At 36.6% G+C, this 57,671-nt stretch carries 54 protein-coding genes, 3 pseudogenes and 2 riboswitches (1 of these 59 cut by a window edge); of the genes and pseudogenes, 14 read left to right on the top strand and 43 right to left on the bottom strand.

Annotated features, from left to right (window positions below; genetic code table 11):
- Positions 1-278 precede the first annotated feature (278 nt).
- The gene (locus JFU50_RS15480; RefSeq protein WP_242489053.1) at positions 279-935 is read right to left on the bottom strand and encodes a hypothetical protein; all 657 of its coding nucleotides are present in this window, start codon (positions 933-935) and stop codon (positions 279-281) included.
- A gap of 425 nt (positions 936-1,360) precedes the next feature.
- Here JFU50_RS15480 and JFU50_RS15475 point away from each other — a divergent pair.
- A pseudogene (locus tag JFU50_RS15475) lies at positions 1,361-3,022 on the top strand (ribonuclease J).
- A 189-nt stretch (positions 3,023-3,211) separates the two neighbouring features.
- Here JFU50_RS15475 and JFU50_RS15470 read toward each other — a convergent pair.
- Positions 3,212-3,349 (bottom strand): hypothetical protein, encoded by a 138-nt coding sequence (locus JFU50_RS15470; RefSeq protein ID WP_201223232.1) that lies wholly within the window; start codon positions 3,347-3,349, stop codon positions 3,212-3,214.
- A gap of 9 nt (positions 3,350-3,358) precedes the next feature.
- Here JFU50_RS15470 and JFU50_RS15465 point away from each other — a divergent pair.
- Positions 3,359-3,520 (top strand): annotated as a pseudogene (locus JFU50_RS15465) (epimerase); the annotation flags it as partial.
- A 378-nt stretch (positions 3,521-3,898) separates the two neighbouring features.
- Here JFU50_RS15465 and JFU50_RS15460 read toward each other — a convergent pair.
- The 12 genes and pseudogenes from JFU50_RS15460 to JFU50_RS15405 all read right to left on the bottom strand — a co-directional run bounded on the left by JFU50_RS15460 (position 3,899) and on the right by JFU50_RS15405 (position 15,812).
- The gene (locus JFU50_RS15460; protein ID WP_201223230.1) at positions 3,899-5,356 is read right to left on the bottom strand and encodes an amino acid permease; all 1,458 of its coding nucleotides are present in this window, start codon (positions 5,354-5,356) and stop codon (positions 3,899-3,901) included.
- Between the two features lie 216 nt (positions 5,357-5,572).
- Positions 5,573-5,803 (bottom strand): annotated as a pseudogene (locus JFU50_RS15455) (YokU family protein).
- A complete protein-coding gene (locus tag JFU50_RS15450; RefSeq protein ID WP_201223228.1) occupies positions 5,763-7,076 on the bottom strand; it encodes a peptidase in 1,314 nt (437 codons plus the stop codon). The pseudogene JFU50_RS15455 and the gene JFU50_RS15450 overlap by 41 nt, the downstream one beginning before the upstream one ends.
- Before the next feature lie 2 nt (positions 7,077-7,078).
- Complete coding sequence (locus tag JFU50_RS15445; protein WP_201223226.1) at positions 7,079-8,269, bottom strand: thiolase family protein; 1,191 nt, start codon at positions 8,267-8,269, stop codon at positions 7,079-7,081.
- An 18-nt stretch (positions 8,270-8,287) separates the two neighbouring features.
- Positions 8,288-8,950, bottom strand: a complete 663-nt coding sequence (locus JFU50_RS15440) for a 3-oxoacid CoA-transferase subunit B (protein WP_201223224.1) — start codon at positions 8,948-8,950, stop codon at positions 8,288-8,290.
- The gene (locus JFU50_RS15435) at positions 8,935-9,633 is read right to left on the bottom strand and encodes a CoA transferase subunit A (RefSeq protein WP_056530315.1); all 699 of its coding nucleotides are present in this window, start codon (positions 9,631-9,633) and stop codon (positions 8,935-8,937) included. The genes JFU50_RS15440 and JFU50_RS15435 overlap by 16 nt, the downstream gene beginning before the upstream one ends.
- A gap of 10 nt (positions 9,634-9,643) precedes the next feature.
- A complete protein-coding gene (locus JFU50_RS15430; protein ID WP_053347555.1) occupies positions 9,644-11,005 on the bottom strand; it encodes an aspartate aminotransferase family protein in 1,362 nt (453 codons plus the stop codon).
- Between the two features lie 138 nt (positions 11,006-11,143).
- Entirely contained in the window at positions 11,144-11,374 is a 231-nt protein-coding gene (locus JFU50_RS15425) for a ferredoxin (protein ID WP_053347556.1), read from the bottom strand.
- Between the two features lie 12 nt (positions 11,375-11,386).
- Positions 11,387-12,265, bottom strand: coding sequence for a putative beta-lysine N-acetyltransferase (gene ablB, locus JFU50_RS15420; protein ID WP_201186499.1), 879 nt, complete (start codon positions 12,263-12,265; stop codon positions 11,387-11,389).
- Between the two features lie 63 nt (positions 12,266-12,328).
- Positions 12,329-12,595 (bottom strand): YokU family protein, encoded by a 267-nt coding sequence (locus JFU50_RS15415; protein WP_053347558.1) that lies wholly within the window; start codon positions 12,593-12,595, stop codon positions 12,329-12,331.
- 2 nt (positions 12,596-12,597) lie between these two features.
- On the bottom strand, positions 12,598-14,022 hold the full coding sequence (gene kamA, locus JFU50_RS15410) for a lysine 2,3-aminomutase (protein ID WP_201225096.1): 1,425 nt from the start codon (positions 14,020-14,022) through the stop codon (positions 12,598-12,600).
- A gap of 332 nt (positions 14,023-14,354) precedes the next feature.
- Complete coding sequence (locus JFU50_RS15405) at positions 14,355-15,812, bottom strand: sigma-54 interaction domain-containing protein (protein WP_201186501.1); 1,458 nt, start codon at positions 15,810-15,812, stop codon at positions 14,355-14,357.
- 234 nt (positions 15,813-16,046) lie between these two features.
- Between JFU50_RS15405 and JFU50_RS15400 the strand changes: the two genes are divergently transcribed.
- The gene (locus tag JFU50_RS15400) at positions 16,047-16,574 is read left to right on the top strand and encodes a GNAT family N-acetyltransferase (RefSeq protein ID WP_201223223.1); all 528 of its coding nucleotides are present in this window, start codon (positions 16,047-16,049) and stop codon (positions 16,572-16,574) included.
- An 841-nt stretch (positions 16,575-17,415) separates the two neighbouring features.
- On the opposite strand, the gene JFU50_RS15395 is transcribed toward JFU50_RS15400, so the two are convergent.
- The gene (locus tag JFU50_RS15395; protein ID WP_201223222.1) at positions 17,416-17,943 is read right to left on the bottom strand and encodes a hypothetical protein; all 528 of its coding nucleotides are present in this window, start codon (positions 17,941-17,943) and stop codon (positions 17,416-17,418) included.
- A 220-nt stretch (positions 17,944-18,163) separates the two neighbouring features.
- Between JFU50_RS15395 and JFU50_RS15390 the strand changes: the two genes are divergently transcribed.
- On the top strand, positions 18,164-18,556 hold the full coding sequence (locus JFU50_RS15390; protein WP_201223221.1) for a thiol-disulfide oxidoreductase DCC family protein: 393 nt from the start codon (positions 18,164-18,166) through the stop codon (positions 18,554-18,556).
- 256 nt (positions 18,557-18,812) lie between these two features.
- On the opposite strand, the gene JFU50_RS15385 is transcribed toward JFU50_RS15390, so the two are convergent.
- The 7 genes from JFU50_RS15385 to JFU50_RS15355 all read right to left on the bottom strand — a co-directional run bounded on the left by JFU50_RS15385 (position 18,813) and on the right by JFU50_RS15355 (position 24,901).
- Entirely contained in the window at positions 18,813-19,607 is a 795-nt protein-coding gene (locus JFU50_RS15385; RefSeq protein WP_201186507.1) for a collagenase, read from the bottom strand.
- Between the two features lie 628 nt (positions 19,608-20,235).
- A complete protein-coding gene (locus tag JFU50_RS15380) occupies positions 20,236-20,397 on the bottom strand; it encodes a YvrJ family protein (RefSeq protein ID WP_201223220.1) in 162 nt (53 codons plus the stop codon).
- Between the two features lie 89 nt (positions 20,398-20,486).
- Positions 20,487-20,705 carry a DUF2922 domain-containing protein gene (locus tag JFU50_RS15375; protein ID WP_053347565.1) on the bottom strand — a complete coding sequence of 73 codons (219 nt, stop codon included), beginning with the start codon at positions 20,703-20,705 and terminating at the stop codon, positions 20,487-20,489.
- Between the two features lie 43 nt (positions 20,706-20,748).
- Entirely contained in the window at positions 20,749-20,967 is a 219-nt protein-coding gene (locus JFU50_RS15370; RefSeq protein WP_057219837.1) for a DUF1659 domain-containing protein, read from the bottom strand.
- 189 nt (positions 20,968-21,156) lie between these two features.
- Positions 21,157-22,401 (bottom strand): MFS transporter, encoded by a 1,245-nt coding sequence (locus tag JFU50_RS15365; RefSeq protein ID WP_201186508.1) that lies wholly within the window; start codon positions 22,399-22,401, stop codon positions 21,157-21,159.
- Entirely contained in the window at positions 22,391-23,881 is a 1,491-nt protein-coding gene (locus JFU50_RS15360) for an FGGY-family carbohydrate kinase (protein WP_201223219.1), read from the bottom strand. The genes JFU50_RS15365 and JFU50_RS15360 overlap by 11 nt, the downstream gene beginning before the upstream one ends.
- Positions 23,882-23,899: 18 nt before the next feature.
- Positions 23,900-24,901 carry a 2-hydroxyacid dehydrogenase gene (locus tag JFU50_RS15355; protein ID WP_201223217.1) on the bottom strand — a complete coding sequence of 334 codons (1,002 nt, stop codon included), beginning with the start codon at positions 24,899-24,901 and terminating at the stop codon, positions 23,900-23,902.
- Positions 24,902-25,044: 143 nt separating this feature from the next.
- Positions 25,045-25,135, bottom strand: a riboswitch (SAM riboswitch).
- Positions 25,136-25,293: 158 nt separating this feature from the next.
- Here JFU50_RS15355 and JFU50_RS15350 point away from each other — a divergent pair.
- Positions 25,294-27,342, top strand: coding sequence for a molybdopterin oxidoreductase family protein (locus JFU50_RS15350; protein ID WP_201223216.1), 2,049 nt, complete (start codon positions 25,294-25,296; stop codon positions 27,340-27,342).
- A gap of 347 nt (positions 27,343-27,689) precedes the next feature.
- The gene (locus JFU50_RS15345; RefSeq protein ID WP_201223215.1) at positions 27,690-28,325 is read left to right on the top strand and encodes a hypothetical protein; all 636 of its coding nucleotides are present in this window, start codon (positions 27,690-27,692) and stop codon (positions 28,323-28,325) included.
- Between the two features lie 49 nt (positions 28,326-28,374).
- Here JFU50_RS15345 and JFU50_RS15340 read toward each other — a convergent pair whose 3' ends face one another.
- The 3 genes from JFU50_RS15340 to JFU50_RS15330 form a co-directional block, all read right to left on the bottom strand.
- Positions 28,375-28,629, bottom strand: a complete 255-nt coding sequence (locus tag JFU50_RS15340; protein ID WP_201186517.1) for a sporulation protein — start codon at positions 28,627-28,629, stop codon at positions 28,375-28,377.
- Between the two features lie 124 nt (positions 28,630-28,753).
- A complete protein-coding gene (locus JFU50_RS15335) occupies positions 28,754-28,960 on the bottom strand; it encodes a helix-turn-helix transcriptional regulator (protein ID WP_053347568.1) in 207 nt (68 codons plus the stop codon).
- Between the two features lie 10 nt (positions 28,961-28,970).
- Positions 28,971-29,474, bottom strand: a complete 504-nt coding sequence (locus tag JFU50_RS15330; protein ID WP_190270940.1) for a DUF6773 family protein — start codon at positions 29,472-29,474, stop codon at positions 28,971-28,973.
- Between the two features lie 355 nt (positions 29,475-29,829).
- Positions 29,830-29,933, top strand: a riboswitch (purine riboswitch).
- A 339-nt stretch (positions 29,934-30,272) separates the two neighbouring features.
- Between JFU50_RS15330 and JFU50_RS15325 the strand changes: the two genes are divergently transcribed.
- Positions 30,273-31,154, top strand: coding sequence for a 5'-methylthioadenosine/S-adenosylhomocysteine nucleosidase (locus JFU50_RS15325; protein ID WP_201223214.1), 882 nt, complete (start codon positions 30,273-30,275; stop codon positions 31,152-31,154).
- A 394-nt stretch (positions 31,155-31,548) separates the two neighbouring features.
- On the opposite strand, the gene JFU50_RS15320 is transcribed toward JFU50_RS15325, so the two are convergent.
- The 3 genes from JFU50_RS15320 to JFU50_RS15310 all read right to left on the bottom strand — a co-directional run bounded on the left by JFU50_RS15320 (position 31,549) and on the right by JFU50_RS15310 (position 32,478).
- Positions 31,549-31,887, bottom strand: a complete 339-nt coding sequence (locus tag JFU50_RS15320; RefSeq protein WP_201223213.1) for a hypothetical protein — start codon at positions 31,885-31,887, stop codon at positions 31,549-31,551.
- A gap of 86 nt (positions 31,888-31,973) precedes the next feature.
- Positions 31,974-32,120, bottom strand: coding sequence for a hypothetical protein (locus JFU50_RS15315; RefSeq protein ID WP_201223212.1), 147 nt, complete (start codon positions 32,118-32,120; stop codon positions 31,974-31,976).
- Position 32,121: 1 nt separating this feature from the next.
- On the bottom strand, positions 32,122-32,478 hold the full coding sequence (locus JFU50_RS15310) for a hypothetical protein (RefSeq protein WP_201186531.1): 357 nt from the start codon (positions 32,476-32,478) through the stop codon (positions 32,122-32,124).
- Between the two features lie 225 nt (positions 32,479-32,703).
- Between JFU50_RS15310 and JFU50_RS15305 the strand changes: the two genes are divergently transcribed.
- Together JFU50_RS15305 and JFU50_RS15295 are read left to right on the top strand one after the other, a co-directional pair.
- Complete coding sequence (locus JFU50_RS15305; protein WP_201223211.1) at positions 32,704-32,916, top strand: hypothetical protein; 213 nt, start codon at positions 32,704-32,706, stop codon at positions 32,914-32,916.
- A gap of 923 nt (positions 32,917-33,839) precedes the next feature.
- Positions 33,840-34,757, top strand: coding sequence for an aldo/keto reductase (locus tag JFU50_RS15295; protein ID WP_201223210.1), 918 nt, complete (start codon positions 33,840-33,842; stop codon positions 34,755-34,757).
- Positions 34,758-35,098: 341 nt separating this feature from the next.
- Here the strand turns inward: JFU50_RS15295 and JFU50_RS15290 are convergent, their stop codons facing one another.
- The 3 genes from JFU50_RS15290 to JFU50_RS15280 all read right to left on the bottom strand — a co-directional run bounded on the left by JFU50_RS15290 (position 35,099) and on the right by JFU50_RS15280 (position 38,714).
- On the bottom strand, positions 35,099-36,700 hold the full coding sequence (locus JFU50_RS15290) for a sodium:solute symporter family protein (RefSeq protein WP_201223208.1): 1,602 nt from the start codon (positions 36,698-36,700) through the stop codon (positions 35,099-35,101).
- Positions 36,701-36,841 carry a hypothetical protein gene (locus tag JFU50_RS15285; RefSeq protein ID WP_201223206.1) on the bottom strand — a complete coding sequence of 47 codons (141 nt, stop codon included), beginning with the start codon at positions 36,839-36,841 and terminating at the stop codon, positions 36,701-36,703.
- A 97-nt stretch (positions 36,842-36,938) separates the two neighbouring features.
- Positions 36,939-38,714, bottom strand: a complete 1,776-nt coding sequence (locus JFU50_RS15280) for a sigma-54 interaction domain-containing protein (RefSeq protein WP_201223204.1) — start codon at positions 38,712-38,714, stop codon at positions 36,939-36,941.
- 332 nt (positions 38,715-39,046) lie between these two features.
- On the opposite strand from JFU50_RS15280, the gene JFU50_RS15275 reads away from it, so the two are divergent.
- Positions 39,047-41,005, top strand: coding sequence for an oxidoreductase (locus JFU50_RS15275; RefSeq protein WP_201223202.1), 1,959 nt, complete (start codon positions 39,047-39,049; stop codon positions 41,003-41,005).
- 781 nt (positions 41,006-41,786) lie between these two features.
- Here JFU50_RS15275 and JFU50_RS15270 read toward each other — a convergent pair.
- A complete protein-coding gene (locus JFU50_RS15270) occupies positions 41,787-42,896 on the bottom strand; it encodes a DUF6602 domain-containing protein (RefSeq protein ID WP_201223200.1) in 1,110 nt (369 codons plus the stop codon).
- A gap of 244 nt (positions 42,897-43,140) precedes the next feature.
- Between JFU50_RS15270 and JFU50_RS15265 the strand changes: the two genes are divergently transcribed.
- A complete protein-coding gene (locus JFU50_RS15265; RefSeq protein WP_201223198.1) occupies positions 43,141-44,694 on the top strand; it encodes a DUF262 domain-containing protein in 1,554 nt (517 codons plus the stop codon).
- Positions 44,695-45,052: 358 nt separating this feature from the next.
- On the opposite strand, the gene JFU50_RS15260 is transcribed toward JFU50_RS15265, so the two are convergent.
- The 7 genes from JFU50_RS15260 to JFU50_RS15230 all read right to left on the bottom strand — a co-directional run bounded on the left by JFU50_RS15260 (position 45,053) and on the right by JFU50_RS15230 (position 53,011).
- Positions 45,053-45,850 (bottom strand): hypothetical protein, encoded by a 798-nt coding sequence (locus tag JFU50_RS15260; RefSeq protein ID WP_201223196.1) that lies wholly within the window; start codon positions 45,848-45,850, stop codon positions 45,053-45,055.
- A gap of 13 nt (positions 45,851-45,863) precedes the next feature.
- On the bottom strand, positions 45,864-47,690 hold the full coding sequence (locus JFU50_RS15255; RefSeq protein ID WP_201223194.1) for a hypothetical protein: 1,827 nt from the start codon (positions 47,688-47,690) through the stop codon (positions 45,864-45,866).
- Positions 47,662-48,192, bottom strand: a complete 531-nt coding sequence (locus JFU50_RS15250; RefSeq protein WP_201223192.1) for a hypothetical protein — start codon at positions 48,190-48,192, stop codon at positions 47,662-47,664. The genes JFU50_RS15255 and JFU50_RS15250 overlap by 29 nt, the downstream gene beginning before the upstream one ends.
- A 20-nt stretch (positions 48,193-48,212) precedes the next feature.
- The gene (locus JFU50_RS15245; protein ID WP_201223190.1) at positions 48,213-48,446 is read right to left on the bottom strand and encodes a hypothetical protein; all 234 of its coding nucleotides are present in this window, start codon (positions 48,444-48,446) and stop codon (positions 48,213-48,215) included.
- Positions 48,447-49,497: 1,051 nt separating this feature from the next.
- Positions 49,498-50,838: a restriction endonuclease PLD domain-containing protein gene (locus JFU50_RS15240; protein WP_201223188.1), complete on the bottom strand. Its 1,341-nt coding sequence runs from the start codon at positions 50,836-50,838 to the stop codon at positions 49,498-49,500.
- 41 nt (positions 50,839-50,879) lie between these two features.
- Positions 50,880-52,484, bottom strand: coding sequence for an AlwI family type II restriction endonuclease (locus JFU50_RS15235; RefSeq protein WP_201223186.1), 1,605 nt, complete (start codon positions 52,482-52,484; stop codon positions 50,880-50,882).
- Positions 52,481-53,011, bottom strand: a complete 531-nt coding sequence (locus JFU50_RS15230; protein ID WP_201223183.1) for a hypothetical protein — start codon at positions 53,009-53,011, stop codon at positions 52,481-52,483. Before JFU50_RS15230 ends, JFU50_RS15235 begins: the two co-directional genes overlap by 4 nt.
- A gap of 221 nt (positions 53,012-53,232) precedes the next feature.
- On the opposite strand from JFU50_RS15230, the gene JFU50_RS15225 reads away from it, so the two are divergent.
- Positions 53,233-53,430, top strand: coding sequence for a hypothetical protein (locus tag JFU50_RS15225; RefSeq protein ID WP_201223182.1), 198 nt, complete (start codon positions 53,233-53,235; stop codon positions 53,428-53,430).
- 82 nt (positions 53,431-53,512) lie between these two features.
- On the top strand, positions 53,513-53,773 hold the full coding sequence (locus JFU50_RS15220; RefSeq protein ID WP_201223180.1) for a hypothetical protein: 261 nt from the start codon (positions 53,513-53,515) through the stop codon (positions 53,771-53,773).
- 401 nt (positions 53,774-54,174) lie between these two features.
- On the opposite strand, the gene JFU50_RS15215 is transcribed toward JFU50_RS15220, so the two are convergent.
- Positions 54,175-54,423, bottom strand: coding sequence for a hypothetical protein (locus tag JFU50_RS15215; protein WP_201223178.1), 249 nt, complete (start codon positions 54,421-54,423; stop codon positions 54,175-54,177).
- Between the two features lie 93 nt (positions 54,424-54,516).
- Positions 54,517-55,704, bottom strand: a complete 1,188-nt coding sequence (locus tag JFU50_RS15210; protein WP_201223176.1) for a DNA cytosine methyltransferase — start codon at positions 55,702-55,704, stop codon at positions 54,517-54,519.
- A gap of 425 nt (positions 55,705-56,129) precedes the next feature.
- Here JFU50_RS15210 and JFU50_RS15205 point away from each other — a divergent pair, with 425 nt between their 5' ends.
- Entirely contained in the window at positions 56,130-57,008 is an 879-nt protein-coding gene (locus JFU50_RS15205; protein WP_201223174.1) for a hypothetical protein, read from the top strand.
- Between the two features lie 136 nt (positions 57,009-57,144).
- Here the strand turns inward: JFU50_RS15205 and JFU50_RS15200 are convergent, their stop codons facing one another.
- Together JFU50_RS15200 and JFU50_RS15195 are read right to left on the bottom strand one after the other, a co-directional pair.
- Complete coding sequence (locus tag JFU50_RS15200) at positions 57,145-57,282, bottom strand: hypothetical protein (protein ID WP_201223172.1); 138 nt, start codon at positions 57,280-57,282, stop codon at positions 57,145-57,147.
- A gap of 34 nt (positions 57,283-57,316) precedes the next feature.
- A protein-coding gene (locus JFU50_RS15195; protein ID WP_201223170.1) for a helix-turn-helix domain-containing protein crosses the window boundary here: on the bottom strand, positions 57,317-57,671 show its 3' portion. Its footprint extends 158 nt past the window's final position; the window shows 355 of its 513 coding nt (coding positions 159-513); its start codon lies off the right edge, out of view; its stop codon occupies positions 57,317-57,319.

Here is a 57,671-nt window from a genome sequence, read left to right as displayed (position 1 = left end):
ATTTTAAAAATTATCTCTTCTTTTCTTTGCTGTACTTTTTCTTTTTCTCTTCTAATTTCATATACCCTCTCGTTAGGTAATAGCTTACAATATATGTATCTTAATTAGAGGGGAACAATAAACCCAAACCCAATATGAATTAACATCTCAAAAACTAAAGTTTCATTATATAGTGCAATTTTTCAGGCTTCATTTCTATAGGCATGCTTACTTTGGTATTTGTAACCGATGTATGAACAAGAAAGACCTTCATAATTGAAGGCCCTTCCTTTTATGTATCAATAAGACCATTTCTCATCATCTGTAACCCATTGATTTTTCTTTAAATCAAAGGATTCATAATCATCGTGAAGAGAAAAGTAGGCTGGCAATGTGATTGATTGTCCATCTGCTTTTTTCCAGCAATCTGCGACCCAAGTAGCAAACGCTTGTTTTTCTGCAAGGTTAAGTTCTTCTTCATTTTTTTCGTAGAAATCCCAAAAGTCATCTGTTTGATTACCTAACAGGTGGGTGTATCTTACATTTTCAATCATATCCAGACTACCTGCAAAGATAGTAGAATCCGTACCCTCATTAAAGACTTCATTAGCTTGTCTATCCATTGAGAACATAGTAATGGATAAGTCAAACTCTGAAGGGTCATCTACAAATGCTACAAAATCCAATAATTCCACTTTAGAGTAAATGGTGTATTTATGTAACTCCTGCATTTTTCTGATTAATGTTTCCGATTTTGCTTCAAGGTTTTCTTCTACTGACTTCATATAACTGTCGATCGTATAAAGTGATTTAACTTCTTCATCTTCTTTGATTGATTTTTCCTCATCTTCTTTGACTGTTTTTTCTTCAGAATTGGCTTTCTTGTTCTCAGCTTCACAACCCAATAGCCCTAATAATAATAAAATAGAAAATATAACAAGTGATACCTTTTTCAAATCTTTTCCTCATTTCTATAACTTTTCCAACACGATTCAACTTATTATAACAAACCTTATACCCAAAAGGTCTCTTCAGATGCATACGAAAAAAGTTGCCGAAGCAACCCTTTTTGAAGTGAAATTTTCCTCCGCGATTCAACATGTCTATGGCATTCCAACAAATTCTTCAATAAGCCATTTCTTAACAGATCGTAGACTAAAAGCTAATTTTCTGTTTCGATGGAATAACTGATTTAGCTAGCCATCTGTTTTTGTTGTTTATATGCATTGTATTTATTCGTCATTTTATGAATAGGCCTATTTTGTCCCCTACTTTAAAAATGGAGCATAATCCTAAATTCCCTCACAAAACAATTCTCAGTAATTATACGGGATACATAAGGAAAGACTAACCATTATTGCTATAAAAGGAGGGCCTAAAAATGAGTACGAAAGATAATGCTTTGTCCATACTAGCTTTAGGCGGAGTAAATGAAATCGGTAAAAACATGTATGTGATCCAATATTCAAACGATATTATTATTATCGACTGTGGTGCAAAGTTTCCAGATGAAAGTTTATTAGGAGTTGATTTAATTATTCCTGATATTACATTTCTGCAGGAAAATATAAATAATATCCGCGCTTTAATTGTGACTCATGGGCATGAAGATCATATAGGGGTATCCCCTACATCTTAAAAAAAATAAATGTACCCATATATGCCACACGTTTAACACTTGGTTTAATTGAATTAAAATTAATAGAACATAGACTATTGGGTGATACTGAATTAATTCAGATTGACTCTGATTCAAAGATTAAATTTGGTAATTTAAATCTAGATTAATCATAGTATACCCGACTGTCTAGGAGTCACCATACATACCCCAGAAGGTACAGTGGTTCACACAGGGGACTTCAAATTTGATTTAACTCCTATGAATAAGCAATATCCTGATATTCATAAAATGGCCAGAATCGGGAGTGAAGGTGTCTTGGTTTTATTATCTGAAAGTACTAATGCTGAACGCCCTGGCTCAAGTCCTTCAGAGCATCTTGTTGGTAGCCATATTGAAGAGGCCTTTATGCAGGCTAAACAGAAAGTTTTTCTATCTACCTTTGCTTCAAATGTTAATCGTGTCCAACAAGTTGTGAACGCTTGCCGGAAGACAAACCGAAAACTCGCCTTATTAGGACGAAGTATGGTTAACGTCGTATCTGTTGCCATGGAGCGCGGGTACCTCGATATTCCAGATGGGATGCTGATCCAAGCACATGAAGTCGATAATTATGCTCCTGAAAGAGTCGCGGTATTATGTACAGGAAGTCAAGGGGAACCGTTTGCTGCCCTGTCTCGCCTTTCCAGTTCGAATTATCGCGATATGAGTATATTACCTGATGATACAGTGATTCTTGCCTCCACTCCAATCCCCGGAAATGAACGGGATGTTTCACGTATCATCGACAACTTGTTTCAGCTGGGAGCAAAAGTCATTTACGGATCAGGAAGTGTAACAGGCATGCATGTTTCTGGACATGCCTACCAGGAAGAGTTAAAACTCATGCTTACCCTGATGAAGCCTAAGTATTTCATACCCATTCACGGTGAATATAGGATGTTGCACCAACATCGAATATTAGCTGAGTCTGTCGGGGTAGAGAAGGACAATATTTTCGTTATCAATAATGGCGATGTCGTGGATATTGATAACTCGGTCGCCCTTCAAACCAGAAAAGTTCCTGCTGGCAATACCTTTGTTGACGGTATGGGCGTTGGTGATGTTGGAGAAATCGTACTGCGGGACCGTAAGCAGCTTTCCGAAGACGGGATGCTCGTAATTGTCATAACACTAAGCAAAACGGAAAGAAAAATAGTGTCAGGACCGGATACCATTTCCCGTGGATTTGTATATATTCAAAATTCCGAAGATCTCCTTAGACAGGTAAATCGCCTTGTCACGAAAACAGTCAACGAATTACAAAGTGATAAAATATACCGTTGGAATATCATTAAACAAACTATTAAGAAGGAAATAGGACAATATCTCTATAACCAAACGAAGAAGAAACCAATGATCCTTCCAATAATCATTGAAATTTAGCGTCAATTGAAGCTCCACAAAAATGGAACTCGACTTCATATAGTCGAGTTCCATTTTTTCAATCAAGTTCTAATTTACTTGCTTTTGCCACCATAACTGTTTTTATGATATTTGGTTAAAAAGATACCTCTACCATCCGCTAACTCCTTCAAAAACCACAGCCCATATTTTCCTTAAATGTCTCTTCTGTTAAATGCTACGTTCCTTTATTTGTTGCACAATTTTGTTTTGAAAACCAATAAATGAAATACTTTCAGATTCTTGCTCCCCGTATTTCCGTACATTTACTGCATCTTCTTTCACTTCTTTATCTCCAAGTACAAGCATGTATGGGATTTTCCTCCTTTCATGAAGGAAGTAGTGGAAATCATGTATTTAACTAAAGAAGGATTCATCCTGAATGGAGAAAAATATGAAAAACGCATAGGCCCCATCCCTAAAACTCCATACAAAGAAGGAATGGAAGAAACTCTGCGACTTTTAATGATGGAAAGCTGAGTTCTTTTTTTCAGAAGATATAATTGTGGTTTTCGTCGATATATTCTTTTTTTCGGAGATATACTGAGGTTTTCGTCCAATATGGTCTAATTAGTGCATTTCTATTCTATAAACGCTGTTTTTTGGTAGAAAACAGCGTTACTTCTCATTACTTCCCTTTATTCATCGAATTCAATTCATCTTCAACTCTATCAAATCTGTTTTCAATATCTAATTGATTACTATTCTTTTTGTTAGAAATCGTAAGCAATTTCTTAATTAATAAGTAATGGCAACGACGAATAAAACGATAAGTGCAACAACGATAAAAAAGCATCATGAATGATAACATTCACAATGCTCGTTACGATACTGACTTTGAAATTCAGTTTACGTTTCCTATGCTGATTTCTCAAAATGACAATCTTTCAATGAAATTACCTTTGTCTTATGAAAAACCTTGTACCCTAACCATATCGCTAAAAAAATTGGTAAACCAATATAGGAGACTGCGACCCCATACCAGTCAATACTGCCGCTTAGAAACGCCTCGTAATTCTGCCCTGCAATGACAACCACACAAAGGATAAATGAAAGAATCGGACCGAACGGAAACCATTTTGCTTTGTATTTTAACTCGTTTATGTCACCGCCCTGTGCTACGTACGCACGTCTAAAACGATAATGGCTTACGGCAATTCCAATCCAAGCGATAAATCCCGTTAATCCTGAAGCATTTAATAGCCATGTAAACACATGATCCCCAAAAACAGATGTTAAAAAAGCTAGTCCTCCAATTATTGCCGTGAGAATCAAGGCATTCATCGGGATTCCCCTTCTGTTAACTTTAGCTAGAAACTTTGGAGCCTGATTATCTTTTGCCATCGACCATAACATCCGAGTTGATGCATAAAGCCCCGAGTTCCCTGCAGAAAGTAATGATGTCAAAACAACAGCATTCATGACAGAAGCAGCGAAAGCAAATCCTGCCCGTTCAAAGACGAGCGTGAAAGGGCTTACAGAAATATTTTCTACATCCCCACCTAATAAACTTGGACTCGTATATGGAATTAACAGCCCGAGTATCAAAATGGCTCCGATGTAAAACAATAAGATGCGCCAAAATACTTGTCGAATCGCATTCGGAACATTTTTTTCAGGATTCTCACTTTCGCCAGCAGCAATACCAACTAGTTCTGTACCTTGAAAAGAAAATCCAGCGATAAGAAAGATACTAATGATTGATAAAAATCCGCCCTTGAAAGGAGCCTCGCCCATGGTGAAGTTTTCAAATCCAATCACCTCTCCACCAAAAACGCCTAAGATTGTCAATAATCCAATAATGATAAAGAAAATAATGGCCACAACTTTTATTAGAGAAAACCAATATTCTGATTCACCATAACTTTTAATGGATAAAGCATTTAGCATAAAGACGAGTCCAAGAAACAATGCACTCCATATTATGCTTGGCACTTCAGGCAGCCAGAATTTCATGATGATGGCTGCCGCAGCTATTTCCACAGCAAGGGTAACCGCCCAGTTAAACCAATAATTCCAGCCAAGTGCAAAACCAAATGCTGGATCTACAAAGCGTGTCGCATAGGAGGAAAATGAACCCGATACAGGCATGTATGTAGCCATTTCCCCCAAGCTTGTCATAAGGAAATAAACCATGATCCCAATGCATGCATATGCAGCGAGAGCACCACCAGGTCCTGCACTTTGGATGGTTGCACCACTTGCCAAAAATAAACCAGTTCCGATAGAACCTCCAATTGCGATCATGGTCATATGCCTTGCTTTTAAGTTTCTTTTAACTGTCGGTTCTTGATTTTCAATGAGATTCATGTCCATTGGCTACTACCTCATTTTCTATTAAAATTAAAACTTTAAGAAATATTATAAGAGATTTGTCTTAACAGCAGTATTGTTGGTAATAGTAGAGTTCATTAGATATGAATAGTCTCCCACAACCTCTTTGCGGAAGACTATGTATTTACCCTTTTCTAACTGAAGGAAAGAACCTGATACGTTCACTACCAAGGTAACTTCACCAATTGAAGCTTCACTTTACTGGCTAAAAACAAAATAATTTCTTTTAAGTAAACGGGGCTTAGACATCAATTCATCATATCTATCTGTAGTGTGTTGATATTCAATTTCTTTCTCTGTCTCTTCCAATTAGTAACACATTGAATGGATGGAGCCCTGTTAATTTTAAATAGACATTGTTCCATCAGGTAACTCCCAATATACGTTATCATTTGTCTTCTTTACTTGCCAAGGCCACATAAGGATCATCCTGCAATTGTTCAATTCCACACCATTGAATTAAAGTAAGGGCAATAATCTCCGCTGTCGCGAACACATTGTCCAGTAAGATATATTCATTTGGATAATGGGCAACCTCTGTTACTCCAGGACCAAAAACAATTGCAGGCGTTTCACCGACATGAGTCAACAATCCTCCATCAGTTCCCCATGGAGAGGCTTCAATGACCGGATCTTGTCCAGCAACTTGCCTAAATTGATTGACGAGCGTATTCATTAGTTCATGTTCTACATCAATTGCCCCTGGAACCCAGCGTGCTCCGAACCATTCTAAAACGGGCGGATTATCCTTGAACCATTCATCAACTTCTTTGATCTGTAACAGCCAATTAGCCATTTCGTTTTTCGCCTGCTCCATCGTTTCCTCTGGCGCAACACCCATTCTACCTTCAATTTTCACGAGGTCAGGAACGGAGGAAGGCCAATTACCGCCTTCAATGACGCCTAAATTGATTGGAATCGGAATAGGTGTGTTCTGATAAAGCGGATCACTGATACGTGCATTTCGCTTTTCTTCCAGAGCACGAATATGATTTATTACGGTCATACTTTTTTCAATGGCACTTACACCTTCATACCTGGTTCCGCCGTGAGCTGACCGGCCTTTTACCAGAACTCGGAACCACATCGACCCCTGCTGTTTGGGAAAAATCCTCATATTCGTTGGTTCAGGGATAAGGGCAGCATCAGCTTTGTATCCCCTCAAGACGGCTGCTAACGTTCCGGCTCCGCCGCTTTCTTCTTCTATCACACTTTGAAATATGACATCTCCCTTTAAATGAATGCCATTTTCCTTTAATGCCTGCATAGCAAGGATAAGGGATACATTGCCTCCTTTCATATCTGTTACGCCGCGTCCAAACATTTTCCCATTCTTTATGGCTCCACTATATGGATCGTCATCCCACTGATCCCGATCACCATCCGGAACCACATCGATGTGTCCGTTCAAGATAATGGAGCGGCCGCCTCCAGTTCCCTTCATAATTCCTACCACATTAGGACTGTTGGAAAATTCGCTGCGAGGAGAATAGAAATAGGAATGCTTTTTCAGTTCCCCACCGTTAGGCTCCCAAATATCAACCTTCAGGCCCATTTCCTCTAGTTTTTGGGCGACGATAGCCTGAGCGTCTGCTTCATTTCCTTGGGTACTCGGTGCTTGCACCAACCTTTGCAATAAGTCTGTTCCTTCTTCCCGATGATCCTTGATCCATTGGTTAATTCGTTTTTTAAAATCCGGCACTTTTATCCTCCTTTTATACACATATTCTCATAGATTACTGAAAGTCCCATTCCACCTGCCATACATAACGTTACCATTCCGTACTTAACTTGGGAACGCAACATTTCATGCATCAGTGTGACTGTCAATTTTGCACCTGTTGCTCCTACAGGGTGACCAAGTGCAATTGCCCCTCCATTGACATTGACGATATCCGGATTCAAATCTAACTCCTTGATCACTGCAAGTGCTTGGGCAGCAAAGGCTTCATTAAGTTCAATCAGTCCGATATCCTCTAACGATAGACCTGCTTTTGCCAATGCCTTTCGAGTCGCTGGTACTGGTCCAATCCCCATAACTCCAGGTTCAACACCTGCACTGGCGAAAGCCTTAATTTTCAAGAGCGGTTTTAATCCCTTTTCTTCTGCTTGCTGCTTGGACATTAATAGTACAGCTGCTGCTCCATCATTCATGGGACAGGCATTTCCTGCCGTTATGGTTCCTTCATTTTTGAATACTGCTGGAAGACTGGCTAGTTGACTCAGATGAATGTCCTCGCGTACCCCTTCGTCTTGATTGAAGATTTGAAGCCCTTTTCGATCCTTGATTTTGAGCGGAATAATTTCTCGATCAAAGCGTCCCTCTTCCATAGATTTCCAAGCCTTCTTGTGGCTTTGATAAGCAAATTGATCCTGTTCTTCACGACGGATACCATATTTTTCAGCCAGGCGCTCGGCTGTTATTCCCATATGCTCATTTCCCAAGGAACATATTAATCCATCTGCCAGCAGAGCATCCTCCATCGTTACGTTTCCAAATTTACCGCCCCATCTATTTTTCACGATATAAGGCACATTGCTCATGCTCTCCACTCCACCGGCAATGATTATGTCTTCTTGACCAGCAGCAATAGTTAATGCAGCATTGGTAATGGCCTTTAAACCTGATCCACATGCTTTGATTACAACGTGGCCTGGGACACTATGCGGGAAATTTGCCATCTGCGATGAAATTCGGGCCGAGTTAAGTCCGCCTCCATGGACATAGCCATGTCCGAAAATCACTTCATTGACCTTTTCTTTGCCTAATTCAGATTTTCCCATTAAGCCTTCCAATAATTGACGGCCTAATTCGGTAGCATTAACATTCCGGAGTGATTTTCCAAAGGATCCAACTGCAGTTCGCGCTCCAGCAACGATGACGACCTCATTCATGCTTCTTCCTCCTCTTACCTATTCAATGCTGTTGACAGTAGCCCCTATTTTCAACGACGCCTCTGTATTCGCAATCACATCATCAACTGTATAAGGTGTCATAACTTCCCTCAACACCAATCCCTCTTTTGTAACTTCCATGACAGCCATATCAGTAATGATTAAATCTACACTATGTCTTGCCGTTAAAGGAAGTGTGCATTTCTTTAATATCTTCGATTCCCCCTGCTTGTTTACATGATTCATCAAGACAATCACCTTTTTGGCTTTTTGGGCAAGCTCCATTGCTCCGCCCATCCCCGGTACCCGTTTGCCTGGGACAATCCAGTTGGCTAAATCCCCTGTTTCACTAACTTCCAATGCCCCAAGGATGGTAATGTCGATGTATCCTCGACGAATCATGCCAAATGCAGTTGCACTGTCAAAGTAAGAAGCCCCCATTACAGACGTAATCGGGAACCCTCCTGCGTTACAGAGAGCAGGATCTTCTTCCCCCTGATTTGGACTGGGGCCTGTTCCAAGAACACCGTTTTCCGCATGGAACAGCACATGGATATCTTGAGATAAATGATCGGCCACTAAGGTAGGGATGCCAATACCTAAATTGACGATTAATCCGTCATGGATTTCCTTGGCAGCGCGTTTGGCGATGCGATTTCGTACATCTACTCCCATGCCCATTTCCAATTCACCCCTTTTGTTGGAATCACCATATCTACATAAATACCTGGCGTGGCAATACACTCCGGATCCAATTCGCCTACCGGAACAATTTCTTCAACTTCTGCTATAGTAAAAGCTCCTGCCATCGCTACGAGCGGATTGAAATTGCGGGCACTCTTGTCAAAAACCAAATTCCCCAACGGATCTGCCTTTTTGGCATAGACGATACTCACTTCCGAGGTCAAAGCGGTTTCGATCAAATATTCCTTTCCGTCGATTACCATTTTGTCCTTGCCTTCTTCAGCTATCGTTCCAATCCCGACATCAACAAAAATCCCGCCCAAGCCTACTCCGCCTGCACGAATCCTTTCAGCTAATGTCCCTTGCGGAGAAAATTCCACTTGCAGCTTTCCTTCAGTCATGAGCCGACCGGCATTAGGATTAGATCCGATATGAGAGGCAATGACCTTTTTGGCTCTTTCAAGAGTCACCAGCCGGCCAATTCCAATATCAGGGAATCCCGTATCATTGCCAATCAATGTTAGTTCCTTAACGCCCTTGTCCAGGATGCCCTGTATGAGTGTTGGCGGAGTCCCCACTCCCCCAAACCCACCGTACATGAGAGTACATCCATCAGTAATATACTCGAGTGCTTCTTCCAGGGTCACAATTTTGTTTTTTTTCGAAATGACCTGCTTCATATGGTTCCTCCTAAATAGCCTGCTTGTTCTCTATCAGACCTTCCGAGTGCAATTCATGCTGCAATTCCTCAACTGAAGCTTCCAGTATCTTTACAAGACTATCAATTTCTTCATTTGTAATAACTAGCGGCGGAGATATAATAACTGCATCACCCGCGATCCCTTCGATTGCGCCCGAAGCAGGATAGATCAACAATCCCTTCTCAAATGCCTTATTGACAATTCTTGTGGTTATGCCATCTTGCAAGTCGAATGGAGTTTTTGAACTCCTATTTGAAACAAACTCAAGTCCCAGGAGAAGCCCTTTTCCTCGTACATCACCAATGATGTCAAATCTCTCAGCCAGCCCATGTAATTTCTCCAATAGATACTGTCCTTTCTCTTCCGCTGCCTGAACCAGATTCATTCGTTCAATGTAGGCAAGCACTTCTAAAGAAACGGCAGCAGATAGAGGATTTGCACTATATGTGTGTCCAGCCATGATTGACTTCGAACCTTTTAAAATGGGTTCCATAACCCGATCACTAACCAAAGTGGCTGCAATTGGAGTATAGCCAGCGCTCATACCTTTCCCTAATGCGATGATATCTGGGGTAACTCCCCAGTGTTCCATGGCAAACATTTTTCCTGTACGACCGATTCCAGTCATAACTTCATCGGCGATAAAGAGAATGTCATAGCGTTCGCATATTTCCTTAATCCTTTGATAATAACCATCCGGTGGAGTAACAGCCCCAGCAGATGCCCCGATAATTGGTTCAGCGATGAAGGCGGCAATATTCTCAGAACCAAGTCTTTGAATGGACGTCTCTAATTCATTTGCACACTGCAGTTTACAGCCGGAAGATTCATAAGGGCATCGATAACAATACGGAGCAGATATACTAGGAAAATCCTCTAATAACGGAACAAAACGTTTTCTTCTTGACACATGACCGGACATCGATAAAGCACCCATCGTAATCCCGTGATAACTCGTCCAGCGGGAGACGATACGATTTTTCCGCTCAAATCCTTTTTCTTGCCAATGTTGAATGGCTATCTTCATCGCCGTTTCGGTTGCTTCCGACCCACTGTTCACAAAAAACGACCAATTTAAATCTCCTGGAGCTAACTCACTTAGCTTTTCGGCTAAAGTCTCTGCGGCTTCACTTGTAAAATGAGATCGGTATGCAAAAGAAACTTTACTTGCCTGCTCTGTCATTGCCTCAACAACATCTAATACTCCATGACCAATACTCGCCGTAACCGCACCTGAAGATCCGTCGATGTATTGTTTTCCATCCGTGTCATAAAGATATATTCCCTTCCCATGAGAGACAGTGGGATAGTTATGATCTAGAATGGGCTTAATTAAATGATTCCGCTTCATTTCATCTCTCCTTTATTTACATTTTTTACCAACTACACATCTATGAAGTTCTAGTACACTAAAACTCTTAAACTATTGGAAAAATCCTATTAACTGATTGAAAGAATAGATGGCAAATATGAATCCATAAAACCGAGTTTACCAACTAAAAGGTTCATCCTGAATCAGGATTGATTCTGTAGGGCAGCCTTCCATAGCATCATGCATGTCATCATACAGATTCTCAGGAACTACGGCATTCCCCTGATTATCATCCAAGATAACGAAAGCGATTCCTTGTTCGTCATAGTCATAAATTTCAGGACCTGTTGCACCGCATGCCCCGCACGCAATACAGGTATCTTTATCAACCCATGTGTATTTAGCCATAAACTTTTCCTCCTATTTAAAGAATCCATTTACAGAAGATAAATCTTTACCCCAAATATTCATGTCCTCATACTTATCCCAAATATTGCAATTCTTCGTAAATCTTCCTCCATATTCATATCCCAGCTGGTGAAAGACAGCGTTCATGCCCATTGACAAAGATCGCGCTAAAGAGTAGGAACAATAAATATTTTTCTTGATAAGTTCTTGTTCTAATGCTGAGATAAGTACCTTCATAAAACCATGTTTTCGATGATGAGGAATCGTTGCACAGTCAGTTAGTTCAGCATTATGATACATTTCATTTACTTCCGCGGATGCAGCACTAACGATGGATCCTTCATATTGAATAACACTAAAGATCGTTCCTTCTTCCATCACTTTTTTGATATAACCCTCATCATTCATTGGGGTTGGATAGGTTTCAAAAATTGCACCGTATAAATTTGCCAGCTCATATGCATCTTCAACTTCAGCAAATCGAAGGGAGTAATTTTCAGGTAGTTGCTGCTTTTCTATTATTCTAGGAATATCAATAACATCTTGGAGAATTTTGTCTTCCTTCATCCAATAGTCGCTTGTTCGCCTTTCATTGGTAAAATACAATGCCATGCAATAAGCATCATTCCCATTAAAATACTTACTCAATATTCCTTCCAGCATAAATCCATGGACCCATGTCGCAGATAAATCTTCTTGTCTAGCTTTAAGTATCACTTTTGTAAAGCCATGCTCTTGAGCGATGACCAGAGCTCGAGTTATCGCTTTTTTGATATTCCCCCGATAATCATCAATGCGTAAGCGATGATTTGCATGATCAAGATAGAGTTCCATCGTAAAACATTCCCCAGTCTCAATTCGGGTGAAAAAAGGCAGCTTTTGAACAGACATTATGTATACCCTCCTTAACTAAAATTCGGGAGAAGCGATGCATCATCTACTTCTCCCGGCATTCTATTTCCAATTAAACAATTTCTTTACAGGAGCCTGAAGAAGCTGTTCATACGTAAACTCATCAGGATACTCACTCACGTCATATATAGATAAGGATTCATCCACCTTTTGATTCATCGAATCAGACACATAGATTCCACAATTTGGACAGTTCAGGGCTGGAACCTGAAGAACTTTTATTGATCGTTTACCATCAGGCATAATCCAGTAACAATCCTTCTTTTCACTTTCCTCAACGTTGGGGGCATTACACCACAAGCATTCCATCCTTATTCCCCCTTGCCTTCAGAACTTCCGACCATGGCGTTCTTTTTTTCTTGGGCTAACCTTAATTTTTCCTTCATTTCATCACGTTTATCACGGCGATCCTTCAAAGAAGCATGTTCATCAGTAGTTTCATACGCTTTTCTCTTGTCAAGGCGACGTAGGCCTTCTGGTACCAAATTGAATTTTTCGTCTGTCATCAGAGCAGAGATCCCCACAGCTCCTTTTCTTCCTTCGGTACCATACACTTCATCAAAGTAAGCATCTGCACTGCCAGCAACATAGTTCTTCGGTTCTGGATAGCTCGTGATAACTCCCTCAAAGTTCCGTAAGACCACTTTATCCGGACTTTGCGAAAGAAGGTAATTCGGAGTCAAGGCAATCTTTCCGCCTCCGCCAGGAGCATCCACCACAAAAGTTGGCACTGCATATCCTGATGTATGGCCACGTAACGCTTCAATGATTTCCAGTCCTTTTGAAACCGGTGCACGGAAATGGCCGATCCCTTCAGATAAATCACATTGATAAATGTAATAAGGTCTTACCCTTGCTTTAACACAGTCGTGCATAAGCTTTTTCATAATATGAACACTATCGTTAATTCCAGCAAGAATAACAGCCTGATTACCAAGCGGTACTCCAGCCATCGACAACATATCACATGCCTTTTTGGCTTCTTCCGTCAGTTCAAGTGAATGATTGAAATGCGTATTTAACCAAATTGGATGATATTTTTTCAGAATATTGCATAAATTTTCTGTAATCCGCTGCGGGAAAACAACCGGTGCACGAGTACCGATACGAATGATTTCCACATGTGGGATAGCACGTAAATTACTCAATACGTATTCGAGAATCTTATCATTGATTAATAGGCCATCTCCTCCAGAAATCAAAACATCTCTCACTTCCGGAGTATTACGAATATATTCAATCGCCCCGTCTAATTGCTTCTTAGGAACGCCCATGCCAACCTGACCTGAAAAACGACGACGAGTACAGTAACGGCAGTACATAGAGCATTGGTTCGTGACAAGAAATAGAACGCGATCCGGATAACGATGCGTTAGACCTGGAACAGGAGAATCTTCATCCTCATGCAGCGGATCTTCCAAATCATATCTAGTCTTGTTCATTTCTGCCGAAAGCGGTACAGACTGCAAACGAATCGGACAGCGAGGATCATCAGGATTCATCAAGGATGCATAGTAAGGTGTAATATTTAAAGGGATTGTTTGAGTTGAAATCCGAACACCTTCTTCTTCTTCCGGTGTCAAGTTCACAACTTTTTTCAGATCATCCAAAGTTTTAATTGTATTGGTTAATTGCCAGAGCCAATCATTCCATTGCTCTTCCGTTACATCTTTCCACAATTCAATCTCATTATAATGTCTACGTCCACCAAGGTATTCCTCATGTTTTACTTCCATTCCCATCAAACTCATTAAAATGCCCCCCTCTTTATCTTAAGAAACTATATATATATCTACTTGCAAGAATAATGCCAACATCCAAAACAAGAAAAACATAGAAAAAAGAGGGCGGATCGTCCCCTTAAACCGCAAAATATTTTTCGTTATGCCTAATATTTTGCAGCCAATTTCTTTGCGCCAAAGAGATACGGATTTAATGCTTATCCTTTTGAGATTGAAAAAAGAGGGTCTCATTTCGCGAGAGCCCTCTTCAAGTTACATACTTATTCTATTGAACAACAATTCTCTAAAAGTATAAGTGAATGATAGCGTTTTCAATTACTCCCCAATCATTTTAATTCCTTCGATCCTGCGGCATAAACTTTTTCTATACCGTACTTGTTTAACTTATATTGTAATCCTTGTCTTTTAATATTGAGGGCCTCAGCTGTTTTGCTGATATTCCCATTATATTTCTCAAACATATTTATTATCATTTCCCTTTCCATTTCTTCAAGAACGACAGGTAAATCAATCTTATCTTTTAATGGAGGATGATGGCTCTGCGCATTTGAGGCGGAATATTTTCCTGAAGGGAATAAATAAGCAGGAAGATGATGTTCTTCAATCATAACTTCCCCTGTGTCCATGACGTTAAATGCTAACTCGATGGCATGTCCCAGTTCACGAATGTTTCCCGGCCACGAGTATTGAAGAAGCCGTTGCATCGCCTTTTGGCTGATCCCGCGTACATCCGAAAAGAATGATTTATTGAATTTTTGAATAAAGTGATTTACTATTTCCGGAATATCCGTTTTACGTTCCAGAAGAGAAGGCATTTGAATGGTTACGACATTCAAACGAAAAAATAAATCCGAGCGAATAATTCCTCGCTCTAACGCCTCATCAGGAGAAATATTCATCGCAGCAATGATCTTTACATTAATTTTCTGCTCCTTCGAACCTCCAACACGGCGTACCTCGCCTTCTTGTAATACTCGCAGCAATTTTGCCTGCAGACCAAGGTCGAGGCTATTCAATTCATCAAGAAACAGGGTACCGCCATTTGCCTGTTCAAAAATCCCGAGTCGGTCCATCGCTCCGGTAAAAGCCCCTTTCGTTGTGCCGAACAGTAGCCCCTCCATTAATTCCTTTGGAACAGCCGCACAATTTTGCGCAATGAATGGTTGATTTCGCTGAGCACTTACATTATGTATACTTTGAGCAATAAGTTCTTTTCCTGTCCCTGTAGGTCCATAAATCATGACTGGAGAATGTGTACGAGCCGCTTTTTTTGCTAATGAAATAGCTTCTTGAAAAGCAGGACTACTCCCAATTAAATCACTAAAATGATAGGTAGCTGTCCCTTCAAAGAACTTATTTTTCTTATGGGTCTCGGCCAGCTGGGAACGCAAATCAACAATTTGATCGTACATGCTCATGACCTTAGTAATATCCTTTGCGATTTCTACTGCCCCAATAATTTCACCGTCCTCGTATAGAGGATACGTGCTATTAATAGAAGTTATTTTTTTCTCTTTTAAATTAACATATGTTTGAATGGACTCAATCGTTTCGATGCCTTTTTCCAATGCTACATGCAGCGTACTGGATTCATCAGTCAATGATGGATACAGTTGAAAGATATTTTCTCCTAACACCTGTTCACGATCCAGCCCGTCGATATGAGCCATCATTTTATTATAGAATACGGTATCTCCATCCTTATTAACGATATGGACACCAACATTAATCACATTCAATATCCATTCAAATTGAGTGGAAAACTGATTTACTGAAGATTTCATTTCATCATCTCCGCCCTGTCATTTGATAGAACCACCTGTAAATTATAGCATTTAATGGGAAATATTCATCTACATAATCTGAAAACTCACAATTTAATAATGACCGATAATTTCCATACCGACTAATCGTTATTTCTAGGATTTTCAAGCAGGTTAATAGATAGAACAATAAATACATATAAATAAAGGAATCTCACTCTCAGCAAAGAAAGTATTGATTAAGAGTATAATATAATGTCAGGGGTGAGCGAGATTTCAAAACGAAGCAAAGAAAACGGGTTACAGATTAAACCATGGGAAGATAGGGACCTTGATTTACTTTTTCAACTAAATTCCCCAGAAATGATGGAACATCTCGGAGGTCCAGAGAGTAAAGAACAAATTTTGAAACGCCACAAACGTTATCTTGAGATTGGAAGTAAAGGGTGTATGTTTAGCATCATCCTGTATCCAGAGGAAGAGGCTGTTGGCTCCGTTGGCTACTGGCGAACCGTGTGGAATGATGAAACTGTGTACGAAATTGGGTGGAGTGTCCTCCCTTCATATCAGGGGAAAGGGATTGCGTCCCGTGCAGTGAAGGCTGTAATAGCAAAAGTCAAAGCCGAGCGGAAATACAAGTATATTCACGCATTCCCGTCAATCCATAACCCTGCTTCAAATGCAATTTGTCGCAAGCTTGACTTCAATCTTATTTCCGAATGTGAATTCGAATACCCTCCAGGGAGCTTTATGCGATGCAATAATTGGCGTTTGGAACTTTAACATCCATCAAGGACGGAATAATTAGTGTGTAGGACGAATTATCTCTCTGTAGGTCGAATTATTTTGTGTGTAGGACGGATTATCTCTTGTAGGTCGAATTATTTTGTGTGTAGGACGAATTATCTCTCTGTAGGTCGAATTATTTTGTGTGTAGGACGGATTATCTCTTGTAGGTCGAATTATTTTGTGTGTAGGACGGATTATCTCCCTGTAGGTCGAATTAATTTGTGTGTAGGACGAATTATCTCTCTGTAGGTCGAATTATTTTGTGTGTAGGACGGATTATCTCTCTGTAGGTCGAATTATTTTGTGTGTAGGACGGATTATCTCTCTGTAGGTCGAATTATTTCGTGTGTAGGACGGATTATTCGGTGTATGGGTCGAATTATTTCGTTTTAGGACGAATTATCTCCCTGTAGGACGGATTAAATAGTGTGAAGGACGGATTATCCCCTGTAGGTCGAATTATTTTGTGTGTAGGACGGATTATTCGGTGTATGGGTCGAATTATTTCGTTTTAGGACGGATTATCTCCCTGTAGGACGAATTAAATAGTATGTAGGACGGATTATCTCTCTGTAGGTCGAATTATTTTGTGTGTAGGACGAATTATTTGATTTGTGCGTCGAATTATTCCGTTTTAAGTCGATTTGATCCAATCCACCATCATTCACCATTCACATTAGAGGTTATTGGTCTCATTTTTAATCAAGCAAACAATTCATTCCATGTTTCTTTGCCTGCTTCCTTATCTGCAGAAATCTTTCGTACCTTTTGGTATTTAAATAAGCCCTTTCAAGGTCATTAATGAGTTAATTTAGTTGTTCCTTCAAATAACATTTCATTTCCAAGTATAACTAGCATTATATTCTTCTGGAGTCATTTCTGTTTCTTTGAAAGTAACTGGTTTTTCGTTTGGTAATGTAATAGTCAATTCCGTTTTATCTTCGCTTAATTCTAACGTAAATAATGAAGTTCTATTTTGTTTCTCAACACTATAAAGTACACCAGTAATCTTGTTATCGGTTGGTTCAATTATTTCAAAGTGCCTAATTGGTCCTATGTCATCTTTTGTGATCCTCTGCATTGTAAATGTGCTAATTTCATCTCTTAGAATAACAAGGAACGAACCTTCCGCTACCCAATAGCTATACAAATATTTCCCCAGATACTTCGGTGCATTGTAAGATGGGAGATTACTGGAGGATGTATCTTGCACTTCTGTTTTCTTTTGTATCTGAATCATTTCTTTTTTGATGATTTGTTGTTCGTCGCAAGCAGCAAGGCAACATACAACTAGGAATCTACAGTCATTTTTTGAAAAAGCAAAGGTTCCCCCCCTAAATAGTACTTCAACCCTTTTGATCATTCAGTAAACAAACCCATTATTTGTAATAATATCGACATTTCCTTTTTTTAACTACTAAAAAAGCTATTCCTTAACCTTAATTACTCCTTATTAAAACATGACATAATATAGAAGAGACAGTTAAAACCCCAAGCAATTCCATACTTTTTCGCCTTACCAAAACGGGTAGTGTATGATAGAAGCATGAGTATGATAACGTCGCTCTTTAGGAGGAATGTTCATGAATTCGGTCATTTTATTTGATGGTGAATGCAATTTTTGTGATTCAAGTGTTCAGTTCATTATAAAGCGGGATCCGAAGGGGCTTTTTCATTTTGCTTCGCTTCAAAGTGAAGCTGGACAAGAGTTGCTGAAAAAGTACGATGTTCCTGCAAATATTGATAGTATAGTGCTGATCGAAAAGGATAAGGCTTACTATAAATCGGCTGCAGCTCTGAGGATTTGCCGTCGCTTACAAGGGGCATGGAAAATGTTTTACGGTTTTACCATCGTTCCAAGCTTCATTCGGAACATCGCTTATGACTTTATTGCCAAGAACCGTTACAAATGGTTTGGGAAAAAAGAAGAAAGCTGTATGCTGCCATCCCCAAGTGTTCGAAAGCGGTTTTTATAACGTAAAAAAAGGTAATTCAACTGAATTACCTTTTTCAATGTAACTCCACCTACTTTTAAACGTGGAAATGAATAATGAGCAATCAACTTCTTCATCACCTCTCCCTTTTATAGGCGTTTCTTTCCTTTCTTATTTACCCATTTTAAACTCCCAACACACTTTACAATGTGCTAAAATAAAACAATTATTGCTTTAGTAACTATTGAAATACTGAGTTAAAAAAAGATAAGATACGTAGTCTTTAACATGCAATATTTCAATTGATTAACTTATGAAATTCATTAATTTCTATGTTAGTATGTCTTTTAAAGGATTTTGAAAAGTCTAACTTATAGCTATCATCTATTATTTTTTTTATTATGCTCAAATCATTATCTTCTATTATATATTTGATTCCATAATGTGATTGAGGATATAACTCTGTATGGTTTCTTCTTTGCATTGCCCAATCTTCCCTACTCTTCAACAATTCAAAATTAATTACTTCCTCTAATGGGTCCGTAGTCTCAACCCCATCCATAGTAACTGCAACGTACTCGGCCAATCCCTCATCGAACCACTTCGGAACGGCTGTAATTTTATTTTCACTTAGATATTTAGTCAAATAATAATGTGTATACTCGTGACGTAAATCCCTTCTAAAGAACCATTCATCTGCTTCCCTAACAAGGTTATCGGGTTTAACCAATGCAATTAAATTATAATTTTTATCAAAAAAGGCTCCGATATTTTCTAATTCCGCATACTTTTGTAATTCCTCTAATTCTTCAAATACTATTATATTTATTTTAACATCCATATTAATGGTTCCAAACATACTAGACAATTCTTTATTAAGATTCGTTATCTCATTAATAATTAGATTATTCAATTCATCATTTTCTGAATTGTAAATTTTCACCCCATCTAGCAAATGATATTCTTCCCTTTCTAGTAGTTTTTCCAGATCTAATGTATTATTTCTAGATAAAAAATGATAAACAATTACTAAAGTGCCCAAGACTATTAAACTGATTACAAAACTAATTGCAACGCTTTTAAAAAAATTCATTCAAATGGTTTCCAATTCTTTAAGTTAATAATCCAAATAAAATAATCGTGTTAATTATATTTATTAGAGTTGATTCCATAATTCAAAATAAAGGATGTTCTTGTTGTACACTATAAACTTCTGCCCCTTTACAGCTGGCATTTAAATTTGTCATGGATGAAATAATTATTGTTAGTGCTAAAAATGATGATAGTATTTCTAAAGTAGAATCCTCCTAGGGTGTGTAATCAATTTAATTTTCGAATCAAGCTTCGTTTAATATTTTAAATATTCAGTCTTTGTAAGGCGTGAAAATTATTGAAATACATCTGCCCATATAATCTTTCAAATATGTAATTTGAAAATACTCTTTTTTCATTCTGATTTTTCTGACTTTTTTATACTAACACAACATTTTAATATAATTGTTACATTTTAAAAAAATAATAATATTTTCCCTTTTTAGTAAACAATGTGCAAATAAAACCGATAATATACCGTATATTCTCGTTATTTTTATAAATTAAAATGTTCTCAAGATAATTTTACATATAGTATTTTTACTCGTTAGCTCGATGTGTAGTGGTAAGATCCCTTTTGCAAAAATAAAAAAAGCACTATGAATGATAACATCCATAATGCTCCCTACCTATCCTCTGAACTGACTTTGGAATCCCTCTTGCAAACGACCCGGCAGCTCGACAAGGGTTTCGTTCAATGTATCCAATTTTGTTTCAATCCGATGAAGCAAATAAAGGGTAACAATAATCGGAAATCCGATATCACTGATAAATGGCAGGATTTGATCCACTTTTGTTCACCTCTCTTCTGGTATGGTGAAAAACAGGCTCACCCATTTTCAGGACACGTCCTTCAAAGATGAGCCTGCCTGCTGACAAGTTAGATAAGTTCAACATCCTCGACATTACGCTCGACAAGGCGTGCTCCTTTAATACTGACAAAGTCGCCCGATGATGCAACGAAGGCATTCCCCGCAATCATTTGCTCCATTGCCGATTTGACTGTATTCGCATCAACCGGCTCCTTCGGATTTTCAACGGAAATCGTCGCTGACTTTCCTTCCTCTGTTACGAAAATCATTTCCAATACTCTAGCCATTTTGTATCACCTCCTGTTTTTTCAACCTTTTGCTAAAAGCCGATTAGCCAATCAATGAATTCGTATCCACTCTGGTCACTTCACCCATTGGATAATTCTGCACGCTTGCAATCGCTGTTGCTGCCGAAAACAACTGATCCGCCGTCGCCTCAACCTTGATGTTCGAAAATGACCTACGCTTGAAAACAATAGACCCCTTTTCATTTAATCCCGTCTCAAAATCAATCCTTAACGTACTTGATACTGGAATTTGGTTTGCCATGTCGCTCACCTCCTTTCACACTCTATATAAACTTTTACGAGGTGAAAGTAGCATGGTGGTGAAAGTTTTTTTATTTTCATTTAATGATACGCAGCTGTTATAAATAAAAATAAAGAAGCCACAATCCAATATTGGAATGTAGCTTCTTCCTATTAATAAGAAAAGGTGATTTTAAGTCACCATGTTTCATTATGATGCAAGTGGATCCGTTTCTTTTTTCATTTCATCCTCTTCTGGTAAACGAATGAATTTAACAATCACCGCACTAGCTAGATAAAGGATCGCAAAAATCCATACAACCCCTTCTGCTCCAGCCGAACCGATAAAAGTCATGGCTATAGCAGGTGCAACGAATGAAGACAAACCGGCCGCAAAATTCAAAATAGACATGGCCGCTCCTTTGTCTTCACCTGCAACGGATGGAACCAATGCACCTATAGGTACATAACCAGCTAAACAAGCACCCCATATAAATCCAACAATACTAGTTGCAATGAGGTTTCCATTTGTGATCATTGGTGTGTAATATAATAGAAGGGTAAAAATAGCACAACCGACTCCACCAAACCAGATGATTGTATTTTTCCATCCGAATTTATCTCCAACGAAACCAAAAACCAAATTAAAAATAATGTTTCCTAAGAAGATCGTACCCCATAATTGTAACCAGACAGATGTTTCAATTCCATGTTCAGCCATATGCATGGGTAAGAAAACCGGAAATCCATATGATCCTACACTATTAATAATTCTTACAACACCACCAGCAGCAACTCTTGGATTTGTTTTCAAGATGGTGATGCCCTTTAAGAGCTCATTCACTGCTTCTTTTTTGCTAGATATCTGTTTCTTTTCAAATTTGTCTTTGTTGATGACTATAGCAAAAATCGTACCTAGGCATACCCAGAAAATAGAGGTCCATAATGTGTTGACATAACCTAGGTATTGAATAGCGTAGCTTGAATACCAAGAGCCAAGTACCATCATTCCAGCACAATAAGCTACCCAAAACCAACCGACAGCTGTGCTTAATTTATTTTTAGGTGATCGATAAATGACCCATGTTAAAAAAGAGTAAGCAAATAAAGGATAGCCGAAACCTTTAATAAAATAGGTGATAAGCATAACAGGATAATTCATACTTTCAAAACCAAAAGTGATAAATCCTGCAGTCCCAATAACATAAAACAATAATCCCATAGACATAGACTTCTTTGGTCCAAAAACATCTAAACAAACACCTGAAAACCAAGAAGAAAGAGCTATAGAAATTCCGTATACAGTAAAAATGGCCGCTGACTGCTGAACAGTCAATCCATTGTCAACTAAGAAAGGGCTTAACCAGCCAGCTTCAAGTCCGTCTCCCATCATAAAGAGCATAACACCTAAAAAACCCCAGCTTAAACTTTTAGGTATTCCAATTCTATCTAACATATATATCTCTCTTTTCTATCTTATTTGGATTTAAGCTATATTGGTCTTTGAAAAAGAACTGTTGAGCTTGTTTCCACTCCTCATACTTCCATTCATCGTAACTAGCCTCATTTGTAATCGCTTTGATATCGCCTGATAATACACTGTTTACCCCTAATGTCTTATTGCAGATAACGGCAGATCCGACAACGGATGCCTGATTGAACCCTTGATGAATGCGCACTTCTTTTTGAAGGAGATTAGCTACAAATTTCGTTAACGTTTCACTTTGAAAACCACCTCCACAAGCCCATACATATGGCAAATCGTAAGGAATCACTTCGCATAATTTGTCGAAATGCCATTTGACTGTACAAGCAATTTCCCATAGAGCTGAAGCTACAAAATGAGCACGGGTTAAGTTTTCTTCTAATGGTGTATTAAAAATGAAGCCACCTTTTTTCGTCGCATTTTTCTCATCTGTCAGATACATGCCTAACGTTGATACACAATCAATCGTCGTAAGCTTACTCATTTCCTCTTCCATTAGTTGATAACTCTCATTTGGGTAGAAAATATTTTTTAATTTCTGATAATTAAGCCCAGTTATTCCTGGGTTTGTTTCTAACAGCCATTGATTTTTATTCGTATGGGCATTTGTCCATGCTCTTCGTTTAGAATCCACACTATATTCATCAGTAATATGGCAAATAGGGGTGGTCGTTCCAGATACGATGATGACATCACCTTTTTCGGCAAACGTGCTTGCGATAGCCAGCTGTGTATCACCGCCTCCTACTACGATTAAAACCTTTTCGTCCAATCCCAGCATCTGAGCCATATTCGGTGTAATTTCACCAAGGATCGAACCAGACGATTTTAATTCGGGTAACAAGTCTACCGATATCCCGAATTGTTCACACAACTCCTCTGACCATTCTTGTTTCTGAACATCATATAGCAGTGTTTCGGTCGCTTGTGATGGCTCATAGACGAGCACGTCACTTAATTTATAGGCAACCCACTCACTGATGCTTGTAAAGTATTTAATTTTATCCCATAATTGCGGCTGCCTCTTTTGCAGGGCGACCAGCTTTAAAGCTGAAAACAATGCAGAGGGTAATCTACCTGCCCTTTCATAAATAAAAGGTTGATTTGAAAACTCCTTTTCCCATTCGCGGCCTCTATTATCAATATTAGGTAACCCGATAAACGAGTGCCCATCCTGATCCTGCAAAACAATTCCTTGCCGTTGACTAGTGGACGTTATTGCCTTGATTGAAATGTGCTGAGCTTTAGCCATCGCCTTTTTTGCTAATTGAATAAGCTGTTTCCAAAGTAATTCAGGTGAAAAGTATCGACTATCAGGATAAAGAGGTTCAATTTCATATTGTATATCCTCTCTCTCAATAGAGACGACTTCACCTGTTGTCTCAACGATAGCCACTCTTGCATTTCCAGTACCGATATCAAATACTAAATAACCTTCTTTTATAGCCATTTTTTTCACTCTTCTTTCTTATGACTTAACTTCTAGATTTTTTCTGTTATATAGAGTTGGAATCTGAAGAGTATGTTGTGTTGTCCACTTTGTTAACGCTTGGTTCATTATTGAGACGTGATGATCCTCAACCTCATAACTTGCGCCGGCAAGATGAGGAGTAGCTAATACATTGGGCAATTTAATTAATTCATAGTCACTTTGTTCAGGCGGCTCTTGATAAAACACATCTAATATCGCCCCCCTAATCTTTTGTGCTTTTAATACTTGTACAAGCGCATCTCTTTCAACCACGACAGCCCTTGACATATTTACAAAGATTGCCTCTTCTTTCATCAGTCCCAAAAAGTGTTCATTGATCATCCCGATCGTTTCCTCTGTTCTAGGGAGGTGTATGGATACCACATCACTTGTCGAAAAAACGTCTTCTAAAGAAGCCCGAACATGATTAGGATTATCACTCTCTACATAAGGGTCATAGTATTTTATCGAACATTGAAAACTTTCAAGAACCGCTGCAATTCGCTGGCCCACGGCCCCAAACCCCACCATTCCAATTGTTTTCCCAAAAATTTCATTTCCTTTAAACTTTAAATAGGCTTGGAGATAGTCTTCATTCCATTTTTCCTCCTTCAACCATTGATTGGAAGGAATGGTATGCCTTAAAAATGTAAGGAGATTACCGACAAATAATTCTGCAACAGCCTGAGCATTACGTGCTGGAGTGAAAAAGACGGGAAGTCCCCTTTTTGTTGCACCTTCCACATCAACATTAGAAGGCATGCCACGACACACACCCACAAATCTCAATTCAGGTACTTCAGCGAATACTTTTTCTGTTACTTGATCTAACTCAGTAATTAACCCCTCCGCCTTAGACTCTTTTAATAAAGAGATCAACTCTACTTCGTTATAGGCCCTTCCATTTTCCTTCCAAGGTTGATAGGTAGCCTTTCCAAATAACTCATTTAATTCCTTGATGCCCGCTTCGTTATATGGTGCTGTTACTAGAATGTTCATTTTTACATCTCTCTCCTTTTGTGTAACGACTTTACATGTCAGTAACTCACTTCTTAAAAATAAAAAAATCTCTTCCCGCTAAGACGGAAAGAGATAATTACTTCATAATATCGTTCTCACAACAATAAAATAAAAGGCCACTCTTTCTATCTTTCAAGCTTCGCTTGCTGGAATTGGCACAATAATGTTGCCGAGGCTTCAAAGGGCCAGTCCCTCCACCTCTCTTGATAGAAATTTTACAATATTATATTGGTTTAACTATTTTTTCAATTAATAGAATATACCAAATATAATGAATTTCAAAACGGAAGTCAATATTTATTTGAACTTTCTAAATATTCTCTCCGTATGATATAATCTATGAATCATTTTTTTCATGAAAGGATACTGACATGCAATCATATAAAGATATAGAAAATGGTGTAGTCCTTTCAGTCTGTTCTCTTGATTGCCCAGACCAATGTGGTTTACTTGTACACAAAGAGGATGGAAAAATCAAGAAAATTAGTGGTGACCCAAATCATCCAGTGACGAAAGGGAATATTTGCAACAAGGTTCGGAATATGGGTGAACGGATTTATGATAGCAAGAGAATTAAGACACCTTTAAAACGCGTGGGAAAAAAAGGTGAGGGGAATTTCGCCATTATTAGTTGGGAAGAAGCGATCGATACGATCACAAATCATTGGAAAAATCTTATTTCAGAGGAAGGGGCACAAACCATTCTTCCTTACAGTTTCTATGGGAATATGGGGAAACTCGCTGCAGAAGGAATGGATCGCCGTTTTTTTAACCGCCTCGGATCAAGTCAACTTGACCGGACCATCTGTTCAGTTGCTGGCTCAACAGGCTACCGCTACACAATGGGGGGGAGCTACGGTACAGACCCAGAAGAGATGACCGAAACTAAGTTATTCATCTTTTGGGGAATCAATGCTGTAAGTACAAATATGCATCAAGTAACAATCGCACAAAAAGCAAAAAAATCAGGAGCTAAAGTCATTGTTATTGACGTTCATAAAAATCAAACCGGACGAATGGCCGATTGGTTCATTCCCATTCTCCCAGGGACTGATGGTGCACTAGCATTAGGAATCATGCATATACTCTATAAAGAAAAGCTAGTGGATCGATCGTTTTTAGAGGAATATACGATTGGCTATGAAGAGCTAGAAGATCATCTTGAGCAATATCAGCCACACATGGTTTCTGACATAACAGGCGTTCCCGTAGAAGACATATACAAATTAGCTAGGATGTATGGGGCGATTTCCCCTTCAATGATTCGGATTGGAAATGGTCTTCAGCATCATGATAATGGCGGGATGAGCACTCGGACGATTGCCTGTTTACCTGCTTTAACAGGACAGTGGCTAGTAAAAGGGGGAGGTGCAGTTAAATCCAATTCAGGATTTCTCTCCTTTAATACCGCAGCTTTACAACGTCCTGATCTCAAAAAAACTAAAACACGTACAATTAATATGAATCAAATAGGGAAAGCATTGCTTGAACCGGACAACCCCATTCGCTCATTGTATGTCTATGGAAGTAACCCGGCTCTTGTTGCACCAGAGGCAAATAGAGTAAGAGAGGGTCTAGCCCGGGAAGATTTATTCACTGTCGTCCATGACTTGTTTATAACGGAGACAGCGAAGTTTGCAGACATTGTATTACCATCTACATCTGCCTTTGAAAATACAGATTTTTATACATCATACTGGCATAATTATATCCACTTACATGAGCCTATCATCGCACCCTATGGAGAAAGTAAATCGAACACAGCGGTATTCAGGCTACTTGCAAAAGCCATGGAATTTGACGAACAAACTCTTAAGGATGACGATGAAGAATTAATGAAACAAGCTCTAAACGATTTATCCAATCCTTATTTATCGGATATAACCTATGAGAAACTAAAAAATGAACGCTACATCAAAGCAAGTAAATTGACCGATTTGTTAAAGAATTTACAAACACCTAGTGGGAAAATCGAATTATATTCCAAAGTTATGGAAGAAGATGGATATCCAGCCCTTCCTACGTATATTCCATTAGTAGAAGAGCAGGATTACCCTCTCCAATTCATACCTGGACCGAACCATAACTTTTTAAACTCTACCTTTTCCAATAATGACAAACACATCACACTTGAAAAAGCACCTAAAATATTTATGAATCAAAAGGATGCAGATAATCGAGGAATAGAAGATGGTACAACTGTCCGTATCTGGAATGATCGTGGAGAATGCGAGCTAGTGGTTTCTGTAGGCGAACAGGTCCTTCCAGGCGTCGTAGTCAGTCAAGGTCTCTGGTCAGACATGCCTGGTAAAAAACAACTCGTTAATGCCTTGACTCCAGATCGTATTGCCGATATGGGCGGCGGAGCTACATTCTTTTCAGGGCGTGTGAATGTAGAAAGAATGAATAAGGATGTTTAATTTTTTATATCTTATCTTCCCTTCTTAAAATTTTTTTATGACTAATTAATAAAAAATAGCTTGAACCTTTTTTACTCAAAATACTCCTTTTAACATAAAATAGTCCCCTTTCCATTTATGGTTGGGGGACTTTCTAATGTATAAGAATCCTCAACAATAAACTATAGTTTGAAGTGAATTGAATAAATAATTGTTTCTAATAGCTCGCAAACAAAAAAGTTTTAGAATTAAGCTTCAACCTTAAGAAACCCTAACCTAACGACGAGGCAAAATGCATCTGGCTTTAAATGGAACGACAGGTTCGCTTTTTCTGGGAAATAATATTCATGAAAGGATGTGGATGTTGGATGTCTTTAGAATGGTTCGACAGAGTAAGCGGGGAATTGCAGGATCATCTTAAATCAATTTGTGAAAAATACGATCGAAATGGCAGTTTGATCGTGGAGCGAGGAGCTAAACATCCACGTATCGAATTTTATACAGAGTTGGATGACAATGAGAGGGATTATTTTTCCACTCTGTTTTTCGATCCCCATAATGAAGAATTTTATATGGAATCCTTTGATCCGGATTTAGGCCAGGTTAGCAAGGTGATCTTATCTGATATTGAAGATATCGTTGATGCTGTCCATGAAAGCTTCCATAACTATTTAGAAGGGGATGGCATAGAATATGAATATGATCTCGATGATGAATACGATGAAAATGAACTAATCGAAGAGACTGAGATGTACGAAATCGATGTGGAATGGGAAACACCTGAAGTGACAGCCTATATTCAAGAAAATGAAGTGGAGGTCACTTATCAATTCGGAGTTGTTCAGGAAACTGGAGATGGAGTGCTAAAACGGATTAACCGCATTCGGACAGCAGATGATGATCTGATAAAAGATGAAACAAACTTTATATTCAGTAAGGAAGAAGCTAGCACGATCATCGCTATGATAGCAAGCCATATGGATTCCCTCAGCGAAATGGATTAATAAAAAAAATCTAAAAACCTTGTCCATGATTAACATGGACAAGGTTTTATTAAACAAGAATAAGTTCGTATACCTCCGATAATTGAGTGACCCGTTCTGTATCACTAGCTTCCTTTGCATGCTCAATTTCCTGAGGCAGAATTCGATTAAGGAGTCTAGCTTCTTTGCCGGTAAGCTTATCGATAAGTTCTTCTTCAGAATGAAAGTGTCCATCCTTGATTTTATTATAAATTTCCTGCGCTTCAGGATATTGATCCGTATAGTTAGACAATATCTCACGTAAGTAACCAATCGTACGATCCATCATACCATCCCTCTCAACTATTAGGTGAAAGCTAACAAACTGCCTTTATACCTTCCCCCATTTTGTGATGAGAAATTCCTTGGTTTTTGGCCTCGTAATGAAAAAGGGGTATCCAAATCAATGATTAATCTTTTATTTCTTCATCCCAAAACAAATCATTTAACGTACGTGATAATGCTATACAAATACCAATGCACAAACTTAATGAGGGATTATACTTTCCGGATTCAATCAATCCTATCGTTTGTCTGGAAACACCGACAATCTTGGCTAGCTCATCTTGTGACAAATCCTTTTCCACTCTTGCAAGCTTCAGTTTTATATTTTTCAAAGGAACGCACCTACAATTTCTTATTATCTTCGCTATTTTTCATTCCAATTTTCTTCGCTAGCAAGTATATACCACCAAAAAACAGAAGTAAAATCGGCAAATAAATCATAACCGAAACACACCATACCAATACAAAATACCACAAGCCTTGAGAACTGCCATCTGCATAGGATACAGCACTATTCACCCCCATGATCGTAGCGATGATGAGAGCTAAACCAACCGTACCAAAAATGGTCTTCTTGCTCATCGGTGTTTTACTCGTACGGTCATGCATTTCTACTTCATCCCAGAATACGCCTAAGAAAATGGAACGAGCTAAATAATACACCCCTGATGCCAAAAGAATCACCAACTCCAGATATAATTCCCCGCTGCCTACACCATATTTATATATTTTGAAAAGTACGCTCAATAGACAAATGGCCATAATGACATGATACATTTCTTTATAAATTTTATTTCTTACATTCTCGATTCGTTCATCCGTGATTTTTTTAAATACTTTCATCATTAATCATCCTCCATTCACTTCTATTATATGATTTATTTAACATTTCGCAACATATATATTACATTTAATACTATATAAATTGCAAAGTGTATAAAAAAAAGGGACCCATACTTATGAATGGGTCCCTTTTAGGGGTTTACTCGTGAGTTTTGGGGATTTACTCGTAAGTTTCGAACTTTTACTCGTGAGTTTTCACCATTTACTCGTGAATTCATCATTTAAACAAAACCAAAGCAAAAACCCCATTTCCCCTTTATCCTCCCCTCCCAAAAACACGAACATTAAATCATTTTCACAATTTAATATTCACCTTTTTGTTGATTATCTATAATAAGTTTGCTATATTAACAAAGTAATAATCTTAAATATCATTACTCGTATATCCTCAGTAATATGGTCTGAGTGTCTCTACCTGGTTCCCATTGAAAGAACTAGACTACGAGTTAAAGTATTCGGCTGTTCGGCTTTTTTAGCAGCTTATGATTTAGCATTAGCTTCATTTTTGCTTAATTATCTATACTTTGACTTTCGTAGGTCTAGAAGGTAGAAATCATTCTACAGTTTCTAGACTTTTTTCTGTTGACCAAAACTACGAGGATAACAAACAACAAGGAGGAAAACATAAAGCAACAGTTTTTATAAAGGAAAGAAGCAAAGGAATATGTAGCATTATTAAACCAATTTTTAATATTCGTGTTAAATAATAATAGTATTGATATGTAGGAAGACATAGCTTTAGCTAATTGGCTCTTTTCAATTTTTTATTTTAGAGAAAAACTATCACTAAGGAGATTATTTATGAAAAACAATATGTTAAAAAAATACTCTTTATTAGGCATTATTACTTTACTGTTACTATCAGTAGTTGCAGGTTGTAATTCTACTTCAAAAACTGCAACTGAACAAAAAACTGCTCAAAGGCCTATTATAATTCAAGGTCCAATGCCAATCGAAGCTGAAAATTTCGCAAAAAGATTAGAAAATGTTAAAGAAGAAAAATCAGGAGATTTTGTATTTTACATTGGAACGTTAGACAATTATCCTGTAATAGTTGCAAAAACAGGCAAGGGAATGGAAAACACAGCAGCCGCTACAGCAGTTGCTATTGAAAAATTTAACCCTATCGCAATAATCAATCAAGGAACATCAGGGGGACATGATCCAAGTTTAAACGTTTTTGATATTGTTTTAGGAAAAAGAACGGTAAACATTGGTTCATTAAAAACAGCAGATAAGGCTGAAAACCAAGGAATTGATCCAACTATATGGAAACCTATGGACCTAATGGCTTCTGAAGGAAGTGCAGGAGAAGATCCAAATGCTGAAAAACCCCGTTTCTATGAGGGAGATAAGGATTTACTAGCAGCTGCTAATGCAGTTAAAGATAAATACACTAAGGGTAAGGTTGTCGAGGGTACTATAGGTTCTGCAGACGTTTGGAATAATGAAGTTGATAGAATTAAATGGTTCCATACTAAATACGGTACATCTGTAGAAGAAATGGAAGGTGCCTCCGCAGCACAAATTTCCAAAGCTTATGATGTACCATTCTTGGGTATTAGAGTACTATCTAATAATAAAGTGAATGGTGGTAAATACAACCCAAATACAGCAGTGACAAATCAAGAATATGTTTATGAAGTAGTTAAAAAATATATATCTACAATGCCAAGCAAATAATAGCTTTAATTGAATAAAGAAGAGCACATATTGTACATGACAATATGTGCTCTTCTTTATTTAGGCCAATAGTAAAGTCGTTACGATTATCATAACTTCACTTATCATTAAATAGCGGGTACTATTCATTTCTTTTTACTCATCTATTTCAATGGGGGTTTGTCATATATTTTCCTGAAATTCTCTTTCTTCACTGGTAATCACTCCATATTTAAAGACAATAATTCATGCAATCGATTAAAAGACTCTTGATCTTTAAAAGTTCATGAAGTCTAAGGTTTGCCAATTTACAGGACAATACGATAAAGCGAAGCAAAAAAACACCACAAATATCGATTTGCTTGTCTGCAAAAACGGATTGTGGCTCTACCATGCTAACAATTCCCACTATTTCTTATATTACGGATATATGAGGTTTTCCTTCCCCTTTTTCACTAACCTTTTCAATTTTCTCAACAAACATTTGGAAAACTTTTCTCTTTTCTTCCAGTTCTTTTATTGATCCTTTCAATTCGTTCACTTTTTGTTCAAAAGGTTTATGATAGAGCTCGCGAATGTTTCGAATAATTTCATCATTAATAGTGGATTGTACAACTTGTTTGGTGATATTGAATTTGTAGGAATAAACCTTAAGTTCAAGTTTAACTTCTTCATATTCTTTTTCTATCGCATTTAATAATTCACTAATTTCTTCTTTCCATTCACCTAAAGACTTTTTCACATGTTCCTCCAACTTTACTCCCCCTCTTTCACTGTAAAAAAACTTCTACATAAAAACTCATTTTACCAATTCTTCATTTCGGTTTCTTTTCTGGTTAATTACTTAACAAATAAATTTTTATTAAAAAAAGATAACAGTGCACCCCACTCTTCAATAAAATGGAAAATATTGAAATCCTTTTTATTTAAAATAGTACCTGCCATTTCATTGGTTACATTTGGGGGATTTTTTATATAGGGGGACACCTTATTCCTCCTTGCTAAATGTTAAGCTGAGGCTATTTAATGTGTAGAGTCTAGCGGTAAAAATGAATAAATCATTGTAGTTATTTTCTACGTACTCTTCTATAATGCTCATCCCTTTTCTAAATCTATCAACTAATAAATGAGTGTAGTTTTCATCCCAGGTAAACCGATTGATTCTCAGAAGCTCATCTGCTAATACTTGAAACTTATACTCCTCAACAAGAAGTTTTAATTGATACACTTTATCTGTATGTAAACAAAAGATATTGTTTTTAGTTTCATGATGTTTATGAACAAATTTAATGAAACCATTTATATTTTTAGCCAACATATTCGCTATTTGCATCTCGAAGTTCATTTCTCCATCTCCTCACTGTCTAAAATCTAATACATTACTATGAAGAGTGTATGTTTTGAGATGATATTTTAACACCAACAATAGGAAAGTAGCAGTTGATGAACTGACCAGTTGAAACTATTTGGAGTTGAAAAAATCGATTCTAAAAAATTTAAAGGTGTGACAAAAAAAAAAGAATAAGAATTTAATAGAGTGGATAGACTAATAAAAAAGGAGTGGGAGATTATGGAGATTAAAACTAAAGAAGCAACGAAAGAAATGTGGAGAGAAATTAATGATTGTATAACTCGAATAATTGATGAAAAACATGATTTATCTTTTCAGAAGAAGAGCAATGATAATTATATGAATCTATATATTCAAACAGCCGTATTACACACCTTATTTGGACTTTCAGATGAACTTAGGAAGATTGAAAGGAAATATACCGAATTGTGATGTTTCTTGAAAAGTCATGGCTAAATTTAACTTTATGGTGGATTAGGATAAAAAATTCCCCAAGAGAGCCTTTAATACCAAAACAAAATCCTTTCTTTCCTAATCCACGTTTTCTTTTCGTCCCTATATATACCTCTTTGTTATCCCATCCAAAATCCATTTTACTTTCCTCCCCTTTAATTTATTAGTTGCAGTATATGCTTTTAAATGAAACCAAAAAGGCCCCTTATTTTTTTCCTTAAAACCGATGTTTTTGGTAATATCTTATGAACAAAAAAAAGAACCCCTCAACAGTGTTGTGTGAGATTCATGAACATTAGTATTTATTGCTGCCAACTAAACTTTTTTAGGTTTTCCTTTTCCAAACGAACACTCCTTTCTGCATATATTGAATCAATATATTCTAGTGGGGCTGTCTCAAAAGTTCATTTATCTTTTGAGACAGCCCCCTTTAAAATTAGGTTTCAACGTGATTAGATTCCCGGTGTAGATGAACTTTCAGGAATATTTTCATAGTCTGATGGATTAAGATTATGAACCGATCCATCTGTTACACCATTGATAATACCCATTAGACCCGTTTCAACTGTTTTTACTAGCTGGCCTTTCTTTTTTTGCCCAAAGTTTTGTGTTTGTCCACTAACTTCAAATTTATAAAATTTCCGTCAACTTCTATTAAACTTCGTGAGATTAAAAAGCAACTGCTTGCTACGTACAACGGAGGACAAGGTTAATAACAAATTTAGTAAATCTTGAAAACTACTATGACTCTGTGTCACAATCAAAAAGAGATACGCAGATTTACTTGTGACGTTAAGACAGACCTGGGCAACCCGCTGAAATGAAAGGTTGAACCATTTCTTCTCTGCAGGTGACGGACTCACACACCATGTACTCAATTACAAATAAGGAGGACATAAATCATGAGGACAATGAAACTTGGAAACAGTACATTAGAGGTGCCGGTCGTTTCAGTCGGCTGCATGCGAATCAATTCGTTGGACAAAGCGGAGGCTGAGCACTTTGTACAAACGGCGATGGAAGAGGGTGCGAACTTCTTCGACCATGCTGATATTTATGGCAGTGGCGAATGTGAGGAAATATTCGCGGATGCCATCGCAATGAACGCGGGCATTCGTGAAAAGATCATCCTGCAATCTAAGTGCGGCATACGTAAGGGGATGTTTGATTTTTCCAAAGAACATATCCTCGAATCGGTGGACGCAAGCTTGAAGCGGCTGAAAACGGATTATCTGGATATTCTGCTTCTCCACCGTCCGGATACGTTAGTAGAGCCGGAAGAAGTAGCGGAGGCCTTCGATATTCTTGAAAGCTCAGGAAAAGTGCGCCATTTTGGCGTTTCCAACCAGAATCCGATGCAGATCCAGTTGCTGAAGAAGTCAGTGAAGCAGACGATTGTGGCAAACCAACTGCAATTAAGCATCACCAACGCCAACATGATCTCCAATGGATTTAATGTAAATATGGACAATGACCACGCTGTGAACCGGGACGGCAGTGTGCTGGATTTTTGCAGACTGAACGATATCACCATTCAGCCTTGGTCACCTTTCCAATACGGATTCTTTGAGGGAGTATTCCTTGGAAACGACAAGTTCCCTGAATTGAATCAAAAGATTAATGAAATCGCGGACAAATATGAGGTTAGCAACACGACTATCGTCATTGCATGGCTTTTACGCCATCCCGCACACATGCAACCAGTCATCGGTACGATGAATGAAGGCCGGTTAAAGGATTGTTGTAAGGCAAGCGATATTCATCTTACTCGCGAAGAATGGTATGGTATCTATCGTGAGGCAGGCAATGTGCTGCCTTAAAACATGCAAATCAACCTTTATTCTGTGCTATGAAGATCAAATCTATAATAAAGAAGCCCCTTCACGGCCAAATAACAAAGCACCCTCAAGTCTTCATTGACCAAAGGGTACTTTGTTTTTGACTAGACTCAGCCAAAAAGACCAATGGGTTTCCCTTAGGATAGTATCCGGGTTGTTTTTGGGGTAAACAGGGGTGAAGCTGAGTAGCATGTTATTAGGAAGGTTGTTTTACTATCCAACAATAAAAGAGCAGGGATTTCCCCTGCCATTAAATGAGTGAAAAATATTATATAATTCCTGTATTAGGGTATTTATAATACGCTAATTAATATGTCTATCATTCAATTTATATTTATAGGCCAATAATAAAATAGTAGAGTCGTTACGATTATCATAGCTCCACTAATCATTAAATAGGCTGGGTATCTACGAGTAATATTCATTTCTTTTTTCTCATCTATTTCAATGGGAGTTTGTAATATATTTTCCTGAAATTCTCTTTCTTCTTTGGTAATCACTCCATATTTAGAGCCAATAATTAATGCGCTTATGCTTAGGATTAAACCAATAATCACAGGGTTAAAGTATACAGGAAGGTTAACTCCGAACATGCCTAAGCCTTCACCAAGAATAACACCAAAGAAACCAAAAATTATACTCCAGAAGGCACCTTCTTTTGTTAATTTTTTTGAAAATACGCTTGCAAAAGCTATTGGACCCCACGAAGCTGCAAATAATGTAGCAGCAAAGTAGCCAATCCACATAACTGCAGGTGGTTGCAACAAACCAATTAATAAAATAACTAAGCTAATAATAACCATGGAAATTCGACTGGCACGTAAAAGGTATTTATCTGTGTATTCCTTATTTCTTGATTGTTCCATGATATCTCGTGTTATACTGCTCCCTATTATCTGAAGGAAACTCGAACAGGAAGATAAGGCAGCAGCCATGATTCCACTAACAATAATAACCCCGAGCCACGTAGGGACAATATTCATAGCTGCCCATATAAATACCTTTTCAGTTGGTGCGATATCTGCTTTGATGGTGGTAATAGTTGAAATGCTAATATGGAGAAATAGATAGACTGTCAAAATTGATATTGTTGCCCAAACACCAGCACGAATCGCTACGTGTTCATTTTTAGCCATTAAATATCGGCTACTTTGCCATGGACTTACGGCAATGACTATTCCCCAAACTAAGCCCATAATAACTGCCCAGGCCAATGCTTCCCAAGGAGTTCCCATAGAGGCACCTGGTCCTGTAATACCATGCCAACTTAATAAATCAGGCCTTTCAGCTAGATTCGCTGCCTTTGTAATGGCATTAGGAAATCCACCTGCAGATTTAATAATATAAGGAAAACTAAGATAAGTAGCGATTGAGAATAAAAAGAACATGACAGTATCATTTACCATAACGCCTTTCGCCCCAGATAGGATCGTAAATGATGAATAGACTAGCCACATGATTATCAAGGCTATCGGATATGAAACACCAGAAACCTCTGCCAACAAAACCGCAGCTCCTTGAGTAACAGCAACCAAGTATGCAGATATGCCAAGAATTGTAGTAATAGCAGCTGCCAGTCGTACTTTCTTGGAATGAAAGCGATTACCAAAATATTCAGGAACCGTTAATGATTTGCTTCTTCTTAAATATCTTCCAAAAAGGAAAACCCCGAATATATAGCCACTTGCATTAAAGATAACAAGGATAAGTAGCAGGATAGGATACCCTTCATAGGAAAATCCCGCTTCCCCCATAAATGATACGGTGCTTAAGAAAGAAGCAACAAGAGTACCAGTAATCATCAATGTGTTTCCACTTCGTCCCGACACATAATATTCTTCAGAACTTTTCACTTTTCTGAATAAAAAAATACCGATTGATACATAAACACAAAAGGATACGATGATTCCTATGAGGAAAGCCATTTACACCCCCACCTTTTCAATCGGACTTTTTTCTTTTATTGCCTCTTGATTTCTCTTCATTTTAATCAGAAAAACGTTTGTGATCCACCCCATGACAATTAACGAACCCCCATAACTCAAGCTAAAAATTAACTCTCCCATTTGTTGACCCCCTTAACAATATTGAAAATAATCAATAGTGAAGTATGCAATATCCATACCAACTTTTCGAATTTTCAGATATCAACAAAGATTATAGTTAATTACTCTCATCATATACAAATTGATATTTGCCAAGTTTGCGCATGATCGTCGTTTGGCTAACCTCCAGAGCTTTGGCCATTTTCCGGGTGGATTTATATGTAGAAAGGGCTTGAGACAATAATTGCTTTTCCGTTTCCTCTAACGCTTTTTTCAAGGGAATGATTCCTGTTAAATTGACTAGCGCCGTATCTTTGTAGGTCAAATCGGAAGGCAAATCCTCTATCGTAACGATAGGTTTTCTAGCCGTCACGACAATTTGTTCAATTACATTTTCCAATTCCCGAACATTACCCGGGTAATCCTGCAGCTGCAGAATTAACTTGGAATGATCATCTATACTGATTGATTGTCCGTATTTCTCATTGAATTTCTTCAGAAAATAATCAGTTAATAATAGGATATCTTCCTTTCGCTCACGCAGCTGCGGGATTTCCAATGGAACAACATGCAACCGATAATATAGATCTTCTCGAAATTGATTATTTTTGATCATTTGTTTCAAGTCTTTATTCGTAGCGGAGATAATACGAATATTCACCTTTTTCTCCTTGGTTCCCCCTACTTTCATGAATGTTCTATCTTGGACTAGATGCAGGATTTTCACTTGAATGTCGAGCGGCATTTCCCCGATTTCATCAAGAAACAGTGTGCCTCCATCAGCACTCTCAACAAGCCCTTGTTTCCCGTGCTTATTTGCTCCTGTAAAAGCACCGCTTTCGTAACCAAATAGTTCGGACTCAATTAGAGCCGATGGAATCGCGCCGCAATTAACTTGAATGAATTTCTTATCCTTTCTATTGCTAAGATCATGAATGATCCTTGCTAAAACCCCTTTCCCGACTCCGGTTTCTCCATGGATGAATATCGAAGAATCCATCGGGGCCACTTTTTCAGCTAATTCTAGAACATTTATCATCTTATTGGAATTGGTAATGAAGTTATTGAAGGACACGGTTTTCTTACTCTGTGAATTTTCATTTTGTGTTAGTTGATTCCTTAGGTTCACTTGATTTAATTTACTCTTCATTTCAACCAATTCCGTGATATCCCTGGAATTCGAAACAATTCTATACAGATTCCCTTCCTCATCGAAAATAGGCTTTGCTGTGCAGAAAACAGTCAACCCATGCGGATAGGTTTGCTCAGCTGAATGGACCGCTTTTGTTTTCATTGTTTTTAAGGTAACGGAATTGACGATCAGTCCCTTTTCAACTAACTCTTTAATGTTCTTATTAATAAAGGCTTCCGGCGGCAGTCCTGTAAGTTTCTTACATGATTCACTCACGAATAACGTGTCCCCATTTGCATCCGTTACGAAAATTTCATCATAACTGGAATGTAAGATTTGGGTAAGCTCTTTTACTTTCTTTCTTGTCACCTCTAACTCTTCATGCAGGGATTCATTTAGACTTATTAAGCTTTTAAGCTTCTTTTTAAGTATCATTCCCCTCACTTCATAGATCGGATAGCATCTATATTGGTTATCACTATGTTGAATCGCAAAATCATAGTGACTCAAATCCTCTTCATTTAGCTTATCTAAATCAGCTACAACAACAAACGATTGATTAAGATATTCAATGATTTTCTGATTTTGACCCACGCTATCTAATTTCTTCAAAAAGAGACCTTCATCTAAAATGCCCAGGATTTCCAAGTGGTTTTTCATGACAATAAAAGGAGATGAATGTATTTTCAGTAATGACTTTATATCCAAAATAGAAATATCGGAAAATACAATTAGTGATTCCTTTTTTAATTCGGTATCCATCCAATCACCCCATCATTTGATTTCGAACCGATTTTGTTACACTTTTCTATACGCAAAGAAATAAGTGACACTTTCCTAAGCTACGAATGTCCATATATCAACCAATTTAAAGCTGAACCTATTATGAATCACCACATTTCAAAAAAGGTTCAGTTTATATATATAAAATACTCGATTCATGAGCCATTCCCTCTTTATAAATGTAAAAATACTATTTTCATCCAGATTCCCGGAACGGCATGGTTATTGCATATTGAACCTATATGGAGATAGGTAGAAGGCGATTGCCCTCTAACTCTCATTCTATCTAAAATTAGGGAGTGGTCATAATCATGGCTCAATTCAAGCATCTGTTTACCAATTTAATGATTGGTCATACTGAATTAAAAAATCGAATTTTAAGTACAGCTCATCAAACAAATCACGTTGTTGACGGAATCCCCACTTCGGATATGGTGGCCTATCATGAAGCCCGCGCTATTGGGGGCGTCGGATTAATCATCCTTGAAGCAGCATCCGTACATCCATCCGGCATGCTTACGTCTAAAACGATTGCAGGATATGACCAAAAGATTGTCAATGCCTACAAAGAGCTTTCCGAAACGCTCCATTCATATGGAACAAAGGTTTTCTCTCAGCTATTTCATGGCGGAAGGGAAGTCGTATCGAGCGACTATCGAAATGCAGCATGGGCGCCATCCGCCGTTCCAAGCTTGCGCTTCGGCGTCATGCCAAAGCCCATGAGCTTAGAAGATATTGAAGGAGTGATTGAAGGGTTCGCCCATTCAGCCAAGTTGGCCAAAGAAGGTGGACTTGATGGGGTAGAAATCTGTTGTTCACATGGATACCTTCCTGCCCAGTTTTGGTCACTACATACAAATCAGCGTACAGATGAATATGGTGGTTCATTTGAAAATCGGATGCGATTCATTGTAGAGATTTTGGAAAGAGTATGGGAAAGAGTTGGGGAAGACTTTACAGTTGGCATTCGCATGAGTTCAGATGAATTGACGATGGATGGGACAACGATGAAGGATTCCGTGCAAATAGTCGAATATCTCACGGAAAAAGTCCGATTAGATTTCATTAACGTCACAGCCGGTGATTCAAGCACCTTCGAGGGATCAACTCATATTGTGCCGCCATCACCGATAAAGCACGCTTACCTATCACCCCATGGATTCAAAATCAGAATGGCAGGAGCCGTCCCGGTCTTTGTCGGTAATAGAATCGTCGACCCTGTTGAAGCTGAACAGATTGTTTCAACAGGTAAAGCAGATGTAGTAGGGATGACTAGAGCCTTAATTGTCGACCCTGACATGCCTAACAAAGCAAAAAATGGCGACTTACAAGCAATTGATGCATGCATAGGCTGTTTACAAGCCTGTATCGGTCACTATCATAAAGGACTGCCAATTGGCTGTGTCCAAAACCCAACAACAGGTAAAGAAGCATGGATTTTAACAGAATTAAAGAAAACGAGAAACAAACAGAATGTCCTAGTGATCGGCGCCGGCCCTGGCGGATTACAAGCAGCCATAACAGCCGACTCACTGGGTCATTCCGTTACATTGATCGATCAAAGCAAATCAATCGGCGGCCTGCTCCGTACCATGCGCAAAGCACCAATGCGACATGAACTGGCAGAATCGATGCTCGATAACTATTCCCGGAAATTAATGAGAAGCAATATAAAAGTGCAATTAGGCAAAACGGCAACCGCCCAAGAAATATCCGAATCGAAACCGGACGCCATCATCTGTGCAACAGGCTCACGACCTTATACACCAGCCATTGAAGGAATGGATGACCCACGGATCATCATGATGGATGACCTCTTCAGCTCAAATAAAAATGTTGGGGACAACGTGTTAATATTCGACTTTGGCGGTGACTGGCCTGGCATGGAAGCAGCTATTTATTTAGCAGAAAAAGACCACCAAGTAACACTCATTTCATCCAGACTGCACATTGGCGAAACCGTTCACCAATATCTCAGGAATGAGTACCTAAAAAAACTATACAACCTAAACGTCACACTCCTTCCCCATTACGATATCGGGGCAATCAAAGAAGACCATGTCATTATCCGAAATCTATTCACCCAACAAAAAGAAGAACTAAAGAATTGGGACTCCATCGTCCTCTCCCTTGGCCGCATTCCCAATACAGAGCTATTCGAAGAAATGAAAGGTCATGCTCCCATCGTGAAACAAATAGGAGACTGTCTTGGACCGCGTACTATCGAGGAAGCTACGCATGAAGGGATGATGAGTGCTATTAGTTTATAGAGGGAAAGAGACATTCCTTTTGGGGAATGTCTCTTTTGATGATTAACCTTTTCCTAAAAAAAATTCCTTTTGAGAAAACCTTTTTCTCTACTTTTTTCTTCAAGAAAATAATATCAAGGATATCTATTTCAATATCGCATAATTCAGGTACAACTGGTTCAATGGTCTTAGCACCATGCTTCTTTTCTAACTCTGTATTATAGATATCCTCAATCCTTCTTCTTCTTTGCTAATAATCTTCACCAACTGTTCACTATATAAACGAGCCTGTATCAATTACGCAAGAGGTTGATCCAACAACTGATTATTGATTTTCAATACGGCAAGCAAGCTCGAATAACTCACTTGAAAATTGTCCAACGAACTCAAATAAAGAATGATTATGCATATTTATCCTTCATGTGGCCTTACTATTCTAATATGATTCCTATTCAGTTTAAAAAAATAATAACAATATACCAATTAAACCCTCTTATACTCACTTTATAAAAGTTTGAAGATCCTTCTTCTCCAAAAGTAGTACCTATCTTTAAATCGTTTAACCTTAGAACGGAATTTATTATATTAGAGTACATAATCATTAATACATATAAAAGAAGCCCAATTCCTAGAATGAAACCAGGCTACTTCAAACTAAATAAAAATTCAAGCTGTCCCGAATGATAGTATAATTTTAATTTTAGAACTTTCTTATATTATCTTCATTATTTTCTCCAAGCGAGTTGTGTGCTGATGTTAAGTAATTAAAATATATTTATATAAGGGTAGTACACCTTAAAAATCAACCAACATTATTCGAAATATGAATTTTTCTACTTTCTTTTCCTCCTTCTCTATCAATAGGGAAAATAAATTTGGATAATGCATTATTTATTAACATCTTCCTTCTCATGATAATATCAATTAAATTTGAAAAGAAGTAAGCGAATGCTAATTTTCCTTGGTCCATATCATAAAATGAATATTCATTATTGTTATTTCTAACAAAAATAGAGTCTCCAAAGGCTATATGATTAACTTCATAATCAACATTTTCAAAATCCCTTAATACCTTTACAGTATTCAACTCATCTTCAATATTTCTAGGAGTCAAATTAGATTTGAAATAAAAAATACCATTAAAAACCTTAAATATATTATCACAAAACTCCTTTTCTAAGCTTTTTTTTATGAGCTCATAATTCTGACTTGCATTTTCCAACTCTTTTTCTAGTTTGTTTGGATAATGGGTAGTTTTAACTTCTATAATTCCATATACACTTGCAGGTATTACAACTACTAAGTCTCCTGATTTAAATAAAGGAGCAATGTTTGCATCATAAATAATAATATCTATTTGATTTGTAGTATGAAAATTTTCATCAATAACAAAACCAGAACCAACCTCTACAGTGGAAGGCAAAATTTTCCTCAAGTATTCAATAAGTAAGTATTCCCTATAATTACCTTCTGGGAAATTCTGAGAATTTCTCGGTGTTACGTTTTTAATTAGAGTACCTAAATTTTTAATTTGTTCTTCATCTAGAATCCATTCATCCAAGCTAGAATTTTCGAAAAATATATCTAACGCTTTGCTTTTATTTGCACGATTATTCGTATTGCCATCGATATTTTGATTATTATCTCTTAGAAATCCCCTTACATCTTGTTGTAATATCTCACTTTCAAAAATATTCCACAATTCTCCGTTAGTTTGCTTAATAGCTTCTTTTTTAAATAATTTTTTCAGGATATTTTTGATCTCATTAATCGGCAATCCTTCTTCAAGACCTAACTGAAGCTTATGATATATTGTTCCATTTTCAAAAGGTAGAAAATAACCTAGTCTATCAACCTTACTTTTTAACTCTAGTGCAATCGATTCATGGTATTTTTCTTTATCATTTAACATTTACTTGACTCCTTCGATTAGATTCAATGTAGCAAAATAATTCAATAGTTTGTAGTTACTTGTATTGGTGACGTTTTGTTTTACGATACGTTTTAAAATGTTCGAGCCTTGTTGGTCTAAACAGTAACCTCATAAATGAAGTTTGTCTTTGCAAAATTTAGAATGTGAATTTCAAAAAAATTGATCCTGATTAAAATCTCCTCTACAATTATATTATTAAATGAAAAAATAGGGGAATTTCATAATGAGTATAAACAAACAGTTTCATTCAGATGGATTAGTTAATATCACTTCTTTATTACACGGACAAGATCGTTATAAAATTCCAATTATGCAACGTAATTATGTGTGGAGTAAAGAAAATTTAAAAGAGTTTATTTCAGACATAAAAGATAGTATGGAAGAAGATAATGAACAAGATTATTTTATTGGGAGCATGGTTTTTTCAGAAGATGATCCCAAAATTAAAATGGTCATTGACGGACAACAGAGGATTACATCAATTACGCTTTTAATTTCTGCAGCGATATATCATTTTAATAATGAAGGTTTCACTGATTTCGTAAATTACTATCAAGGATTCTTAAAAACAAGTTACCCTGGCCCTAATGGACAATTTATAAATACCTATAGACTTACACACCATACGAGAGATAATGATTTTTATAAAAAAATACTAGATTATAACCCAGCACATAAATATTCAGTTAATTCCACCTCTCAACTAAATCTATTAAAAGCTATGGAAACCTTAATTGAATCAATTGATCCTGCTAATGGTTTCCCACTTAAAGAATTTATGGGTTATTTAACAAGCAAAGTATACATAGTTTCTATGGTTTCAGGAAGTATAAATATGGCATTTCGTATTTTTGAAACATTAAATGATCGAGGTACAAAGCTACAACCAGAGGATTTATTAAAAAACATGTTATTACGTGACCTCAACGATGACGAATACGATAGAGTCGCAAATATATGGGATAAATTCGTTAATTATCTAACAGATAGTAACGGCAAGCCTATTGTTAACACATCTACATTTTTAAAACATTTTCTAATGTCGAAAGGATATTTAGTACAGAAAAAGAATTTATATAATTGGTTTGAAAAACAAGGATCAGACTCGGATAATAGCAAAAAACAAATATCTTACAATTTAAAATCCTATTCTGGTGTTCTAACCTTAGTATCAGAATTGGAAGAAGCAGCAGCTATCTATTTAAAAACATATGAGGGGAATATTAGTCCTTCTATTAATGCCTGTCTACAATTAGGTGTAAAACAAACTTATATTATAGCCTTAGCGACAAACAAATTAAATAATGAGCTATCCCAAGAATTATATAATAAACTAGAAACACTAATATTTAGTTATGTTATTTCTTCATCTCGATTTAATGAGTTAGAAAAGCAATTCCCTAATATATCAAAAGAAATAAGAAAATCTCATGGACGAGATGTCCATTTTAATAATGCCATTAAAGGTCTACAAACTTTAATTGATGAAAAAAAAGAATTTGCCTTAAATGCTTTTGAAAATTATAAATTAAAAGGATCAGATAAGAAAAAGGTAATTTATATTCTATCAAAACTTGCATCTTCTTTTGATGAAGCAGATTATTCTAACCTAACTATTGAGCACATAATGCCAGAGGATAAAAAAGACCATTGGGGATATATAAAAGAAGAAGGTTTAGAGTATAAAGCATTAGTTTCTAAAATAGGTAATTTAACACTACTATCCAAATCTGATAATAGCTCTCTTAAAAATAAATCTTTTGAAGAAAAAAAATAGTTTATGAAAATCAATCGTCTTTTACACGCTCTATCGTTAAGAAAATAGAAACCGGAACAAAAAATACAAAGCATGATAAGGCAGTTAAACATTATGACTATAAGCCTGTCAAAGTATCTTGGAATAAAGAAGAGATAGATAGAAGATCGAAGGCATTAAGAAAACTCGCAGAATATGTTTGGTTTTAGACTAAAAAAATTGTACATGGGTAGGGCGCAATATCAGATTACTCTTGAAAAAACGGGAACTCACAAAGAAAAGTGAGCTCCTGTTTTTTTATTATCACCTCTAATAAGAGGCCCTCTTCTAATTACTAATTGATTAATAGTAATAGGTTCAATTTAAGTGGTTGTCTTAATTAAAGAGCAGGTGCATTATAAACGTTCACAAATATTTCTTCACATACTTCCTCTAAGGTTAGATCTTTATTTATTTTTAAAGTTTTAAGAACATCATTGAAATATTTTTCTCTATATTTTTGTTTTTGAGTCATTCTAGCTTTAGTTGGTTCTAACTGTCTACTTGTAAAATATTTTTCGTAAAGGTTTAACTTGTTAAATGTAACTGTATAGATTTGATTTAACTTATTAAATAGCTGTTCTTGGGTAAAAACAGAAAGGTCTTTATTTTTACTAAATAATCGTATTCCTGTCATTAGTTCTCTAAAAAGTTCCCTAGGAATTTTAGCTTCTTTGGATTTGAAAATTAGCCAATCAACAATGCGTTCATCTTTTGTAAGGGCGGGTATATCAAATAATTGTGACCATTCGGACCAGTTTATTAGCTTTGCTTCTTCTAAAGGATAATTTGCTAATTTATAATAATAATTTAAAATGCCCCTTGACTCAGATCTGTCTTTAGGTAAATTCTCGTCTTGTGAGGCAAAGTATCGAATTTGTTCAAAGAATATTATCTTTTGGTATTTTTTTACGCTATGCATTTCTAGTAACTCACGCAATTTCCTCCCATATTCATGAGCATATTCTAGTCGATTTCTTTTTATAGAATTTCCGTAACTTCTTTCTAATTCATCTTCAAGAACGGGAATCGCTTGAAGTAGCGATTCCATCAATTTTTCAGCATCCTTTATTTCTTCTGGACTAAGTATTCCAACATATGCTTTCTTACCATTCATATTTCTTATAAGGTTAGCCATATCTAATACCTCCTTATCCTTGTTGTCGTTTTAGTTGAATTTTGTCTACAATTGAATATGAATAGTGAAGTAACTCAGCATAAGATAAATCTTCTATATCTGATAAATCTTCACTAAACATAGCTAAAATTGAGTAATTATTATCGGATAAATGAACTCGGATTGTCTGTTTTAGCATTTCTTCAATTAGGTATTCTTTTCTTGATTCCTCATGATCTGCAACTTTTACATATGATGGATGATCTTTATAAAGGGAAAATGTCCAATCACCTTTTATTCCATTAATATTGGATCGGTACTCGTCACCTTCTATCATCAGTACATCCTTAAACGTTTGATTAATAAAACCGCCTTCTTGATTTAAATACACAGTTAAAGGAGGATTTTTACATATAATGTCTGCTGTTTCATAAATACCAAAATCATCTGCTGCACTTAAGATCGTTCGAATTTCAACAGGCCCTTTTAATATTTTATCCTCGTACGTTTCTTTTAAAAATTCAATATCAGGACAAGAAACGATTAATCCATTATGAGCCTCTACAATGATATCTGTACGTAGCAAAACATGTTCAAGTAATTCATTCTCACGATCCCCCATGTAAGTAGCAATATGCAAAGCTAACTTGGCAGTATAAGCGGAGTTATTCGTAATATTGTAAGTGATATTATTGACACTTTGAGATGTATCTACTCGTTTACTATTTTCATTAGGTAAATTAATAGATGCTAGCTTTAATGAAAACTCACGATGTTCAGGAACAATTTGGTCTACATCATAATAGAATGGTGCTTCTATTTTCTCAACCTTTGTAGATCGAACAGGAAACACTTCGAGAACAATACTATGTTTTTTAAAACGTCTTAGTCTTTCAGTGATTTCAAAATCAAATGGACCATATAATTCAGAAGCTCCTGGTGCAATTCGAGATGTTATATCAGATAATTCTATTAAAGTACTATTCTCACATTTTATAGATAAGCGTAATTTAAATTCTTTAGAAGTAGCATAATGGTTTTTTACACTAAATTTGATATTACTTACGCAATCTCCCAATGTCAGTCTATTTCCCTCTTCATCTGGAAATTGGATGCCATGCCACTTTAATTCAATTTTAGGTAATGATTTTCCTGAAGCAATTTCTCCACCAAAATCCATTGTATTTAAAAATTCATCTAACTCAGCAGACGCTTCCAGTAGTTCATTCTGCAAATTTTCATCTTGAGCTACTTTTTTATTTACATACCCCCGGTCTTCCATCAAATTATCATGTTCGTTAGTCACAGTAAGTTTTAATTGTTGAAATACCTTAGATTTTTTACTTGTAAAACCATAATGTTCCAGGTCTTCGATCCGGATAATTTCTTCTTCAAAATCTTCATCAACTTCTACATATCCATAATAGCGATTTTGTAATTCTTCAGGTATATTCAATGGGATTTCAGCTAATTTCATATCTTTTCTATAAAGATATACATTTCGAAGATCCTCTCGAATTTCATTGTTAGAAATACCTAATCCTAATGTTAAAATTTTGGAATATCCAGGAATTTGAATGCTTGAATTCTTATATAAACATTCCGATAAATCTGGATTTTCAGTGTATTCTCTGGGTATTTCAGCATTTTTATAAGTACCATCAAATTTCTGTACTTTGATTTTTGCATTATATTTATTAATAATGCGCCACCAAGTTTCTTCTATATCTGCAATGAAAGTATCGTTTTCTATAGCATTTATTAAATCTTGAATAGGTTCAATAACAATAATTCTACTACCCTTTATAGTAATTGGTTCTAAACCCGTATTTTCATTTAAATAGTTTAAGGCTGACCTCACCTTCCAAAGCCCTTTCCCCTACTCTTAAGTCATTTCCTTCTAATTTTTTAAAGTTAACTCGATATCCTTCATTAGTAAGTGATTCGTAAATATAATAACCAACTTCTGATGCCGCAGAAAATAGAAGTTTACCACGGCCATATAATCCAGCTCCATCATTTCCGCCAGAATAGTTCATTGCTGAAAAGCGAGCTAAACGATAATCTGGTGGTAAATCTGTTGATAATCTGCTGATATCGGTCATGGAAAGATTGGGACCAGTCATACCATTTGTTCCATAATCATGAACTGTTAAGAATTTACCCTGACTATTTTCGGTAAGTATAAAGTCCATTCCCCAATGTTCTCCTGTGGCTAGATTTGTACGTTGTCCCCAAGAGTTTTGAATAAAGTCCTTTTGTAAACCATGAACAAGGCCCTTTGCAGGTTCAGATTCGTAGCCTTTAACAACTTGATTGATATTCGATTTCCAGTTTGTCGGTACTGATGCTGATGCTGTCATAAAAAATTCACCCTTATTTTTTATTTTCGGAATTTAAACTCTGATTTTCGCTCTTTACTTTCTTCGATAAATTTGTTTTTTAATACTTTAATTTCACTTTCTAATGTATCAATAATTTGTTTAACGTGAGCATCTGTATAGTCATAGTTATTTTTATTGGATAAATTCCCTATTAATTGTAATTTTTTTAATGTTTCACTAACTCTCTTTTCAGCAAGATCTTCAAATTTCTCCATTTTTTTGTTGTCAGACATAATTTTTTACCCCCAAAATTAATATTTATAAAGATTTTATATATTAAATTCAAAAATACATCTAATATACAGCTACACCCAAGATTATTCTTAACTTCATTTCTAATATATTTATAGTATTAACTCTAAATATATATTTTATATTTTAAATAATATAAAATCATTAAAAAATATTCAAGATATATATCTTTTATATTTAAATATTTCAATAATGTAGTATTCAAGATAATTTTGATTTTTGTTTTATTGTCTACTTTTGTATTATTCTTATCAGTGGGGATGAACAAATGCATAAGAGAAAAAAGTTATTAATTATAGCTTTTTATCTAAAAAATAATAATAAAGATGCAGTGAGAAATCTTGGATAGGGTAACGTTATTGAAGTTTTAATGGTGTAAAGAGCAAAGATTGATTACAGTCAATTGGTATAGATAGATTCCCTCAAGGTAATTTAGTCTACACTTGTGATTTAGGATGTGAATTTGATTTTGAGGTAAGAGATTCTAAGGTAGATTATGAAGTGAAAGGGAGCCGAAAAGCCTAATGAAAAGTGGGTTTATCTCCGAGTTCGGATTTGTTTAATAGCGATATTATTACGTTTACAATCGATCTAGACCTACCTATTTACCTTGTATCAGAGATGTTAATGAAATCGTTTGAACGACTTGGCACTATCAGATGAAACAGTATCGCCAGGCCTTAAATGAGCATGAGATTAAACAATATTTGACGCGCATAGGTAATTATTACGATAAAGCCGTGATGGGGAACTTCTTTAGCATCATGAAGTCTGAATTTCTCTATCTATATGAATTTGAAGGTATAAAGCATTTAAACAAGAACTAACGAAATAAATCAATTACAATAATCAACAAACTATAATTAAGTAAAAAATTAAAAGGCCTGAGCCTGGTACAATACCGAGTTCAGACCTTACAAGTTGCTAAATAACTTTATGTGTTTACTTCATTTGAGCGCGCACTTTTGATACTTTTCGATGTGATCTTAGTTAATATATTTACACTTAAATAAAATATACCAGTCCAGTTTTTTATTCAATTATTTCACACTCTAGAGTTTTTAAGTGTTCCATATTATGTAGTACACTTATAGTGCGACAGTAGTTTGAGATGGCCACAATCAATGAACTTCCAGCTTCATCGTATAAAATTTCATCTGTGCCGAGCCTTTTAATTATAATTAAATCCGAATCGGTTAGAAATTCTCCTTCAGCTTCATTCCATGAACAAAGCCAACCACTATAAACATCAATATCTAGTTCAGGAACTCGAATAAAAACTGTTTCTCCTAAGATCTGCATATCTTCTTCTTCAGAGATTACTTCTGACCCTCTATCGTCAATGTACAATAGTCGATCCTCGCAATTACCTAAATTTAATTCAACAGAAAAATCAAACAAATATAGACCTTCATGAATTTTAATTAAACGAATTGAGTCTCTACCATATCGATTTAAATCTGATAGTTCTACAAAATCTCCTAATGAAACGCCGATTCTATTTCTTAAGTATGCTCCTAATATACTGTTACTATCCGGAGTTTCAATAGCTTTTCTCTTACCTTGAGCTACTACACAAACAAACATCTCTCCGTCATCTGTTAAAACTAATAATTTTTCTTTTTCGTCTGGAAGGAAATGAGTATTTTCTCGATGTACATGTTGCGAAATTGATAGATAAGCTTCATTCCCTGTACGTGAAGGCTGGCGTAATCCAGAACGTCCATTATGCCCCCAATTAATTCCCGACTTTGGAGGTGTTTCTGTTCTTCCATTGATTGTTAACGGAATATCAATATACGTAAATTCATTGTTTGTATTGGCATTAACCGGGATATCAAGGAGGTTCAACTGATTTTCTTCGAAATTTACTACTAATTCGGGCTCTACATTGTTATGAATTGTTACAGCGGTTTCTACATGTACGTCGTTACAACTCACTAGCGCTAGTCTTTTAAATACCTCTTCTATTTCAGCACGATTATAGCTGACAAGAGTTTCTTTTTGATAATCAAATCCGTTTAATGTAAACGCAGCTGACCCTACAAAACTTCTTTCTTCCAGCCCTAAAAGTAATGGCTTTTCCCAAAAGTAAATATTACTATGTTGCCCTGGTAAAGAAGTGTGATAATAAATCTCTAGGCGACTAGGATATCTTTGTACTAAATGTTTAAACGTTTGATGAGTCCATTTTGATATACCGTCTTTAGCAATCATTCCAATATAAACTTTTAAGTTTAGTTCACTGAATTCACTTAAAGTTCTTTCTACTATTATTGGGCTGACACTACCGGATAATATTTTAAGATCTCTATAGCCTAGATCGTACATTTTACCGATAACATGCTCTTTAAAATCTCTAGTTATATACATTTAAAGTTATCCTCACCAAATGAATTTTTTTACGTACCTATTTACATTCCTAGTTCATAATCAAATTGATTGATTCCTACATTTTGAATAGCATTAATGAAGATTCGAATCCTTTGCTCCTTAGTAAGTCCCTTTTCTAAACAAGAATCGAGGAATCCGATTAACATGTCACGTTGCATCAGAAATCCTTCAATGTGATGACCAGTTAATTTTTCAGCTAAGACTGTAATGGACTGTAGCTTTTTTTCACCGGTGTATTTAGCGGATGTAATATAGCCATAAAACGAAAGAGGGCTGTTACCATAGTCTAAATAGTTAGGAATGTATTCACTGCCCATATAATTCGCTAAATTCTGAGATAAAGGGAATCCAGAGTGGTAGTGTTTTGTGTCGATAATGCCAGATTGATCGCCATATTGTACAAAAATTTCGATTTCAGTAGAGGTTCCATTTAGTTTAGGTTGGTATTCTACTTCAAATCCTATCGCTTTAAGGATTTTGACAGTCTCTTTTTCGAATTCACTTGGCGATAGTTCACCTAAATACTTTTCAACGAATTCTGAAGGGACAGCTGTTAATTCTGGTTTATCGATGATGAAGCCATCCACAATTTTTTGAGCTTCTCTTTGTCCAAATACAGGAATAAACCATGGCAATAGCTCTTCCTTCGTCATTTCAACTGCATTCGGAACGTCATTTATAATCGCTTCAATTTTATTCTTGAACTTTAACTGATTATTAGAAGGTTTAATAGCCCCAAATCCATTAAATTTATAACTATCAATATCGAGCCCATTATTTTGAGCCATACGCTCTGAAGAGATTAAATAACGCGCATTAAAAGGATAGCGTTCATCATAATAAGCAATTACCTTCTTTGCTTCTTCACTTAAATCGGCTTCGATTGTTAAAATGGCTTCGCGTCGATGATATTCTACAAGTCCTGTGTATTCACAAAGCATCATAAATGTATGTGCTACATCAGAGTGTGCCTGGAAATAATCACGTGCAGCATGATCATTCCGTGCACGATGATCATATTCTACGGCTACTTTTTGTTTAAGCGCTTCTTTTGTAGAATCATCACTATTTCGGAAATTAAGAATGCGTTTAATAGTTGCTTGTAATTCATTGTCATGCTGGGCTGTTAAAACAAAATATGTTATTTCTTCTTTTGTTACGTAATACTCCAGCTCGTGACTTTGAACAAGTTGAACTAAAAAACGAGCAGGACGTATATGGAAAGCTGAAGCAAATTTTGGTCGGAAGCCACTTTCTAAAAAGTATGCATTCGGAATTTGCAGTGTAAGAATTTGTTTTTTCACATTTTGATATTCGTTGACGCCATCAATTAGGGCTTGGCCTACTTTTGTAGGCTTTACATATCCTTTATGATCGATATAACAATAAGCGAACGTTTTTAACATGGCGCACCAAGTACGTCCACCTGATCCGTCATTACTGATATTGTTTCGTTTGAGTCCTTTTAAAGCTAGCACTTCTTCAAAGTGCTTATGTGCCTCACGATTTCCTTGCCATTTCGTTGAGAAATCATTTGTTGATTCTGCTAACGCTTTAATAGCCTCTGCATGGAAGCGTGGATCACGCTCAGGTCGAGTAATAAACCATACTTTACGTTCGCTCATACTCTTTTCATCCTTTCTAGTTTTGATTCTTTAAAGTGCTGTGAAATTGGAGAATCTTTAAGAAGTTTATTAAGTAGGTCTTGATCATTTTTGCTTAAACTAGAGATATCCTTGTGGAAATAATTCACTAATTGAATAGTAAATTGCTCATTTTCTTTAATATAGCCATCCAAAGAATTGGCATCTGTTATCCCGTTGATAAAACTGATTTCGTTTGCGTATTTTTTCAGCAAATCATCTATTTTAGGGATATTCTGTTCATCAAAATGAGACTCTCTTGCGATTTCTTGCATTGCATGCCAATATCGTATCAAGCTAATGGCATTGATCACAGAGTGTTCATTAATATCCTTATATGTCGAATTGGAATTTTTTCCTGATTTTTCAGCTAATTTTACGTGCGCAGAGTGGCATTCGACATCATTTTTTAAGAAATACAGTATGTCATTACGCATAATAGCTGAGGAAAGATACTTTTCTGAAAGTTTTCTTAGAGATTGTTTTAAGGTTTGTTCTTGTGAACTCATAGCCTCATATCTCCTTTATTTGTGATATTTATATTATCCCAGAAGTTCATTGCAATTTATTAACCTTATAAGGATAATAAATTGCAATGAACAAATATTTATTTGACGGAAAATTCAGATCATGTAAATTTGATGTTAATATCGAAAAAAAAGGAAGGTTTTAGAAATGATGAAAATCAATCGTGAAACCATCCACAATACTATGACTTTGCAGATGCTACTTGGGAAAATCGAAGTCAGAGTCAACGGCAGTTCGGTTCACAAGAGGGAGAAATCGTGATGCTTTTATTGCTGATCACATTACGGAGAAAATTGCGGAGTGTATCTTTAAAGAAAAGGTTGAATCTACATTTGAAGGTACTGAATTCTCCAAATCGGAACACCTATGGCTGATCGTTGTAATGATAGGTTTTCAGTAGAAAGAAGAAAAGCTTAACAATCCACAGTTACCTCAAAATTCTGAACGGATCTTACAATTAGAAGAAGTTAAAGGAGATATCGTTGGTTGGGGTAATCATGAGGACTTTCTATCAGCTAAAGATGGAAAGCCATGGTTGGCGTTTAAAAGGGGTGAACTGCCGTGGAGAAAGCACGTTTTGCCACGCACGATTAATTATTCTAACGATCTCCTATAAAAATAATTTAACTGAGGAAGAGACCTATCTAAGCGTGCCACTAGATGCAGAAGTTAATGTTGGTTTACCAATTCATTTGATTAAGTCTAATTTGGATGAGTTATTGAATCTAATCGAAATACAGTAATAAGAAAAAGGCACAGAAGTATAGCTCTGTGCCTTTTTCTTATTACTTTCATATAAAACCGCAGTGATATTCCATATAATGCGCCGTTTGAATAGTCATCATGATTTTTAAAAGCTCGTTAACAATAAAATTCATTTGCTGTGTTGTCTAGAGCTGACTCGAAATAAGGATTTCCCCACTTTCTTTAAACGTGAACAACCCTTTATCAAATAAAAAATCATAGTTTGAGCAAAGAATAAGCCCTGTAAGTATATCTAACGTTCGTAGGCATTACTTGCTACCCAAGGATTATGTGGCTTGCCCGTGAATGAGAAACATATATACTACATAATGTACAGGAGTTATATTTCTATTTCACTATCATTATTACACTGCTCAAGTCTTTTGTTAGTGAGTGTATCTTAGATAGTAGATGAGCCTGAAATTAAAGCGTAAGGCTTTACAATGAAAATACCTCTACCTATCGGTATCTGGTTTCGTAGATTGTATCTTGCTGTTGTAATATCGCTTATTTTACGATTATCTTTTGGGCTACTAGGAGGTCTCATTTCAATGATTTCAAATTCATGGCGCGCTTTATCTTTCCAGATAATTTGTTGACCATAATTTTCATCCGATTCGGTTGCTTGACACGAAATTAAAAAATCCATACTAAAGTTTCACCTTTTAAAGCTTCAAACTTGTGTAAAATTCCTTGATGATCACGTTCACTTAACATTCTCACGGCCCCTTAGTGAATCACATTAGATATTATTGAAGGCTAATTGTTCTTTTTCAGCGTTGATATCATTTTTTGATATTTTTTTTGATTTCTCTTTTTGAAGATATTCTAGTTGGAATTTCTTTGTTGGTTCAACAAATTCGTATGGGATTTTGGCAAATGATTTTAAAATTGCTTCAAATACAATTTGTGCTCCAGCAGGTGGTACAGCCATCCCAATTTGTTTACGTGCAGCTTCTTTACTACCTGTAAAGACAAAATCATCTGGGAATGTTTGTAGGCGTGCCCTTTCTCTATTTGTTAAAGCACGTGTTTCCTCCCAGTGATACATATGTGTACCACCGCCACCACTACCTGTTACGGTATAGGCTGGACGTGTTGGATCAAGACGCTTATAGATAGAACTTAGGCGTGCACCTTTTACATTCAGTTTTAATTCTCCAGGAATTCCAATGTACCAAGCATTTTCACCAGGTGGAATGTAGCTTAACATTTCCTTTACCTTCGCCGTATGGCGAGGGAAATCATGGTTTGGTGCATCTTCAGATATCGGTGGATTTTCAATAGCCTCTTTACTCGTTTTATAATCTGCAGAATTTGGTGTTGTTGGTGCAGGTACTTTGAACTCAATGCCTTGTTCGGCTAAATCTTTACGGATACCAACAATAATAATTCGGTGTCGTGCTTGTGGTACACCATACTCTTCAAATTTGTATAAATGTGGTGTAACTACGTAATCTACATCTCCAGGATTCTCCAGCTCTTGTAGGATTTTAATAAAGGCCCTTCCTTCATTTGCGCTTTGAAGACCCCCTACATTCTCAGCGACAAAGAATTTGGGCTTGTATTCATTTAAAACCTTTACACCATAGCTATATAGAGGACCAAATGTACCTCCTAAGCCTTTCTTTTCTCCAACTTGGCTATAATCGTTACATGGGAAACCGAATGCAAAACAATCGATGTCAGATAAAACAGTGCGGTCACCGATTGGTAATTTTTCTACAGGGCCACAAATGACACTTGGATCTTCTTCGTTACCACAGATATTTAATGCAAATGTTTTACAAGCATTTTGATCGAAGTCATTTGACCATGTATGTTGTATTTTATATTCTTCTTTTGTTTCTGGATGTATAACGACGGTATTCTTAGCTGCTAGACTTAGACCACCTGGGCCGTTAAATAATTCACCTTTTCTAAAAATCATGTTATCATCTCCTACATTTAGAACTGATGCGCAATACGAACAAAAGTTCTTGCATATATATATGCTATTAATATATATTACTACTTTTTTCATCAAAAAGCTGTTGCTAAGTTTTAAATTAAGTAAATCGTACTGAAATAACATTGAGGAGGTCTAATATATAATAAATAAAGATGGCAACCGTGATAAGAGTTAAGCTGACCGTTCCGTTCATCAAGGTATGAAGCAATGCTTCTAGTAAAGTTACAAATATTTTTGGAAAGATGCATTGTAAATTGGTCACACAGCAATATCAGGTATTTGAATCCCACCTTATGTCAGCACAACAAGTAGGGCTTCTGTATGATATACTAAACGCTAGGATTCCAAAAGTATATTTTTGTAAATTAATATAAATTAATGAAAAAAATTAAGTGGAGCGAAGTATGAAAACCAAATTAGTTTGTGAAAAAGTGATGATGCTTAATAGTAAGGATGATTGTATTAGTGCGGAAATTGCCGCAAACGGGGATTTGTTGTTGTTAGAAACGCCGATTCAGCCAGAGCATGTGGATGGTTTTGTACAGGTAGCCATAAAGCAAAACTGGACGGTACATATCATCAATAATCAACAGTATAAAAAAATTAAATTTTATGATGTACCTATCAATATTCATCATGTACAAACGTTTTCGGATGGCACGATTATGCTTGTTGGTTCAAGATGTGAATATAATGAGGGGAAACCTGATAAAAATGCACGTTTTTACGATTGTAACGGACGGTTTTTATATGCACTGACGTTTGGTGACGGCATTCAGTCTGTACAGGTCGATGAGCATGACCGCATTTGGATCAGTTATTTTGATGAAGGCGTGTTTGGTAATTATGGATGGGACGAGCCGATTGGACAACATGGTTTGATTTTGTTTGATCGACAGGGAAATATCTTATGGCATGCGGGTGAGTACGATATTTCAGATTGTTATGCACTAAATGTCGCCTCATCAGACAAAGTTTGCTTTTACTATTACCATGATTTTAAATTCGTTATACTAGATGAACTTTTTCAATCAACCTTTTTTGAGGTAAAAAAAGATTCATTCTGGGAGTTTGCGATTAGTGATGATTCTATGGCCATTTTCGACGGTTATGATAGCTACCTTTGCCACAGAAAAAGAGATACATTTAAAAAAGGTAGACGCATTCAATATGTCGATGAGCATCGTGAAAAAATTAGCGGTCGTTTAGCCATGCGAGGCGAAACTATTTATATTTATAATAACGAAGGAATTTATAAAACAAAGTTATCGGGAATAAAGTGAAGAACGGGCCCTAGAGTGGTATGGTAAAATGGTGAATCCTGGTTTAAGTAACATTTCTGATTGGTCAGCCCCTTAGATTTCCCTTTACTAAAAATAGCCAAAGAGCATGATTTCAATAGAAATCATGCTCTTTTTTCTATATTGGGGATACCCCCCAATAATTACATTCCGCCTGTAACGCCAAAATTTCTTTACCTGTGATTGCTACTGCACCATTTGAAGCTAAGAAAATGGCTGTTGCACTAATTTCTGAAAGCGCCCTTTCGTGGAACATTTTGTGAAACAAGATATTAGGATTCACCATGACGTTATTTCGACGACACCACCAAAAACCGGACAATTTGATCCGAGAAGTTAAACCAGTAATGGGCTTTTCTAGCATCGAACATGAATGACTGCTGTTCATGGAGTTCTATTCTTTCTCCCTCTATTTCCACTGTTAACTTCCCTTCGATAATGAATAAAAATTCATGACCGGTATGAGAAAAAGCGCTTCCTTTATTTTCCCCTGGCTTTAAAGTGACAAGAATAGGTGAAAAAACAGCATCACGATTGCCGCTGGATAAATTCTGATAATGAAATTGTTCATGATTCGAATCTGAATTTTCTTGGGAGCGGTCCTCAGAAAAAAAGAAACTTGGATTGACATCTAATGTATCAGCG

The sequence above is a fragment of the Peribacillus sp. TH14 genome (assembly GCF_016651145.1).
Lineage (GTDB): Bacteria > Bacillota > Bacilli > Bacillales > DSM-1321 > Peribacillus > Peribacillus butanolivorans.
This window is presented reverse-complemented; position numbering and strand designations above follow the sequence as displayed.

Coding starts and splice junctions, on each gene's coding strand:
- JFU50_RS15440 (WP_201223224.1), bottom strand. CDS start 8,950: ATGGGCATGGGAGTAGATGTACGAAATCGCATCGCCAAACGCGCTGCC.
- ablB (WP_201186499.1), bottom strand. CDS start 12,265: ATGTCTGTTCAAAAGCTGCCTTTTTTCACCCGAATTGAGACTGGGGAA.
- JFU50_RS15370 (WP_057219837.1), bottom strand. CDS start 20,967: ATGGCAAACCAAATTCCAGTATCAAGTACGTTAAGGATTGATTTTGAG.
- JFU50_RS15265 (WP_201223198.1), top strand. CDS start 43,141: ATGAGTATAAACAAACAGTTTCATTCAGATGGATTAGTTAATATCACT.
- JFU50_RS15310 (WP_201186531.1), bottom strand. CDS start 32,478: ATGAACTTCGAGATGCAAATAGCGAATATGTTGGCTAAAAATATAAAT.
- JFU50_RS15470 (WP_201223232.1), bottom strand. CDS start 3,349: ATGCTTGTACTTGGAGATAAAGAAGTGAAAGAAGATGCAGTAAATGTA.
- JFU50_RS15305 (WP_201223211.1), top strand. CDS start 32,704: ATGGAGATTAAAACTAAAGAAGCAACGAAAGAAATGTGGAGAGAAATT.
- JFU50_RS15460 (WP_201223230.1), bottom strand. CDS start 5,356: ATGGACATGAATCTCATTGAAAATCAAGAACCGACAGTTAAAAGAAAC.
- JFU50_RS15240 (WP_201223188.1), bottom strand. CDS start 50,838: ATGTATATAACTAGAGATTTTAAAGAGCATGTTATCGGTAAAATGTAC.
- JFU50_RS15395 (WP_201223222.1), bottom strand. CDS start 17,943: ATGATCAAAAGGGTTGAAGTACTATTTAGGGGGGGAACCTTTGCTTTT.
- JFU50_RS15325 (WP_201223214.1), top strand. CDS start 30,273: ATGAAAAACAATATGTTAAAAAAATACTCTTTATTAGGCATTATTACT.
- JFU50_RS15280 (WP_201223204.1), bottom strand. CDS start 38,714: ATGGATACCGAATTAAAAAAGGAATCACTAATTGTATTTTCCGATATT.
- JFU50_RS15405 (WP_201186501.1), bottom strand. CDS start 15,812: ATGAAATCTTCAGTAAATCAGTTTTCCACTCAATTTGAATGGATATTG.
- JFU50_RS15235 (WP_201223186.1), bottom strand. CDS start 52,484: ATGAGCGAACGTAAAGTATGGTTTATTACTCGACCTGAGCGTGATCCA.
- JFU50_RS15355 (WP_201223217.1), bottom strand. CDS start 24,901: ATGAACATTCTAGTAACAGCACCATATAACGAAGCGGGCATCAAGGAA.
- JFU50_RS15415 (WP_053347558.1), bottom strand. CDS start 12,595: ATGGAATGCTTGTGGTGTAATGCCCCCAACGTTGAGGAAAGTGAAAAG.
- JFU50_RS15350 (WP_201223216.1), top strand. CDS start 25,294: ATGCAATCATATAAAGATATAGAAAATGGTGTAGTCCTTTCAGTCTGT.
- JFU50_RS15360 (WP_201223219.1), bottom strand. CDS start 23,881: ATGGCTATAAAAGAAGGTTATTTAGTATTTGATATCGGTACTGGAAAT.
- JFU50_RS15425 (WP_053347556.1), bottom strand. CDS start 11,374: ATGGCTAAATACACATGGGTTGATAAAGATACCTGTATTGCGTGCGGG.
- JFU50_RS15365 (WP_201186508.1), bottom strand. CDS start 22,401: ATGTTAGATAGAATTGGAATACCTAAAAGTTTAAGCTGGGGTTTTTTA.
- JFU50_RS15385 (WP_201186507.1), bottom strand. CDS start 19,607: ATGAATTTTTTTAAAAGCGTTGCAATTAGTTTTGTAATCAGTTTAATA.
- JFU50_RS15375 (WP_053347565.1), bottom strand. CDS start 20,705: ATGGCTAGAGTATTGGAAATGATTTTCGTAACAGAGGAAGGAAAGTCA.
- JFU50_RS15250 (WP_201223192.1), bottom strand. CDS start 48,192: ATGACAGCATCAGCATCAGTACCGACAAACTGGAAATCGAATATCAAT.
- JFU50_RS15285 (WP_201223206.1), bottom strand. CDS start 36,841: ATGGGAGAGTTAATTTTTAGCTTGAGTTATGGGGGTTCGTTAATTGTC.
- JFU50_RS15430 (WP_053347555.1), bottom strand. CDS start 11,005: ATGAAGCGGAATCATTTAATTAAGCCCATTCTAGATCATAACTATCCC.
- JFU50_RS15260 (WP_201223196.1), bottom strand. CDS start 45,850: ATGGCTAACCTTATAAGAAATATGAATGGTAAGAAAGCATATGTTGGA.
- JFU50_RS15245 (WP_201223190.1), bottom strand. CDS start 48,446: ATGTCTGACAACAAAAAAATGGAGAAATTTGAAGATCTTGCTGAAAAG.
- JFU50_RS15210 (WP_201223176.1), bottom strand. CDS start 55,704: ATGATTTTTAGAAAAGGTGAATTATTTAACGGCCCAGGTGGTCTAAGT.
- JFU50_RS15275 (WP_201223202.1), top strand. CDS start 39,047: ATGGCTCAATTCAAGCATCTGTTTACCAATTTAATGATTGGTCATACT.
- JFU50_RS15435 (WP_056530315.1), bottom strand. CDS start 9,633: ATGAAGCAGGTCATTTCGAAAAAAAACAAAATTGTGACCCTGGAAGAA.
- kamA (WP_201225096.1), bottom strand. CDS start 14,022: ATGGAAGTAAAACATGAGGAATACCTTGGTGGACGTAGACATTATAAT.
- JFU50_RS15330 (WP_190270940.1), bottom strand. CDS start 29,474: ATGATGAAAGTATTTAAAAAAATCACGGATGAACGAATCGAGAATGTA.
- JFU50_RS15200 (WP_201223172.1), bottom strand. CDS start 57,282: ATGTTCCACGAAAGGGCGCTTTCAGAAATTAGTGCAACAGCCATTTTC.
- JFU50_RS15230 (WP_201223183.1), bottom strand. CDS start 53,011: ATGAGTTCACAAGAACAAACCTTAAAACAATCTCTAAGAAAACTTTCA.
- JFU50_RS15215 (WP_201223178.1), bottom strand. CDS start 54,423: ATGGATTTTTTAATTTCGTGTCAAGCAACCGAATCGGATGAAAATTAT.
- JFU50_RS15205 (WP_201223174.1), top strand. CDS start 56,130: ATGAAAACCAAATTAGTTTGTGAAAAAGTGATGATGCTTAATAGTAAG.
- JFU50_RS15390 (WP_201223221.1), top strand. CDS start 18,164: ATGAATTCGGTCATTTTATTTGATGGTGAATGCAATTTTTGTGATTCA.
- JFU50_RS15290 (WP_201223208.1), bottom strand. CDS start 36,700: ATGGCTTTCCTCATAGGAATCATCGTATCCTTTTGTGTTTATGTATCA.
- JFU50_RS15445 (WP_201223226.1), bottom strand. CDS start 8,269: ATGAATGAGGTCGTCATCGTTGCTGGAGCGCGAACTGCAGTTGGATCC.
- JFU50_RS15340 (WP_201186517.1), bottom strand. CDS start 28,629: ATGGATCGTACGATTGGTTACTTACGTGAGATATTGTCTAACTATACG.
- JFU50_RS15345 (WP_201223215.1), top strand. CDS start 27,690: ATGTCTTTAGAATGGTTCGACAGAGTAAGCGGGGAATTGCAGGATCAT.
- JFU50_RS15400 (WP_201223223.1), top strand. CDS start 16,047: ATGTCAGGGGTGAGCGAGATTTCAAAACGAAGCAAAGAAAACGGGTTA.
- JFU50_RS15270 (WP_201223200.1), bottom strand. CDS start 42,896: ATGTTAAATGATAAAGAAAAATACCATGAATCGATTGCACTAGAGTTA.
- JFU50_RS15295 (WP_201223210.1), top strand. CDS start 33,840: ATGAGGACAATGAAACTTGGAAACAGTACATTAGAGGTGCCGGTCGTT.